Origin of the sequence: Paracoccus onubensis, assembly GCF_003591515.1 — a bacterium.
GTDB lineage: Bacteria > Pseudomonadota > Alphaproteobacteria > Rhodobacterales > Rhodobacteraceae > Paracoccus > Paracoccus onubensis.
In genome coordinates, this window is record NZ_QZCG01000005.1 from 1 (window position 1) to 55,823 (window position 55,823).

Annotated in this window: 54 protein-coding genes, 1 tRNA gene and 2 pseudogenes (1 of these 57 running past the window's edge); 27 read left to right on the forward strand and 30 right to left on the reverse strand. The window is 61.5% G+C overall.

All coding sequences use genetic code 11. The features are described from left to right. The 3 genes and pseudogenes from D3P04_RS23320 to D3P04_RS08050 form a co-directional block, all read left to right on the forward strand. A pseudogene (locus D3P04_RS23320) lies at positions 1-285 on the forward strand (c-type cytochrome biogenesis protein CcmI); the annotation flags it as partial. 202 nt (positions 286-487) lie between these two features. After that, complete coding sequence (gene ruvX, locus D3P04_RS08045) at positions 488-955, forward strand: Holliday junction resolvase RuvX (RefSeq protein WP_119747691.1); 468 nt, start codon at positions 488-490, stop codon at positions 953-955. Between the two features lie 203 nt (positions 956-1,158). Then, positions 1,159-2,217 carry an aldo/keto reductase gene (locus D3P04_RS08050; RefSeq protein ID WP_119747693.1) on the forward strand — a complete coding sequence of 353 codons (1,059 nt, stop codon included), beginning with the start codon at positions 1,159-1,161 and terminating at the stop codon, positions 2,215-2,217. A 129-nt stretch (positions 2,218-2,346) separates the two neighbouring features. Here D3P04_RS08050 and D3P04_RS08055 read toward each other — a convergent pair whose 3' ends face one another. The 3 genes from D3P04_RS08055 to D3P04_RS08065 form a co-directional block, all read right to left on the reverse strand. Further along, positions 2,347-5,403 carry an efflux RND transporter permease subunit gene (locus D3P04_RS08055; protein ID WP_119747695.1) on the reverse strand — a complete coding sequence of 1,019 codons (3,057 nt, stop codon included), beginning with the start codon at positions 5,401-5,403 and terminating at the stop codon, positions 2,347-2,349. Continuing rightward, positions 5,400-6,566, reverse strand: a complete 1,167-nt coding sequence (locus D3P04_RS08060; RefSeq protein WP_119747697.1) for an efflux RND transporter periplasmic adaptor subunit — start codon at positions 6,564-6,566, stop codon at positions 5,400-5,402. Before D3P04_RS08060 ends, D3P04_RS08055 begins: the two co-directional genes overlap by 4 nt. A gap of 94 nt (positions 6,567-6,660) precedes the next feature. After that, positions 6,661-7,431 (reverse strand): division plane positioning ATPase MipZ, encoded by a 771-nt coding sequence (locus tag D3P04_RS08065; RefSeq protein ID WP_119747699.1) that lies wholly within the window; start codon positions 7,429-7,431, stop codon positions 6,661-6,663. A gap of 195 nt (positions 7,432-7,626) precedes the next feature. On the opposite strand from D3P04_RS08065, the gene D3P04_RS08070 reads away from it, so the two are divergent. Continuing rightward, positions 7,627-8,079 (forward strand): DUF1801 domain-containing protein, encoded by a 453-nt coding sequence (locus D3P04_RS08070; protein WP_119747701.1) that lies wholly within the window; start codon positions 7,627-7,629, stop codon positions 8,077-8,079. 196 nt (positions 8,080-8,275) lie between these two features. On the opposite strand, the gene D3P04_RS08075 is transcribed toward D3P04_RS08070, so the two are convergent. From D3P04_RS08075 to D3P04_RS08110, 8 genes are all read right to left on the reverse strand, one after another. After that, complete coding sequence (locus D3P04_RS08075; RefSeq protein ID WP_119747703.1) at positions 8,276-9,337, reverse strand: MBL fold metallo-hydrolase; 1,062 nt, start codon at positions 9,335-9,337, stop codon at positions 8,276-8,278. Positions 9,338-9,537: 200 nt separating this feature from the next. Next, positions 9,538-10,482, reverse strand: a complete 945-nt coding sequence (locus tag D3P04_RS08080) for a DMT family transporter (RefSeq protein WP_232844930.1) — start codon at positions 10,480-10,482, stop codon at positions 9,538-9,540. Further along, the gene (locus D3P04_RS08085; RefSeq protein WP_119747705.1) at positions 10,479-11,057 is read right to left on the reverse strand and encodes a peroxidase-related enzyme; all 579 of its coding nucleotides are present in this window, start codon (positions 11,055-11,057) and stop codon (positions 10,479-10,481) included. The genes D3P04_RS08080 and D3P04_RS08085 overlap by 4 nt, the downstream gene beginning before the upstream one ends. Positions 11,058-11,275: 218 nt before the next feature. Further along, entirely contained in the window at positions 11,276-12,781 is a 1,506-nt protein-coding gene (locus tag D3P04_RS08090) for a malonate--CoA ligase (protein WP_119747707.1), read from the reverse strand. Next, positions 12,778-14,070, reverse strand: a complete 1,293-nt coding sequence (locus D3P04_RS08095; protein WP_119747709.1) for a malonyl-CoA decarboxylase — start codon at positions 14,068-14,070, stop codon at positions 12,778-12,780. Before D3P04_RS08095 ends, D3P04_RS08090 begins: the two co-directional genes overlap by 4 nt. Beyond that, a complete protein-coding gene (locus D3P04_RS08100) occupies positions 14,067-15,383 on the reverse strand; it encodes a TRAP transporter large permease (RefSeq protein ID WP_119747711.1) in 1,317 nt (438 codons plus the stop codon). The genes D3P04_RS08095 and D3P04_RS08100 overlap by 4 nt, the downstream gene beginning before the upstream one ends. Then, complete coding sequence (locus D3P04_RS08105) at positions 15,383-15,889, reverse strand: TRAP transporter small permease subunit (RefSeq protein ID WP_119747713.1); 507 nt, start codon at positions 15,887-15,889, stop codon at positions 15,383-15,385. The genes D3P04_RS08100 and D3P04_RS08105 overlap by 1 nt, the downstream gene beginning before the upstream one ends. After that, positions 15,886-16,869, reverse strand: a complete 984-nt coding sequence (locus tag D3P04_RS08110) for a TRAP transporter substrate-binding protein (RefSeq protein ID WP_119747715.1) — start codon at positions 16,867-16,869, stop codon at positions 15,886-15,888. The genes D3P04_RS08105 and D3P04_RS08110 overlap by 4 nt, the downstream gene beginning before the upstream one ends. Positions 16,870-16,984: 115 nt before the next feature. On the opposite strand from D3P04_RS08110, the gene D3P04_RS08115 reads away from it, so the two are divergent. From D3P04_RS08115 to D3P04_RS08130, 4 genes are all read left to right on the forward strand, one after another. Then, the gene (locus D3P04_RS08115; protein WP_119747717.1) at positions 16,985-17,635 is read left to right on the forward strand and encodes a GntR family transcriptional regulator; all 651 of its coding nucleotides are present in this window, start codon (positions 16,985-16,987) and stop codon (positions 17,633-17,635) included. Between the two features lie 264 nt (positions 17,636-17,899). Then, positions 17,900-18,331 (forward strand): c-type cytochrome, encoded by a 432-nt coding sequence (locus D3P04_RS08120; protein ID WP_119747719.1) that lies wholly within the window; start codon positions 17,900-17,902, stop codon positions 18,329-18,331. A gap of 524 nt (positions 18,332-18,855) precedes the next feature. Next, entirely contained in the window at positions 18,856-20,532 is a 1,677-nt protein-coding gene (locus tag D3P04_RS08125; protein WP_119747721.1) for a cytochrome c oxidase subunit I, read from the forward strand. Continuing rightward, a complete protein-coding gene (locus D3P04_RS08130; protein ID WP_119747723.1) occupies positions 20,532-21,026 on the forward strand; it encodes a DUF2244 domain-containing protein in 495 nt (164 codons plus the stop codon). The genes D3P04_RS08125 and D3P04_RS08130 overlap by 1 nt, the downstream gene beginning before the upstream one ends. 145 nt (positions 21,027-21,171) lie before the next feature. Here D3P04_RS08130 and D3P04_RS08135 read toward each other — a convergent pair whose 3' ends face one another. Further along, the gene (locus tag D3P04_RS08135; protein ID WP_119747725.1) at positions 21,172-21,636 is read right to left on the reverse strand and encodes a GatB/YqeY domain-containing protein; all 465 of its coding nucleotides are present in this window, start codon (positions 21,634-21,636) and stop codon (positions 21,172-21,174) included. Positions 21,637-21,814: 178 nt separating this feature from the next. On the opposite strand from D3P04_RS08135, the gene carA reads away from it, so the two are divergent. Together carA and D3P04_RS08145 are read left to right on the forward strand one after the other, a co-directional pair. Continuing rightward, positions 21,815-22,963 carry a glutamine-hydrolyzing carbamoyl-phosphate synthase small subunit gene (gene carA / locus D3P04_RS08140; RefSeq protein WP_119747727.1) on the forward strand — a complete coding sequence of 383 codons (1,149 nt, stop codon included), beginning with the start codon at positions 21,815-21,817 and terminating at the stop codon, positions 22,961-22,963. A 76-nt stretch (positions 22,964-23,039) separates the two neighbouring features. Next, complete coding sequence (locus tag D3P04_RS08145) at positions 23,040-25,091, forward strand: glycosyltransferase (RefSeq protein WP_119747729.1); 2,052 nt, start codon at positions 23,040-23,042, stop codon at positions 25,089-25,091. Positions 25,092-25,116: 25 nt separating this feature from the next. Here D3P04_RS08145 and D3P04_RS08150 read toward each other — a convergent pair whose 3' ends face one another. Continuing rightward, entirely contained in the window at positions 25,117-27,918 is a 2,802-nt protein-coding gene (locus tag D3P04_RS08150) for a [protein-PII] uridylyltransferase family protein (protein WP_119747731.1), read from the reverse strand. A 200-nt stretch (positions 27,919-28,118) separates the two neighbouring features. Here D3P04_RS08150 and D3P04_RS08155 point away from each other — a divergent pair, with 200 nt between their 5' ends. From D3P04_RS08155 to ilvN, 3 genes are all read left to right on the forward strand, one after another. Beyond that, a complete protein-coding gene (locus D3P04_RS08155; RefSeq protein WP_119747733.1) occupies positions 28,119-28,958 on the forward strand; it encodes an arginyltransferase in 840 nt (279 codons plus the stop codon). A gap of 161 nt (positions 28,959-29,119) precedes the next feature. Then, positions 29,120-30,874 carry an acetolactate synthase 3 large subunit gene (locus D3P04_RS08160; RefSeq protein WP_119747735.1) on the forward strand — a complete coding sequence of 585 codons (1,755 nt, stop codon included), beginning with the start codon at positions 29,120-29,122 and terminating at the stop codon, positions 30,872-30,874. Positions 30,875-30,937: 63 nt separating this feature from the next. Next, positions 30,938-31,498, forward strand: a complete 561-nt coding sequence (ilvN, locus tag D3P04_RS08165; RefSeq protein WP_119747737.1) for an acetolactate synthase small subunit — start codon at positions 30,938-30,940, stop codon at positions 31,496-31,498. Positions 31,499-31,539: 41 nt separating this feature from the next. On the opposite strand, the gene D3P04_RS08170 is transcribed toward ilvN, so the two are convergent. After that, positions 31,540-31,860 carry a hypothetical protein gene (locus tag D3P04_RS08170; RefSeq protein WP_119747739.1) on the reverse strand — a complete coding sequence of 107 codons (321 nt, stop codon included), beginning with the start codon at positions 31,858-31,860 and terminating at the stop codon, positions 31,540-31,542. A 292-nt stretch (positions 31,861-32,152) separates the two neighbouring features. Continuing rightward, the gene (locus D3P04_RS08175; protein ID WP_119747741.1) at positions 32,153-32,908 is read right to left on the reverse strand and encodes a M48 family metalloprotease; all 756 of its coding nucleotides are present in this window, start codon (positions 32,906-32,908) and stop codon (positions 32,153-32,155) included. 139 nt (positions 32,909-33,047) lie between these two features. On the opposite strand from D3P04_RS08175, the gene D3P04_RS08180 reads away from it, so the two are divergent. After that, complete coding sequence (locus tag D3P04_RS08180) at positions 33,048-33,293, forward strand: hypothetical protein (protein WP_119747743.1); 246 nt, start codon at positions 33,048-33,050, stop codon at positions 33,291-33,293. Positions 33,294-33,323: 30 nt separating this feature from the next. Here D3P04_RS08180 and D3P04_RS08185 read toward each other — a convergent pair whose 3' ends face one another. Further along, a complete protein-coding gene (locus D3P04_RS08185; protein WP_119748174.1) occupies positions 33,324-33,572 on the reverse strand; it encodes a DUF167 domain-containing protein in 249 nt (82 codons plus the stop codon). A gap of 111 nt (positions 33,573-33,683) precedes the next feature. Here D3P04_RS08185 and D3P04_RS08190 point away from each other — a divergent pair, with 111 nt between their 5' ends. Both D3P04_RS08190 and D3P04_RS08195 read left to right on the forward strand, forming a co-directional pair. Beyond that, positions 33,684-34,256, forward strand: a complete 573-nt coding sequence (locus D3P04_RS08190) for a nitroreductase family protein (protein ID WP_119747745.1) — start codon at positions 33,684-33,686, stop codon at positions 34,254-34,256. After that, positions 34,253-34,969 (forward strand): EI24 domain-containing protein, encoded by a 717-nt coding sequence (locus D3P04_RS08195; protein ID WP_232844931.1) that lies wholly within the window; start codon positions 34,253-34,255, stop codon positions 34,967-34,969. The genes D3P04_RS08190 and D3P04_RS08195 overlap by 4 nt, the downstream gene beginning before the upstream one ends. On the opposite strand, the gene D3P04_RS08200 is transcribed toward D3P04_RS08195, so the two are convergent. Beyond that, complete coding sequence (locus tag D3P04_RS08200; protein WP_119747747.1) at positions 34,923-35,195, reverse strand: DUF1467 family protein; 273 nt, start codon at positions 35,193-35,195, stop codon at positions 34,923-34,925. The genes D3P04_RS08195 and D3P04_RS08200 overlap by 47 nt on opposite strands. Next, a complete protein-coding gene (mce, locus tag D3P04_RS08205) occupies positions 35,195-35,599 on the reverse strand; it encodes a methylmalonyl-CoA epimerase (RefSeq protein ID WP_119747749.1) in 405 nt (134 codons plus the stop codon). Before mce ends, D3P04_RS08200 begins: the two co-directional genes overlap by 1 nt. 130 nt (positions 35,600-35,729) lie before the next feature. Between mce and D3P04_RS08210 the strand changes: the two genes are divergently transcribed. Then, a complete protein-coding gene (locus tag D3P04_RS08210; RefSeq protein ID WP_119747751.1) occupies positions 35,730-36,503 on the forward strand; it encodes a response regulator in 774 nt (257 codons plus the stop codon). A gap of 14 nt (positions 36,504-36,517) precedes the next feature. On the opposite strand, the gene aspS is transcribed toward D3P04_RS08210, so the two are convergent. The 4 genes from aspS to D3P04_RS08230 all read right to left on the reverse strand — a co-directional run bounded on the left by aspS (position 36,518) and on the right by D3P04_RS08230 (position 41,265). Beyond that, complete coding sequence (gene aspS, locus D3P04_RS08215) at positions 36,518-38,293, reverse strand: aspartate--tRNA ligase (protein WP_119747753.1); 1,776 nt, start codon at positions 38,291-38,293, stop codon at positions 36,518-36,520. A gap of 62 nt (positions 38,294-38,355) precedes the next feature. After that, complete coding sequence (locus D3P04_RS08220) at positions 38,356-39,018, reverse strand: CPBP family glutamic-type intramembrane protease (protein WP_119747755.1); 663 nt, start codon at positions 39,016-39,018, stop codon at positions 38,356-38,358. Beyond that, positions 38,991-39,767 carry a glycoside hydrolase family 25 protein gene (locus D3P04_RS08225; protein ID WP_119747757.1) on the reverse strand — a complete coding sequence of 259 codons (777 nt, stop codon included), beginning with the start codon at positions 39,765-39,767 and terminating at the stop codon, positions 38,991-38,993. Before D3P04_RS08225 ends, D3P04_RS08220 begins: the two co-directional genes overlap by 28 nt. A 118-nt stretch (positions 39,768-39,885) precedes the next feature. After that, positions 39,886-41,265, reverse strand: a complete 1,380-nt coding sequence (locus D3P04_RS08230; protein ID WP_119747759.1) for an FAD-binding oxidoreductase — start codon at positions 41,263-41,265, stop codon at positions 39,886-39,888. A gap of 237 nt (positions 41,266-41,502) precedes the next feature. Here D3P04_RS08230 and D3P04_RS08235 point away from each other — a divergent pair, with 237 nt between their 5' ends. Further along, a complete protein-coding gene (locus D3P04_RS08235; protein WP_232844950.1) occupies positions 41,503-42,300 on the forward strand; it encodes a glycosyltransferase in 798 nt (265 codons plus the stop codon). A gap of 11 nt (positions 42,301-42,311) precedes the next feature. After that, a complete protein-coding gene (locus tag D3P04_RS08240; RefSeq protein ID WP_119748180.1) occupies positions 42,312-43,136 on the forward strand; it encodes an NAD-dependent epimerase/dehydratase family protein in 825 nt (274 codons plus the stop codon). 34 nt (positions 43,137-43,170) lie between these two features. Here D3P04_RS08240 and D3P04_RS08245 read toward each other — a convergent pair whose 3' ends face one another. After that, entirely contained in the window at positions 43,171-44,259 is a 1,089-nt protein-coding gene (locus D3P04_RS08245) for a DUF2235 domain-containing protein (RefSeq protein WP_119747761.1), read from the reverse strand. 34 nt (positions 44,260-44,293) lie between these two features. Then, complete coding sequence (locus D3P04_RS08250; RefSeq protein ID WP_119747763.1) at positions 44,294-45,448, reverse strand: type III PLP-dependent enzyme; 1,155 nt, start codon at positions 45,446-45,448, stop codon at positions 44,294-44,296. A 218-nt stretch (positions 45,449-45,666) separates the two neighbouring features. Here D3P04_RS08250 and D3P04_RS08255 point away from each other — a divergent pair, with 218 nt between their 5' ends. The 4 genes from D3P04_RS08255 to D3P04_RS08270 are packed head-to-tail and all read left to right on the forward strand — an operon-like array spanning position 45,667 to position 48,314. Beyond that, positions 45,667-46,020, forward strand: coding sequence for a DUF1428 domain-containing protein (locus D3P04_RS08255; RefSeq protein ID WP_119747765.1), 354 nt, complete (start codon positions 45,667-45,669; stop codon positions 46,018-46,020). Positions 46,021-46,024: 4 nt separating this feature from the next. Continuing rightward, the gene (locus D3P04_RS08260; protein WP_119747767.1) at positions 46,025-46,813 is read left to right on the forward strand and encodes a VOC family protein; all 789 of its coding nucleotides are present in this window, start codon (positions 46,025-46,027) and stop codon (positions 46,811-46,813) included. Continuing rightward, positions 46,810-47,463: a glutathione S-transferase family protein gene (locus tag D3P04_RS08265; protein WP_119747769.1), complete on the forward strand. Its 654-nt coding sequence runs from the start codon at positions 46,810-46,812 to the stop codon at positions 47,461-47,463. Before D3P04_RS08260 ends, D3P04_RS08265 begins: the two co-directional genes overlap by 4 nt. Continuing rightward, entirely contained in the window at positions 47,460-48,314 is an 855-nt protein-coding gene (locus tag D3P04_RS08270) for an alpha/beta fold hydrolase (RefSeq protein ID WP_119747771.1), read from the forward strand. The genes D3P04_RS08265 and D3P04_RS08270 overlap by 4 nt, the downstream gene beginning before the upstream one ends. 64 nt (positions 48,315-48,378) lie before the next feature. On the opposite strand, the gene D3P04_RS08275 is transcribed toward D3P04_RS08270, so the two are convergent. Then, complete coding sequence (locus D3P04_RS08275; RefSeq protein ID WP_119747773.1) at positions 48,379-49,080, reverse strand: rhomboid family intramembrane serine protease; 702 nt, start codon at positions 49,078-49,080, stop codon at positions 48,379-48,381. Between the two features lie 75 nt (positions 49,081-49,155). Between D3P04_RS08275 and trpS the strand changes: the two genes are divergently transcribed. Continuing rightward, positions 49,156-50,190 (forward strand): tryptophan--tRNA ligase, encoded by a 1,035-nt coding sequence (gene trpS, locus D3P04_RS08280; protein WP_119747775.1) that lies wholly within the window; start codon positions 49,156-49,158, stop codon positions 50,188-50,190. Between the two features lie 258 nt (positions 50,191-50,448). Here the strand turns inward: trpS and gfa are convergent. Next, a pseudogene (gene gfa, locus D3P04_RS08285) lies at positions 50,449-51,030 on the reverse strand (S-(hydroxymethyl)glutathione synthase); the annotation flags it as partial. A gap of 194 nt (positions 51,031-51,224) precedes the next feature. Further along, positions 51,225-51,311 (reverse strand) — tRNA-Leu (locus tag D3P04_RS08290). 141 nt (positions 51,312-51,452) lie between these two features. Between D3P04_RS08290 and lipB the strand changes: the two genes are divergently transcribed. After that, positions 51,453-52,097, forward strand: coding sequence for a lipoyl(octanoyl) transferase LipB (lipB, locus tag D3P04_RS08295; protein ID WP_119748182.1), 645 nt, complete (start codon positions 51,453-51,455; stop codon positions 52,095-52,097). Positions 52,098-52,103: 6 nt separating this feature from the next. Here lipB and D3P04_RS08300 read toward each other — a convergent pair whose 3' ends face one another. The 3 genes from D3P04_RS08300 to D3P04_RS08310 all read right to left on the reverse strand — a co-directional run bounded on the left by D3P04_RS08300 (position 52,104) and on the right by D3P04_RS08310 (position 54,625). Beyond that, positions 52,104-52,919: a helix-turn-helix domain-containing protein gene (locus tag D3P04_RS08300; RefSeq protein ID WP_119747779.1), complete on the reverse strand. Its 816-nt coding sequence runs from the start codon at positions 52,917-52,919 to the stop codon at positions 52,104-52,106. 282 nt (positions 52,920-53,201) lie between these two features. Beyond that, on the reverse strand, positions 53,202-53,429 hold the full coding sequence (locus D3P04_RS08305) for a hypothetical protein (RefSeq protein WP_119747781.1): 228 nt from the start codon (positions 53,427-53,429) through the stop codon (positions 53,202-53,204). A gap of 257 nt (positions 53,430-53,686) precedes the next feature. Then, positions 53,687-54,625, reverse strand: coding sequence for a LysR family transcriptional regulator (locus tag D3P04_RS08310; RefSeq protein ID WP_119748184.1), 939 nt, complete (start codon positions 54,623-54,625; stop codon positions 53,687-53,689). Between the two features lie 124 nt (positions 54,626-54,749). Here D3P04_RS08310 and D3P04_RS08315 point away from each other — a divergent pair, with 124 nt between their 5' ends. After that, positions 54,750-55,691: a ring-cleaving dioxygenase gene (locus tag D3P04_RS08315; protein WP_119747783.1), complete on the forward strand. Its 942-nt coding sequence runs from the start codon at positions 54,750-54,752 to the stop codon at positions 55,689-55,691. A 57-nt stretch (positions 55,692-55,748) separates the two neighbouring features. Next, positions 55,749-55,823, forward strand: partial view of an NADPH-dependent FMN reductase gene (locus tag D3P04_RS08320; protein ID WP_119747785.1) — the start only. Its footprint extends 465 nt past the window's final position; 75 of the gene's 540 nt are visible here — the first part of the coding sequence; it begins with the start codon at positions 55,749-55,751; the stop codon falls past the right edge of the window.

A 55,823-nucleotide genomic window follows, 5' to 3' on the forward strand; every position in this document is an offset into this window, starting at 1 on the left:
GCCCTGCCCGGCCCCGATGCCGATACGATGGCGGCCACCGAGGACATGAGCCCCGAAGAACGTCAGGAGATGATTCAGGGCATGGTTTCGGGGCTGGAATCGCGGCTGGCCACGCAGGGCGGCTCGCCCGAGGAATGGGCCCGGCTGATCGGCTCGCTTGCGGTGCTGGGACAGACCGACCGCGCAAGCGCGATCTGGGACGAGGCGCAGGAACGCTTCGGCGCACAGCCCGAAGCCATCGCGCCGATCCGCGAAGCCGCCGAGACGGCAGGGCTGATCGAGTGATGAGCACTATCGTCGCAGGATTGGCCGGATGTGGCGGGGCCGGTTATGTCCTGATATCGCCGCGATATGATGAAGAAACCGCTGATCGCGATTCCGCACGGAATTGCCTGCATGGCCGTTGCGTCATCGGGGATCGCGTCCTCGGGGCGGTACGATTTCCTTCCCCGGACTTTCCCGACACCCGGAACATGCAGGCGCGGCCATGATCTTTGACGACATTACCGACATGGCACGGGCCCTGCCCCGGACCGGGGCGCTTGCCGGGCTGGATCTTGGCACCAAGACCATCGGCGTCGCGGTCAGTGACGGCATGCGGCAGATCGCCTCCCCTCTGCGGGTCATCCGGCGGAGGAAATTCACGCTGGACGCCGCCGATCTGCTGGCCATCGTGGCAGAGCGTCGCCTTACCGGTCTGATCCTTGGCCTGCCCCGCAATATGGACGGAACCGAAGGCCCGCGCGCGCAATCCACCCGCGCCTTCGCCCGGAACCTTTCGGGTCTCACCGACCTGCCCATCGGGTTCTGGGATGAACGCCTCTCGACCGTGGCGGCCGAGCGGGCCTTGCTGGAAGCCGATACGTCGCGCAAACGCCGCGCCGAGGTCGTGGATCAGGTCGCGGCAGGCTATATCCTGCAAGGTGCCCTGGACCGGTTGCGGAACAGCTATTAGGCAAGCCGGGGGTCAGCCCGCCGGCGGCAGGTCTCTCGAAGCTTGGCGCACCAACAAGCCGAGGGCTAGCCTCCGGACCCCCGGGATATTTGCGTGAAGAAGAAACAAGCCGCGAGGCAACCAAAGCCTTTGCCGACGGACGGGCTTGTATCCGGCGCGGTTATCCTTAGCTTGCCGCCAATTCCGAAGATACGGGGACAGCGATGAAAAGAGTCACACTTGGCGGCAGCGATGTCGAGGTGAGCGAGATCTGCCTTGGCACCATGACGTTCGGCAACCAGACGGATGAGGCGGACGCCCATGCCCAGCTTGACCGGGCGGCGGCGATCGGCATGACATTCCTTGATTGCGCCGAGATGTATCCCGTCAATCCGGTCCGCGCCGAAACCGTGGGTAAATCGGAAGAGATCCTTGGCCGCTGGCTGGCCCGGCCCGGCAATCGGAACCGGGTCGAGATCGCCACCAAGATTACCGGCCCCAACCAGAACCTGCGCGACGGCAAACCCTATGACGGTGCGATCATCCGTCAAGCCATCGACAATTCCCTCAGCCGCCTGCAAACCGACCGGATCGACCTGTATCAACTGCACTGGCCGCTGCGCGGCACCTGGGCCTTCCGCCGGAACTGGGATTTTGATTCCACGGGCCGCTCGAAACAGCAGGTTCTGGACCACATGGCGGATGTGCTGGAGGCCGTGACCGGCGCGATCGGCGCAGGCAAGCTGCGGGCTTTCGGACTGTCCAACGAAACCGCATGGGGGCTGACCCGCTGGTGCGATATGGCCGAGCGGACGGGCGGGCCGCGCGTCGCCTCGATCCAGAACGAATATTCGCTGCTTTACCGGCTTTACGACACCGATCTGGCCGAAACCGCAAATGCCGAAGAGGTGACTTTGCTGGCCTATTCCCCGCTGGCCGCCGGTTTGCTGAGCGGCAAGTATCAGGACGGAGCGATGCCCGAAGGCAGCCGCGCCGCGGTGGATCGCGCCCATGGCGGCCCGGGCCTGCTTGGCGGACGAAAGACCGAAAGGGCGCTGGAGGCGGTTTCCGCCTATCACGAACTGGCGGCAGAGCATGGCTGGGATCCGGTACACCTTGCCGTCGCATGGCAATTGACGCGGCCCTTCCGGAATATCCCGATCATCGGTGCGACCAATCTCGAACAGCTTGAACATGGCATCGCGGGTTTCGGCAAAACGCCATCGGAGGAGCTGCGCAAAGCGATCGACGATCTGCACAGGCAACACGGCCTGCCTTACTGATTTATCGGCCAAAGGGCTACGCCACAGCTGACCGAATTCGCCCCTGCCCCCGCTTCTTCATCCAGATATCCCGGGGAGTCGCGCGCAAGCGCGACGGGGCAGCGCCCCCGGATCATGGCGAAACGCGCCTTATTCCTGCAGCGGGTCCCGGGCGCGGTTCAGGCCCATCCTGCGCGCAACCCAGCCGAATATCCGCCCCTGACCGCCATGGATAAGCGAAAACAGCGACGGCACGAAAAGCAGCGACAGCAACGTGGACAACAGCAGCCCGCCGATCACCGCAATCGCCATCGGGGCGCGGAATTCTCCGCCCTCTCCGGTCGCCAGCGCCGAGGGAACCATGCCGGCGGTCATCGCGATGGTGGTCATCACGATGGGCCGGGCGCGCTTATGCACCGCATCAAGGATCGCGTTGTATTTATGCGTACCCGCCGCCATCGATGTCAGGGCGAATTCCACCAGCATGATCGAGTTCTTGGTGACGATCCCCATCAGCATCAGGAAACCGATCACGACAGCCATGCTGATCGAGTTCCCGGTCAGGAACAGCGCGATGATCGCGCCTCCGATCGCCAGGGGCAGCGACAGCAGGATGGTCACCGGCGTGATGAAATTATGGAACAGCAGGACCAGCACGATATAGACCAGCATGATCCCTGCGGCCATTGCGGTTGCGAAAGCCTCGAAAACCTCGGCCATGATCTCGGCATCGCCTGCGGGCTGGATGCTTGTGCCCGGCGGAAGCTCGATCTCCTGTTGCAGCTGCGCGACCTGCGTATTGACCGGGCCCAATAACGCGCCACCCGCAAGATTGGCACTGACCGTCGTGCGGAACTCCCTGTCATAGCGCCCGATCTCGGCCGCGCCTGCCGACAGGGTCACATCCGCCACCGTATAGATCGGCACCGACCCGGCAGAGCTGGGCACGCGCAGGTTCTGCACCTGCATAAGATCGTTGCGCGATTCTTCGTTCAGGCGCACCACGATGGGAATCTGTTCGTCGCCCGCGTTGAACTTGGCCAGATTTTCCTCGTTATCGCCAAGGGTCGCGATCCGCAGGGTTGTCGCCAGATCGCTTGCCGTCACCCCAAGCTGCGCGGCGATATCGGGTTTCGGCACGATCTGGATTTCGGGGCGTTTCAGGCTCGCCGAGGAGGTCACGCCTTCCAGTGACGGAAGTTTCTTCATCGCGTCGACCAGCCGTTCGGCGGCAAGCGCGGCGCTTTCCTCCGTTGCGCCCAGAACGCTGATGGTGAAGTCGCTCTGCCCCTCTTCGTTCTGGAAATTGATGCGCATGTCGGGCATGTCGGCGAGCATGGATTTCAATTCGTCTTCCAGCTCGAACTGGGACCGGTCGCGGGTTTCCTTCTTGCCGTAATTGATCATCAGCCGCGCCGAGGTGACATCCGAACCATCGCTATAGGCGAAAAGCGACTGCACCTCGGGCGTATCCGAGATGCGGCCATACATGCGGCGCACGGCATCTTCGGTATCCTCGATGGTGGAACCGGGGGGCATCTCGATCTCGATCTGGCTGCGCCCGATATCAGAGGCCGGAATGAATTCGGTCGGCAACAGCGTCGCCGAAAAGATCGACATCGCGAAAACCCCGAAACCCGCGAACAGGGTCAGCCAGCGATGCCGCATCGTCCAGCGCAGCACCGACATCAGCACGCGCATGATCCAGCCATCGGGCTTGTCCGCCGGATGGCTGGCGCCGCGAATGAAATAGGCGGCCAGCATCGGCGTGATGATCCGCGCCACCAATAGCGAGAACAGCACCGAAACCGCGACGGTCAGGCCGAATTGCTTGAAATACTGCCCCGAAATTCCGCCCATGAAACTAACCGGCGCAAAGACCGCAACGATCGAGAAACTGATCGCGATCACCGTCAGGCCGATCTCGCTGGCGGCTTCCTCGCTGGCCTCGTAGGGTGGCGATCCCATGCCGATATGGCGCACGATATTCTCGATCTCGACGATGGCGTCATCGACCAGAATCCCGGTCACAAGAGTGATCCCCAGAAGGCTGATCCCGTTCAGCGTGAAGCCCAGCCATTGCATGACGAAGAATGTCGGAATGATCGACAATGGCAGCGCCACCGCGGCAATCGCCGTGGCCCGCCAGTTGCGCAGGAACAGGAACACCACGATCACGGCCAAAGCCGCGCCCTCATAAAGCGTATCCATCGCGCTGTGATAGCTTGACGAAGTATAGGTCGTCGCGTCGTCGATCAGGGTGATCCGGGTATTCGGATATTGCTCGCGGATCTCGTCCAGCCGCGCCTTTGCGCCGTCGCCCGCCGACAGATCCGATTTGCCGGTTGCGCGATAGACGCCGAAGGCCACCACCGGCTGGCCGTCCAGAAGCGCGAAACTGCGCGCCTCGCTGCCGCCATCGATGATATCGCCAAGCTGATCCAGCCGGATCGTGCGGCCATCGGCAATGGTGACCGGCGTAGCGGCAAGCTGGCCGACCGTTGCCGCGCCCCCAAGAGCGCGGATCGAATATTCCGTGCTTGCCAGATCGCCGCGGCCGCCGCCCATGTCGATATTGCTGGCCCGAAGCTGGTTCGAGACATCCGCCGAGGTCAGCCCATGCGCCAGCAACCGATCGGGATCGAGTTCGACCTTGATCTCGCGCTCGGCTCCGCCGATCCGGGTGGTCTTGCCCACGCCGTCCACCGTGGAAAGATCACGCCCGATCACGTCATCGACGAATTTCGACAATCCCTCGATGCTCTGGGTCGGATCGCTGACGGCATAGGTCAGGATCGGATATCCGGTGACATCGACCCGCTGCACGATGGGTTCGCTGATGCTTTCCGGCAGTTCCCCGCGCACATTCGACACTGCGTCCTTGACGTCGTTCACGGCGCGGTCGCTGTCGGTTTCCAGCTCGAATTCGACGGTGATCGAGGCCATGCTGTCGGTCGCGGTGGAACTGATATGCCGGACGCCGGTGACCGAGGCGATACTGTCCTCGACCGGCTGGATGACCTGTGTCGTCAGTTCCGACGGGGCCGCGCCCGGCTGGCCGATATCCACGCTGACGATGGGCAGGTCGATATTCGGCATGGCCGTGACCGGCAGCTTGAAGAAACTGTAAAGCCCGACGACCAGCAGCACCAGAAAGATCGCGATCGGCGGAACCGGATGCCGGATCGACCAGGTGGACATATTCATGGCTGATCTGCCTGTTCACCGGCGCCTTCAGCATCCGCGTCCGCAGCAGGCTCGGTACCGGATTCGGCAGTATCCGGATCGGAGGCGCCGTCAACGATCTTCACGCTATCCCCATCCCGGAAGAACGCGCCCGAACGGGTGATCACCTGTTCATCCGCGGCAACGCCCTCTATGATTTCGCGCCGGCCGTCCCACAGCAACCCCGCCCTGACCTGCCGGGACTGGACGACCCCGTCCTTGACCACCTGCACCCGGTCCCCGTCATCATCCGACAGGACCGCCGTCGCCGGGATCGTCACGGCCTCGCGCTTTGCGGTGATGACCCAGCCGCTGGCGAACAACCCGCGGCGCAGCCCCGGCACATCGTCCAGCGCGATACGCATCTTGCCCAGCCGCGTCACCGGATCGACCGAGGCGGGAATCAGCCGCACCTCTCCCGACACCTGTCCCAGCCCGGCTACCGAGATTTGGGCCGGGGCGCCCGGTTGCAGGCTTTGCAGCGCGGTTTCAATCACTTCGGCGGACATCTCGATCGCGCCATCCGCGATCAGCGTGAAAAGCGGCTCTGTCCCGCCCGACATCGTTCCAAGCGTTGCATTCCGCTCGACGATCTGGCCGGTCACCGGTGCGACGATCTCAGTCCGGTCCAGATCAAGCCGGGCAAGCCGGCGCGCGGCTTCGGCCTGTGCAAGCCCGGCCTGAGCATTGGCTTCGGCGGCAACCGCATCATCCAGCGCCGCCTGCGACGCATTGTTCGAGGCCCGCAGGCTTTGCGCCCGTTTCAATGCGGTTGCGGCCTGTTTCAACGCAGCCTCGGCCTGCTGATAACCGGCATCGGCCTGCGCAAGCTGCGCCTCCAGAGTGTCGCGCGACAGCCGCGCCAATGGCTGCCCCTTCTCGACCCGGTCGCCGGCTTCAACCAGAATCTCGGTGATCTCGTGGCCCGTGACCTGCGAATGCACCTGCACCTCTTCGCGCGCCGTCAGCGTGCCGACCACCGGCACTCTGGCCTGAACCTCCGATGTCTCGGCGACCGATACGGTGATTGCGGGAATGGCGCGTTCGACGGCAGAATCCGTCGCCTGCTCATCCACCGATTCCGCGACGGAAGCGGCGGGGCCGGCCAACCCGGCCAGGAGCATAACGATAAAGAGACCCCGCATCCTGTCCGCCTGTAAATCCGCATTAGAATCACGCAACATAAAGCCGAACGCTTACGTCAACAATCCTGGCATTTTCAAGGAGAGGTGATGAGCCTCAGAACCTGACCTTTACCCCCGGAAGATCAAGCGTCTGTATCAGATCGCGCAACTCCTGCCGAGCGGCGATATTCGACATGCTGAGAGATTCGGTGCCGATATCCTTCAGATCCAGCAGCGTCAGGCCGCGCGGAAAGAGTTCCCGGAAAATCACCCGCTCGGAAAACCCGGTGGTGACGCGGAAGCCGATCCTTTTCGACAATGTTTCCAGCGCCCCGCCGACCTTGCGCTTGTTATGCATGGCCTGCGTGCCAAGTCGATTGCGCAGCACGACCCAATCAATCGGCCCCGCACCGGCCTCTGCCCGCATCTGGCGGGCCGCCCAGACCATCTCGGCATAGATCGACGGGCCGATCACCTTGCCCTCGGGCGACATCCGCGCCAGCAGGTCGAAATCGACGAAACTGTCATTCATCGGCGTCATCAGGGTATCGGCCAGCGTATGCGCCATCTGGCTAAGCCTGGTATGCGAACCGGGGCAGTCCAGCAGGATGAAATCGCATTCCGCCTCGAGCGCCTGCAGCGCCGGGGTCAGCGGATCGCTTCCCTCGGCCAGCTCTCCCAGCTGCGGGGTCGGCAGATCCAGTTCCTCGCGCCGGACGAAGGCGCTGCGATTTTCAAGATAACGGCCGAAACTCCGCTGCCGCACGTCCAGATCCAGGGCTCCGACCTTGTGCCCCATACGCGCAAGCGCCGTCGCCACATGCATCGAGGTCGTCGATTTGCCCGAACCTCCCTTTTCGTTGCCCACAACGATGATATGCGCCACCGGCCGCCCCGTTCTGTTTCGCTTTCCGGGCGGAACCTAGCGGCTGCGCAGGGGGAAGAAAAGCTGCCTTGTCGCATTGGGGCCGCCTTTGATTCCGCGTGGTCCCATATCCCCGGATATCCGCGGCATTCCGGCAAGCGGAACCATTTTCCGGCCGGTTCGTTAAAAGCAAAACGGCAAGCTGACGGGGACCCCATGACCGGAAAATCGCGCAAAAGCGCCAGACCCAGCCAATCGGGTGACGGCAAGCCCGTCCTGCTATCCGGCGGAAATCCCCAGATCCCCAAGGGCGACGGCGATGAGCCGGTTCAGGCCTATATCGCCGCAATGCCCGGCTGGAAACGCGAGGCGGGACAAAAACTGGATGGCCTCATCACCAGAACGGTTCCCCATATCCGCAAGGCCGTCAGATGGAACTCGCCCTTCTACGGGGTCGAAGGCCATGGCTGGATCGTCAGCTATCACTGTTTCACCAAATATATAAAGATCACATTCTTCAGCGGCACGTCGCTGTCGCCGCTTCCGCCGGTGACATCGAAGGATCCGAATACCCGCTATTTCCATATCCACGAGGGCGATCAGCCCGATAGCGAGCAATTGGCAAAGTGGATCAAGCAGGCGTCGGAAATCCCGGGCTGGATTACCTGAGATATCGCGCGACCTTCATGCCGCCGGTCTGCACGGATGGCCGCGTGTTGCGCGGAATCGGAAACGCCGGTTACGTGCGTCCCGCGATGGCCGGGGGCGCTGCCCCCTGGACCCCCGAGGTATTTGGACAAAGAAGAAGCAGAGGGGGAAAGTGATCCGGGCGGGCGCGATCTGACAGGGATATGCTCGCGGCAAATCAGTCAGGCGATATGCGATAGCGGATGCCATCATCGCTGGAACTGCGCTTCAGGCGGCCGTCATGAACCAGACGGTTGACATGCGCATGGGCCTCTCCGAATGCGAATCCAAGCTGGAATCCGTCAAGTGGCCGGCTGAACAGGACCGGAACCAGATCGCCAACCGACAGTTCGGAATCCCCACATGCCCGCAGGATCGTCTCAAGCCGCTGCCGGTGCTGCTCCTGCAATTCCCCGATCCGCGCATGCAGAGCGCGAAACGGCTTGTGATGGCCCGGCAGCACCAATGTTCCGTCAGGCACCCGGCCCCGCAAATTCTCCAGCGACCGCAGGTAATGGCCCAAGGGATCGCTTTCGGGGCCGGTCGGATCCACGCTGATATTGGGCGAGATGCGCATCAGCACCTGATCGCCGGCAAGCAACAGCCCTTCGGCGGCGCAATACAGCATAAGCTGCTCGGGCGCATGGCCGTCACCGGTCAGGATCTCGAATTCCCTGTGGCCAAGCTTTAGCCGGTCTCCGGCCAGCAGCCGCGTGAATTCCGGCGGCGGCGTTCCGACCAGTTCCCGATAATGTTCCGGCCAGCCCTGCAGGGATTTCGCCTGCGCGGCGGTCATGCCATGCCGCCGATAATAAGCCGCGTAGAATGCGCGGCCCAGCCGCTCGGGATTGCCACGCAGCGTCAGGCTGGCCAGATAGGCCGAAAGACTGGTGAACAGCCGCAGATCGTATTCGGCGCAAAGCCAGCCTGCCAGACCGATGTGATCCGGGTGGTGATGCGTGGCGATCAACCGGCTGAAACGCTGCCCCTTCAGCGGTCCTTCAAGCAATTGCGCGAAGACTGCACGTGTCCTTGCGTCATCGACCCCGGTATCCACGATCGCCCAGCCGTCATCCTCTGCGATCAGGTAGATATTCACGTGATCCAGCGCAAAGGGCAATTCGGCCCGCAGCAACAGGATCCCCGGCAGGATTTCGGTGATCCGCGCCTTGGCCGGGTCATCGCTTCCGGTTGCAGCCGCCGCCGAAGGGGACTCGCAACCGACATTCAGATCAGTCATATCCTGCCTCTCCCGGGATCGCGAAAATGGCGCGCCGACGGTGACGCCCCGCATCGCCGCAAACACGGCACGGATCGGCAGCCGGTCCGGTCCATGGGGTTAATACAGATGCCCATCATTCACAAGCTGCTCATGTTCCCCCGAATAATGCGGTCGAGTTCCTGTCCGGACACGCCTTTGCATCCGCCGGAACATGGCGCTTACCTGCCCCTGCTCAGAAACCGCCTGTCGATCAGGGCCAGACCCATGGCGATCAGGACAATGCCCAATAGCTGCGCCGGCCCCAGCCTTTCACCCAGAAACAGCCAGCCCAGCAGGATCGCCGAGACCGGCACGAGGAAACCCACCAGCGAAATATTCGTCGCCCCCGCCCGCGCCAGCACGCGGAAATACAGCACATAGGCCAGCCCGGTGCTGAAGATGCCCAGCGCAATCACCGCCAGCCAGACACGTCCCGGAACCTCTGCGCCCGGCCAGCCGTCGACCGATAGCGTCAGCGGCACAAGCAGGGCGGCCGAGCAGGTGACCATGCCCGCAGCCGTCACCACCGGATCAAGGCCCATCCTGCGAAACCGCCGCCCGAAGACATTGGCGAAAGCATATGACAGCGCCGCCCCCAGAATCGCGATCTGCCCCCAGACCGCATGACCCAGCCCCGACAGCGTATCCAGCCCGATCATCACGGCAACTCCGCCAAGCCCAAGCAGAACGCCCGCCAGCTTGCGCGTGCTGAAACCCTCATCGGCCAGCAGCATCCCCGAGACGATGACGGTCCAAAGCGGCGTGGTCGCATTCAGGATCGAGGCCACGCCCGAAGGAACCGAGGTCTGCCCCCAGACGATCAGCCCGAAGGGGATCGCGTTGTTCAGAATCCCCATGATCAGGAACGCCCCCCAGATATCCGGCTGAAGCGGAGGGCGGCGGCCCGTGGCGATCACGATCAGCCAAAGCACTGCGGATGCAACGATCAGGCGGATCGCAACCACGCTGAGAACCGGCAAGGCGGTCACCGAAACGGCGATCAGAAAGAAGGACGTGCCCCATAACAGCGACAGCAGCAGCAATTGCGCCCAGTCCGCAGGATCCATCCTGGCATTTATCTCGGGCAGGGCCACCCGGGGGCCGGGCGCAAGCGGCGCCCTCATTCCCGCCCCAGCATGTAGAATTCGTCATTGGGGCGGATATCGCCCGCATTCACCAGCCGGTTGGACATCCCGAAAAAGGCGGCAATCGCGCCGATATCCCAGATCTCGTCCTGGCTGAAACCGGCATCGGACAGGGCGTCGTGATCCTCATCCCCGATTTCCTGCGCGTTCAGGGCGACTTTCTCGGCATAGCTCAGCATGGCGCGCTGCCGTTCGGTCAGATCCGCCTTGCGCCAATTGATCGCCACCTGATCCGCGATCAACGGATCCCTGGCGCGGATCCGCAGGATCGCGCCATGCGCGACAACGCAATACTGGCAGCGATTCAGCCCGCTTGTCGCGACCACGATCAACTCCCGCTCGGCCTTGCCAAGCCCCTGGTCGCTGTCCATCAAGGCATCATGATAGGCGAAGAAGGCCCGGAATTCTGCCGGGCGATGTGCAAGCGCCAGGAAAACATTGGGAATGAAGCCGGATTTCTCGGCCACCTTCCCGATCGCCTGCCGGATATCCTCGGGCAGACTGGCCAGATCTGGCACCGGAAAACGGCTGATCGGCGGGGCGGATTGCGTCATGATGGTTCCTCCTCGCGCGGCAGTCTGCGTTACCGGCGGTGCAGATGGAAGACCTCAACCGCCCGTCCGCCCCCCCCCACCGCCGCAGTTCCGGCCAAACCGGTATGGCAACTTCTTCACTCAATATCCTCAGGGAGTGAATTGGCCCGGGTCAAGAAGGGACGCAAACGCCCCTCCCCCGCGCCGTCAGGTGCAACGGCGATGGGGCAGACGGATGATCAGCCCGCGAACAATCCCTCGTGCCGGGCCCGCAATTCGGCCTTCTGCACCTTGCCCATTGCATTGCGCGGCAATTCATCCACCACGATCACCTTCTTGGGCTGCTTGAACTTCGCCAGCCGGTCCGCCAGCCCGCCGATAATCGCCTGCGGATCGGGTTCCACGTCGCGGCCACGGGCGACCACGGCCACCACGCCCTCACCGAAATCCGGATGCGGCACGCCGATTACCGCGCTTTCCAGCACGCCCGGCATCTCGTCGATCAGCAATTCGACCTCTTTCGGATAGATATTGAACCCGCCGGAAATGATCAGATCCTTGCCCCGCCCGACGATGCTGACATATCCCTGCGCATCGATCAGCCCCAGATCGCCGGTCTTGAACCAGCCATCCGCACCCAGTTCCTCGGCGGTCTTTTCGGGCATCCGCCAATAGCCCTGAAAGACATTGCTGCCCCGCACCTCGATCATACCGATCTCGCCCTGCGGCAGTTCCGCGCCCTCCTCGCCCATGATCCGCAGCTCGACGCCGGGCAAGGGGAAGCCGACAGTGCCTGCCCGCCGCTCGCCCTCATAGGGATTCGAGGTATTCATGTTGGTTTCGGTCATGCCATAGCGCTCAAGGATACGATGACCCGTCCGCGCTTCGAATTCCCTATGCGTTTCGGCAAGAAGCGGCGCACTGCCCGAGGTGAACAACCGCATGCCAGAAACCAGATCGCGGGTGAAATCGTCACGGTCCAGCAATCTTGTGTAAAAGGTCGGCACACCCATCATGCTGCTGGCCTGCGGCAGCAATCCAATCACCTGCGCGGCATCGAATTTCGGCAGCCAGATCATCGCGCCGCCCGCAAGCATCAAAACATTCGAGGCCACGAAAAGCCCGTGCGTGTGAAAGATCGGCAAGGCATGCAGCAGCACATCATCCGCCGAGAAGCGCCAGGCATCGACCAATGTCCGGGCATTGGACAACAGATTGTCATGACTGAGCATCGCGCCCTTCGACCGGCCCGTGGTCCCCGATGTGTAAAGGATCGCCGCCAGATCGCTGCCGGAACGCGCCACCGGGGCATGATCGTCACGATACGCGGCGGCGGCATCCATCAGGCTACCATTGCCATCCGCACCAAGCGTCAGCAACTTGCCTTGCGGGCGGAACTCTGTCCGCCGCGCCTCGCGCGCGGGATCGCAGACGACCAGAGCAGGTTGGGCATCTTCAACGAAATACGCGATCTCGGCGGGGGTATAGGCGGTGTTCAGCGGCAGGAACACCGCGCCTGCCCGAATGGCGGCAAGATAAAGCGCAAGAGCCTGCGGAGATTTCTCGACCTGCACCGCCACCCGGTCGCCGGGGCTGACGCCCTCGGCCAGCAACAGATTCGCCAGACGCCCGGACAGCCGGTAAATCTCATCATAGCTGATCCGCGGGCCGTCCCCTGGGATCAGGCAATCCCGCACCGATCCGGCATGCTGATCCATCAAGGCGTCGAAAAGCATATTGCTCATGTTTCTTCATCCGTCTGTTTCGGCTCGGCCTTGCGGGCCATATCCTGCATTTTGCGCGGCGCGGCAATCACGCCGCGCTCGGTGAAACCGTCATGCCGGGCCTCGATCCGCTTCAGATCGTAGAGATAATTCACCATCATCCCCAAAGACTGCTTCCGCCCCCGTTCCGAGATATCCGCATCGGGGATCACGCGATGCGCCTCGGCGCCATTTCCCAGATGAAACCGCGCCACCGGATCGCGCGGACGGTCTTTTGCGTCCCTGGCCTTCAACAGATAGCGGGCAGTCTGCGCCGACAGGGCAACGGGATCGGGTTCTTTCAGCAGTTTCGCAATCGCGGGCTCGGCCCCGGCGCGCTCTTCCAGCCATTTGCGCAGGCCGGGAATCGGGGAAAGCGTGACGAAACCGGACAGGTTCGGCAATTCGCGCAGCAATTCGGCCACGACATTCTTGATCAGCAGATTGCCGAAACTGATCCCGGCCAGCCCGTTCTGGCAATTCGAGATCGAATAGAACACAGCGGTATCGGCCTGATCGGGCGGCAGCACCTCTCGCGCTTCGTCGATCAGCCCCTGCACCGAATCCGGCAGGCCGTTGATCAGGGCGATCTCGACGAAGATCAGTGGCTCATCCGGCATCGCCGGGTGCATATAGGCATAACAGCGCCGGTCGGCGGGCAGCACGCGGCGCTGCAAATCGCGGAAATCGCGGATTTCGTGGACCGCCTCGTATTTGATCAGCTTTTCCAGCAGCAACGCCGGGCTGCGCCAGTCGATCCTGACCAGTTGCAGGAAGCCGCGATTGAACCATGACCGAAGCAGATGCCGAAAATCCGCGTCCACACGCGCGAAGGCCGGGTCGCGCCCGGTCAGGCGCAGCAGATCGTCGCGCATCCCCACAAGCGCCGCCGTGCCGCCCGCCGCCGTGTTCAACCGCCGTAAAAGCTCCTGCCGCGGAGGTTCGGCAAGACGTGACAGCGCCTCCAGCCGCGCGGGATCGGCGCTTTCCAGATATTGCCGCGCCGCCTCTGCCAATGCATCGGGATCCGGGTCGAACCCGTCGCGCAGCGACTCGAAGAATGACAGCTTGCCGGCATCGTCCAATATCGCATAGCCCGCCAGCAGCTCTGCCGCCTGCGCCATGACCCGGGTTTCCGAGCGCAGGCCGGGCAGCTTGCGAGCCGCCTCGATCAGCGTTTCGGGTCTGGGCGGGGCCGCGTCCTTGCGGCCCCATCCGGTATTGACGACCAGATTGCTCAGCCGGTCGTATATCTGCGACGTCAGGTTCAAATCGCGGCCCCCATGATCAGATCGGGCAGAAACAGGGCAATCTGCGGGAATAGCGACAGCAACAGCATCCCCAGAATCATCATGCCCACGAACGGCAGCGATCCCATCAGGATGTCACGCAGACTGATCTGCGGCGCGATGCCGTTGATGACATAAAGATTTAGTCCGACCGGAGGCGTAATCAACCCGATCTCCATATTGATCGTCAGGATCACCGCGAACCAATAGGGATCGAACCCCGCCGAATCGAGGATCGGCATCAGGATCGGCGCAGTCATCAGGATGATCGCCACCGGCGGCAGAAAACAACCTGCGACCAGCAGGAAGAGATTGATGACGAGCAGCAGCACCCAGCGATTGACTTCGAGACCTGCGATCGCGTCAGCCACCGTCTGGGTGATGAACAGCGACGACAGCGCGAAGGCGAAAAGCTCTGCCGCACCAAGGATCAGCATGATCATCACCGCCTCGCGGATCGTATCGCGGAACACATTGACCATCGGACCGGCACGCCACATGCGATAGATCACCGCAACCAGCACAAGACAGATCAACGCCCCTGTTCCCGCCGCCTCGGAAGGCGTGGCGACACCGCCATACAGCACGAACAGGATCAATGCGACAATGATCAGGAAGGGCAAAACCTTCGGCAGTTTTTCCAGCCTTTCGGCAAGCGAAAAGTGACGGGTCACATTGCTAAGCCCGATCCCCCTGCGCCAGCAGTCGAACAGCGCCCATATCATGAATAATCCGGTCAGCATCAGCCCCGGAACCAGCCCGGCAAGGAACAGCCGGCCGATAGAGGTCTCGGTCGAGATCCCGTAAACGATCATCGTGACCGAGGGCGGGATCAGGATACCCAGCGTGCCCCCGGCAGCGATCGACCCGGCAGCCAGCGAGTCGGGATAGCCGCGCCGGGTCATCTCGGGGATGCCCATCTTGCCGATGGCGGCGCAGGTGGCGGGCGACGAGCCCGACAGCGCCGCGAACAGGGCGCAGGCGCCGATATTGGACATCACCATGCCGCCCGGCACCCGGTACAGCCAGCGGTCAAGCGCCTCGTACAGATCCTTGCCCGCCGGCGAAGACGCGACCGCCGCGCCCATCAGGATGAACATCGGCACCGAGACCATGCCGAAATTGGCGAGGCCCGCGAAAAATGTTTCCGACACCCCGTAGATGGCGAACCAGCCTTCGGACAGAATCAAAGCGCCGACGGCGACGAAACCCAGCGTGAAGGCGATTGGCGTGCCGACAGCCAGCAGCACCAGAATCGTGACAAGAACTGCCAGACCGGCCATTGACGGCGACATCACAATCCTCCTTCCTGCGCGGAACGGCCGGGGAAGATCGCCACGATCATCTGCGCGATCAACTGAAGGCTCATCAGGGCAAAGGCGAACGGTATGGGCCAGAACGGGATCCACAGCGGCAGGGCCCAGATCGTGTCCGTCGTCCAGCCCTTCATCGTCGCCTCGTACAGAAAACCGATCCCCGACCACGCCAGCGCGCCTACGAAGCCCAGCGAGGCAAGCCCCGAAATCAGGGCAAAGACCCGCTGCGTGCCGCCGCTCACGGCCTGAACCAGAATATCGACGCCGACATGACCCTTCAGCGCCAGCACATAGGGCGCGCCCAGCATCATCGCCGCCGTCGTCGAAAAGATGACATATTCGGTCTGCCAGACGGTGGAGGCGCCAAGAAAATAGCGCCAGATCACCATCTGAGTGACCACCACCGTGGCCGAGGCCAGCAGGATCATCGCAAGGATCCCGCTTAACCGCGCCAGTTCGTCAAGAATACGCTGAAATGCGGTCATTCGACTGCCATCGCCTTGTCGATCAGGTCCTGACCACCCTCGATCTCATCCGCGAAATTCTTGTAAGAGGTTTCCCGGGCGATGGTCAGCCAGGCGTCGAAATCATCCTGCGACATCTCGACCACCTCGACCCCGGCTTCGGTGAAGGTCTCGACCATCTTGCTGTCAAGACCCGCCGCCTGCTCGGCGAACCAGTCTTCCGCCCGCTTTCCGGCATCGATCAACGCCTTCTGCTGCGCCTCGTCCAGCCGCTCGAACTTCTTCTTCGAGATCAGTACCGGCTCATACATGAACCACAAGGCGTTATCGCCCGGCGCGGTCAGGCATTTTCCCTGTTCGAACAGCCGGTAGCTGACCATCGAACCCGAGGATGTGTTGGCCGCATCCAGAACCCCGGTCTGCATCCCCGTGTAAATCTCTGACGACGGCATCGAGGAAATCGACGCGCCCGCAGCAACCAGCATCTGCTCGAACGCAGGTCCGGCGGCGCGCGTCACCTGACCCGAGATCGTGTCGGGGCCGGTGATGCAGTTCTGTTTACTGACAAAGCCGCCGGACAACCATGCATCGGACAGGACGACAGCGCCGGCATCCTCGATCATCTTGTGCAGGTCTTCCATGAAGGGCGAATCATTCAGCCGCCGCGCCCGCTCGTGGTTGCGCACCAGCCCCGGCATCAGCGTCACGCTGAACTGGGGAACCCGGCCCGCCGCATAATCCAGCGGGAAGGACGTCATATCAAGCTGTCCGCTGGTGACCGCGCTCCATTGTTCCTTGGCCTTGTATAGCGATTCGCCCGGATAGACGCGGATTTCCAGATCGACATCCGCCTCTGCGACATCTCTGGCGATCATCTGCACCATCTCGTCGCGCGCATCGCCCTTGCCACCCGGAAACTGGTGGCTGGCCTTCAAAACCTCGGCCCCGGCGGCCAAAGGCATGGCTGCCGCGATGATCGCGGCGGGTATGATTCTCTTCATGGATTTTCCTCCCTTGCGATGTCGTGCATCGAATTTCATACTCCCGTTAAGCATACTGCACTTGCCTTTGTGTATACACAACAGAAAATAGTGCATGCGAATAAGGATGTTGTGCATGACCGGTGCCGTAGATGAGATCAGCGAAACGCTGGAAACAGAAATCGTCGAGGGGATTCTTCCCCCCGGCACGCGGCTTGAGGAGCCCGCCCTTGCCGAACGTTTCGGAGTCTCGCGCACCCCCGTGCGCGAGGCTTTGCAGCGCCTGTCCGCATCCGGTCTGGTCGAGTTGAAGCGGCGGCGCGGGACACAGGTCCTGAACCCGTCCATCGGCCGTATCGTCGAGATGTTCGAAGTCATGGCCGAACTCGAGGCCGTCTGCGCCAGATTATGCGCCCGCCGCGCCAGCCCGGAACTGCTTGCCACGCTGCATGACTGGCTGGAACGCTGCGAACAGGCGGCGGAATCAGGGGATCCGTCAGCCTATTACGACGCCAATCGCAGCTTTCATCTTGCCATTTACAAGGGCTCGGGGAACAGTTTCCTTGCCGAGCAGGCGGAACTTTTGCATCTGCGCCTGACACCGTTCCGGCGGCAGCAATTGCGCCTGCCCCGCCGGATGCGGCAATCACTGACCGAACATTCCGCAGTCGTCGCCGCAATCGAAGCCGGAGACGGACAGGCCGCCGAGACCGCGCAGCGCGACCATATCCTGATCCAGGGTGAACGTTTCGGCGATTTCCTGGCGCAATTCGGCGCAAGAAGCTGAACGGCCGGATATGCCGGCCCCGGTTTCATGTATGCGCGGTTTCATGCAAGAATATCACAGCCGTTTTCCCTGCAAATGCGGGCCGATCCCTGTATCCCCTTGAAATCCGCTAATTTCGCGATGCAAGGCCGTGGCACACATGCATCAGGCCATGTGCCTTCCATCATATTTTCCGCCTGCGACCTTATGCTAGGTGGAATCAGCCGGTCGGCCCCCTTATGATCCGCACCGGGACACCCAGCTAGTACGAGTGAGGAGAGCCATATGAAACTTGCAATCATCAGCGGAGTACTTGCCGTTGCCTTTGCCATCCCTGCTTTTGCGCAGGAAGGCGATGCTGCCGCGGGCGAGAAGGAATTCCGCAAATGCAAGGCCTGCCATATGATCCAGAGCGCCGATGGCGAAGACATTGTCAAAGGCGGCAAGACCGGTCCGAATCTGTGGAATGTCGTCGGTCGTCCCGCTGGCAGCCAGGAAGATTTCAAATATTCCGACGCGCTGATTGCGCTCAAGGATGCCGGCGAAGTCTGGACGGCGGAAGATCTGGCCGCCTATATCACCGATCCGAACGCCTTCGTTCAGGAAAAGACCGGCGATGACAGCGCCAAGACCAAGATGACCTTCAAGATGAAGAAGGGACAAGAGGATATCGCTGCATTCCTTGTCAGTGTATCGCCCGACGCCCCGGCAGAATAAGCCGGCCAACCCCACAAACTGTCCGACAGGCCGCCCCTTCTGCTTTGGCGGCCTGTCTTTTTCGTCCTTGCACGCACATGCGCAAGCCAGTTTTGGCAGCGCTTCGGGAAGCACCACTCCCGACAGCGATATTTGCCCGGGCCGCCTGAATATCGCCGCGGCGATATCGTCCGGCCGGTCGAAAACAGGTTGGTGCTGTCATATGGCCATTCCCCCAGAACACCGGATCCGGCTTCGCAGGCCGGCAAACCAAGGTGACCTGCCGGAACCGGACGGGCATGGCTTCACCATCGCACGCGCAGGTTGCGGGATTCTCGCGGCGGGAAGCCGGGACTAAGACAAGGGGTTGATACAATTTGTCGCAGTTTTACCGCCCAGCAGGCGGGATGACTGTGATATCATAGCGCAATTGCGTGTTTTTTGGCGCTTCTTACGCATTGCCCGCGCCGGAAGGCTGGTCTAGAAACACGGGGAATACCGCCGGTCCGCCTGACCGGCTCGACGATATCTGAGGGAGTTCGGGTATGGCAGACGCAGCCGCTCACGGCCACGAAGACCATCACGACCAACGCGGGTTCTTCACCCGCTGGTTCATGTCCACCAATCACAAGGACATTGGTATCCTTTATCTGCTGACGGCCGCTGTGGTCGGGCTGATTTCGGTTAGTTTCACCGTTTACATGCGGATGGAACTTCAGCACCCCGGGGTGCAATATATGTGCATGGAGGGTGCGCGCTTCATCGCCGATTCGTCGGCTGAATGTACGCCCAACGGCCATCTGTGGAACGTCATGATCACCTATCACGGGGTGCTGATGATGTTCTTCGTGGTGATTCCGGCGCTGTTCGGCGGTTTCGGCAACTATTTCATGCCGCTGCATATCGGCGCCCCGGACATGAGCTTTCCGCGCCTGAACAACCTGTCCTACTGGATGTATGTCGCCGGCGTCTGCCTTGGCATCGCCTCGCTGCTGGCTCCCGGCGGCAATAGCGAGATGGGATCGGGCGTCGGCTGGGTCCTGTATCCGCCGCTATCCACGACCGAGGGCGGCTATTCCATGGATCTGGCGATCTTCGCCGTCCACGTCTCGGGCGCCTCGTCGATCCTTGGCGCGATCAACATCATCACCACCTTCCTGAACATGCGCGCCCCCGGCATGACGCTGTTCAAGGTGCCGCTGTTCGCATGGTCGGTCTTCATCACCGCATGGCTGATCCTGCTGGCGCTGCCGGTTCTGGCCGGTGCCATCACCATGCTGCTGATGGATCGCAATTTCGGCACCAATTTCTTCAACCCGGCAGGCGGCGGCGACCCGATCCTGTATCAGCACATCCTGTGGTTCTTCGGCCACCCGGAAGTGTATATCATCGTCGTGCCCGGCTTCGGCATCATCAGCCATGTCATCAGCACCTTCTCGAAAAAGCCGATCTTCGGTTATCTGCCGATGGTTCTGGCCATGGCTGCCATCGGGGTGCTGGGCTTCGTCGTCTGGGCGCACCATATGTACACCGTCGGCATGTCGCTGACCCAGCAAAGCTACTTCATGCTGGCAACCATGACCATCGCGGTGCCAACCGGCATCAAGGTCTTCTCGTGGATCGCGACGATGTGGGGCGGCTCGGTCGAGTTCAAGACGCCGATGCTCTGGGCCTTCGGCTTCCTGTTCCTGTTCACCGTGGGTGGCGTGACCGGCGTGGTGCTGTCGCAGGCGCCGCTGGACCGGGTTTACCATGACACCTATTATGTCGTGGCGCATTTCCACTATGTGATGTCGCTTGGCGCGGTCTTCGCGATCTTTGCGGGCATCTATTACTGGATCGGCAAGATGTCGGGCCGTCAATATCCGGAATGGGCAGGCAAGCTGCATTTCTGGATGATGTTCATCGGCGCGAACCTGACCTTCTTCCCGCAGCACTTCCTGGGCCGTCAGGGCATGCCCCGCCGTTATATCGATTACCCGGTCGAATTCGCATATTGGAACAATATCAGTTCGCTGGGCGCCTATCTGTCCTTCGCCTCGTTCCTGTTCTTCATCGGGATCATGTTCTACACGCTGTTCTACGGAAAGCGCGTGACCGAGAATAATTACTGGAACGAATATGCGGATACGCTGGAATGGACACTTCCATCCCCGCCGCCCGAACACACGTTCGAGCAGTTGCCCAAACGCTCGGATTGGGATCATGGCCACTCGCACTGATGCCCTATGAATGGAAAAACGCGGCCCCGGATGATTCCGGGGCCGTTTCATTTCGGTTGCTCCTCTGGCCCTACCGATCACTCCCGCTGCGCGGCTTCGTCTGGTTCATCGGCGTGACTGCCGTGCTCATGGCCCTGCCACTGACCGCCGTTCTCGGAACAGTGGTCTGGTGGGGATTACTGCCCTTCATCGCCGTAGTCATGCTGGGCCTGTGGATCGCCTTGCAGCGCAGCTATCGCAGCGGCGAAACCCGCGAGGAAGTGCTATTGGACCGGAACAGGCTTGAAGTGAGGCGACAGGATCCGGGAAAGCCCGACCGGATCTGGCGGACCAATCCCTATTGGGTGCGCGTTACATTGCGGAAAGGCCCGGTCGAGAAATACCTGACCCTGACCGACGGCCAGCGAGAGATAGAGCTTGGCGCCTTTCTGACGCCGGAAGAACGCCAGTCGCTTAGCGACGAATTGAGCCGCCGGTTAAGCGAAATCCGCTAGCGCCAGTTCACCCCCCGACAGAAACACTCCTTCCGCAATCAATTCCCCTTCTTCTCTCAAATATCCTTTGGGGAGTCCGGGGGCAGACAGCCCCGGCCGTCGCAGAACGCATATCAATCGCGCTTCCGGCCAAACGAAACGCGCCCTAATGCAGAAGCCGCGCCTTCACCATCGCGCCAACCGCGCCGAAATCCATCTGCCCGGCATGACGGGTGCGAAGCTCGGCCATGACGCGGCCCATATCGCGGATACTGGATGCCCCCAGATCCGATACGATCCTGTCGACCGCATCGGCGATCTCTGCATCGTTCATCTGCCGGGGCAGAAATTCCCTGACCACGGCAATCTCGTCCTCTTCCTTCTGGGCAAGCTCCAGACGGCCGCCCTCTTCATAGGCCTTGGCCGATTCCTGGCTTTGCTTGACCATCCGGGACAGGATCGCGATCAGATCGGCATCACCCAGGGACGCTTCATCGCCGCGTTCTCCGCGCGCCGCGATCTCGCGATCCTTGATGGCGGCAGAGATCAGGCGCAGCGTGGACAGCCGCGCATTGTCTTTCGCCTTCATCGCTTCCTTGGTTGCAGCTTGCAATTTTGCTCGCAGATCCATGACATACTCCCGGGATGAGACCCAAATCGCCACCCGATGACCGGGCCGGCGCGAAGCCCGCCATGTAGACATCGCCTCCCTGAAAATCAAGCTTCGCGGCTTTCCCTTCCCGCTCGCGACTTGACCTTGGCCGCCCACGGTCCTATTGACCTGCTGATTTCAGGACAGAGGTGCCGAGATGGCCAGACAACCGACCGCCTGCCTAGTGCTAGCCGACGGGACCGTATTCTACGGCCAGGGATTCGGCGCAACCGGAGAGGTCGTGGCCGAACTGGTCTTCAACACCGCGATGACCGGTTATCAGGAGATCATGACCGATCCCTCCTATGCCAGCCAGATCGTCACCTTCACCTTTCCCCATATCGGCAATACCGGCATCACCCCCGAGGATGACGAGGCCCCCGATCCTGTCGCCAGCGGCATTGTCATCCGCTGGGATCCGACCGAACCGTCGAACTGGCGCGCCTCGGGGCCTTTGCAGGACTGGATGCAGCGCCGCGGCAGGGTCGGTATCGGCGGTGTGGATACCAGGCGGCTGACCCGGGCGATCCGGCAGCAGGGCGCGCCTCATGTCGTGCTGGCCCATGATCCCGACGGCAAATTCGATCTGGAGGCGATGATTGCGCGGGCTCGCGGCTGGAAAGGGCTGGTCGGGCTTGATCTGGCGCGGGATGTCAGCTGCCGGCAAAGCTATCGCTGGGAAGAGGGCCGCTGGGAATGGAATGCGGGTTTCGGCGCGAAGCCCGAGGGCAAACCGTTCAAGGTCGTCGCACTGGATTACGGCGCCAAGCGCAATATCCTGCGTTCGCTGGTGTCGCATGGCGCGGATGTGACGGTCATGCCGGCAACCGCCACCGCCGAAGAGGTGCTTGCCCATGAGCCCGAAGGGGTGTTCCTGTCCAACGGACCGGGCGATCCGGCTGCGACCGGCGAATATGCCGTTCCGATGATCCAGGAGCTGCTGAACCGCGATCTGCCGATTTTCGGTATCTGTCTGGGCCACCAGATGCTGGCGCTTGCCCTTGGCGCAAAGACCGTCAAGATGAGCCACGGCCATCACGGCGCCAACCATCCCGTGCGGGATGTCGAGACCGGCAAGGTCGAGATCACCTCCATGAATCACGGTTTCGCCGTCGATTCGCAGACCCTGCCGCAAGGCGTGATCGAAACCCATGTCAGCCTTTTCGACGGCAGCAATTGCGGCATCCGCGTGGACGGCAAGCCGGTCTTTTCTGTGCAACACCATCCCGAAGCCTCGCCGGGACCGCAGGACAGCACATATCTGTTCCGCCGCTTCGTCGATTCGATGGGCCGTCAGCGGTCATGATCGCGCCTGTCGAGGCGGGTTAACCTGATCTTATCGTTCCTCGTGCTAGCGAAGGTGTTCCAGCAGGGAGACCTTCATGATCAGGCGCTTGGAACCGGTTCCAATTGATGCAGGGCAGGAAAACCACCCACCGGAAACGGCAAGGGCGAAGCCACCGGCGAAATCCATAGCGCAGATCCTTCTTGACGAAGGTGACATCGAGCCGGTTCACCTGATCAAATCCCTTGCAAGGCAGCGCAAACAGGATACGCCTGTCGAACGTATCCTTCTGGCGCATGGATGGGTGACGCCGCAGGCGCTTGTCCGCGCACAAAGCATCTTCTGGCAAAGCGAGCTGGCGGATCCCGCCCAGACGCCCCCGGATCCCGAACTGGTTAAGGCAATCGGGATCGATTATTGCCTTTCCCGCGATATTCTTCCCCTGAGCAGGACAGATGACGGCACCCTGATCGCGACCTGCCGGCCCGGGGAATTCGCCGAGGTGGCACGGGATCTTGCCTCGGATCACGGCCAGATCCGCATGGTTCTGTGTACCGAGGCGCAGATCCAGGACGCGCTTCTGTCCATCGGCTCTGCCGAACTGATCCGGGCCGCGGAATATCGCGTGCCAAAGCGCGAAAGCTGCCGGTCACGCCCACATAAGCTGCTGAATTGCCTGTATGTAACGGCAATCGCCGCACTGGCCTATGGCTTCTGGGCGGCGCCATCCGCGATGCAGATTGCCCTGATATCGGCAATCTTCGCCGGGCTGGTTCTGCAATCGGGACTGAAACTTGCCTGTCTGCTGACCGCGCTTGCCACGCCTCGCCCCCGCCATGCGCAGCAGGAAGATGACAGCGAAGATATCCTGCCCCTGCCCGACATGTCCGTGATCGTTCCGCTGTACAAGGAAGCCGGCATCGCCCGCGATCTCGTTTCGCGGCTGTTGCGGCTGCGATATCCGCGCGAACTTACCGATATCGTTCTTGCGGTCGAGACGGGCGACCGGCTGACGAAATCCGCGCTTGCCGGAGTGACCTTGCCGCCATGGATTCGCGTGATCGAATTGCCTGAAGGATCGGTCAGAACCAAGCCGCGCGCCCTGAATTACGCCCTGAAATTCTGCAAGGGGGCAATCATCGGTGTCTGGGACGCCGAGGATCAGCCCGCACCCGACCAGTTGCACCGCATCGCAAGGCATTTCCATCACGCGCGCCCCGATCTTGGCTGCGTGCAGGGTATTCTGGACTACTACAATCCGCGAACCAACCATCTGGCCCGGTTCTTCACCATCGAATATGCGGCATGGTTCCGCGTCATGCTGCCCGCGATGGCCAGAATGGGACTGGTGATCCCCTTGGGCGGCACGACCTGCTTTTTCCGCCGCGAAGCGCTGGAGCAATCGGACGCATGGGACGCCTGGAACGTCACCGAGGACGCGGATCTGGGTGTGCGTCTGGCGCGGCGCGGATGGCGGACGGAAATTACCCGGACGGTCACGAATGAAGAGGCGAATTGCCGCATGATACCCTGGGTCAAGCAGCGCTCGCGCTGGTTCAAGGGCTATGCGATGACCTGGGGTGTCCATATGCGCAATCCGTGGCGCCTGTGGCGCGATCTGGGCACGCGGCGCTTTATCGGCTTTCAGGTGCAGTTCTTCTTCATGCTGTCGCAACATCTGCTTGTGCCTGCGATATGGGGCTTCTGGCTCGTCAGTTTCGGCCTGTCCTTTCCGCTGCATGATGCCCTGCCGGTTGCTTTCGGACCCGCCGCACCCGCATTGTTCCTTGGATTACTGTTATGCGCCGAGGCACTGGGCATCTTGCTGAACACATATGCCACCCGTGCGCCGAAGCATCGCCATCTTCGCCCGTGGGTGCCGTTCATGATCGCCTATTTTCCGCTGGCTGGTCTTGCCGCGTGGAAATCGGCCATGGAGCTTCTGGGGCAGCCCTATTACTGGGACAAGACCGCGCATGGCATCTTCGCCTCGACGCTTCCGCCATCCGGTGGTGTCGAAACCATTCCCGATACGGTATCGGTGCCGGTCATGGGTCAGATCGGCGATGAAAAGCCCGCCCCGCCGCTCATGGATGCCGGCGATATGTGGCAGGACGAGGACGGAACCCGGGATCGCAAGATCGCATAGGCGCACCGCGTCAGGGGCATGCCGGTCACTTGGCGGACGCGGATTCTGCCGGAAGTTCGGCACCGATCAACGCGGCGGCCCGGGATGTGGCGGAGCCCAGTCGCTCACGCAGTTCCTGCGCATCCGCGCAACCGCATTCACGCAGCAGGAATTCCTGCCCGCCCGACCCGATTGCATCGAAATCCACCGGCTTTTCCGTCAGCAGCCTTGCGGAAGCATGCAGCCGCCACAGAAACCGATATGCGGATGACAGCTCATCAGCCGCATCCTCCGCGAATATGCCCGCTCGCCGCCCCGCCCGAAGCTGCGCGATCGTGCCTCTGGCCGCGTCACCTGCACGCAGGGCGCAGGATTGCGCGATCAGGTCGATATCCTGTAATCGCCCCGGCCCGATCTTGGCCTCCCATTCTCCGCCCGGCGCTTTGGCGGCAAATATCCGGTGTCGCATCACCGCAAGATCCGGCATGACCCGCGTATCCCCGCCACGCTCCGTCAGGACCTGCAGCCGCAGCGCCTCGACCCGTTCGGCAAGGCCCGATGCCGTTTCACCGGTCGTCGCCACCACGCGGGCGCGGGTCAGGGCGAGATGCTCCCATGTCCATGCCTCGGTCATCTGATAATTCTCGAAACTCTGGACCGATGTCGCCACCGGCCCCTGCCGCCCCGAGGGGCGCAGGCGCATATCGACCTCGTATAGACGGCCCTCGGCGGTCGGCGCGGAAATGGCAGTGATCATTGCCTGCGTCAGTCGCGCATAATATGGCCGGGGCGCAAGCGGCTTCGCTCCGTCGGACCCCTCGGCGCCATCGGCATCGTAGATCACGATCAGATCGAGATCCGAATCGGCATTAAGCTGCCGCGCCCCAAGCGACCCCATGCCCAGCACCACCGCCCCCTGTCCCGGCGGCGGGCCGTGACGTCGCGAGAATTCGGCCGCCGTCATCGGCATCATGGCCGCCAGACAGGCATGGGCCAGATCGGCATATTCCAATCCGGCCTCATCCGCGTCGATCAGCCCGCGCAGGTGATGCACGCCGATCCGGAAATGCCATTCATGCGCCCATCGGCGCGCGGCATCCAACGCCCGCTCATAGCCGCCATCCACCGCGGTCAGCGCCGATTGCATGGCCTGTTCCAGTTCCTCGCGCAGCGCCTGCATTCCGGGCCATGGCGCAAAGAAACTGCCGGCCAGAACCGCGTCCAGAACCGCAGGATAGCGGGACAGATGATTGGCCAGTCCGGGCGCGGTGCCGCAGATATCGACGATCAGCTCGATCAATTGCGGATTGGCGTCGAACAGCGAGAAAAGCTGCACCCCGGCGGGCAGCCCGGCCAGAAAATTGTCGAAATGCGCCAGTGCCTCGTCCATATGCCCAAGGCGCGCCATGCGGGACAGCAATTCAGGCTCGACCCTTTGGAAGATCTCGCGGGCGCGATTCGAGCGCATTGCAGGATAGCTTTGCCAGCGCGCGATGATTCCCTGCGCCTCATCGGACAATTCCGGGCGCTCGCGGCGTTCACCGGGGGCAAAGAAGGACTCGGTCAGTTCATGCACCCGTTCGAGCCGCGTTTTCAGATGGTTGGCCCAGGCACCGGCATCGCTTTCGCCCATCATTGCCGCGATGACCGAAAGGCCCTCGGGATCCTTGGGCAGATTATGGGCCTGGGCATCGTTCACCATCTGGATGCGGTGCTCGATCTCGCGATGTTCCCGGTAATGCGCGGTCAGTTCCTGCGCGACCTCTTCCGGGATCCAGCCCTTCGAGGCCAGCGCCGCAAGCCCTCCGACAGTATCGCGCTGCCGCAGATCGGGATCGCGCCCGCCCGCGATCAATTGCCGGGTCTGGGTGAAGAATTCGATCTCGCGGATGCCGCCCTGTCCCAGTTTCATGTTATGGCCGGGAACCTCCAGCCTGCCGCGCAGCCCCTTGTGGTCGCGGATCCGCAGGCGCATGTCATGGGCATCCTGAATGGCCGCGAAATCCAGATGTTTGCGCCAGACGAAAGGCCGCAATTCATGCAGGAACCGCTGGCCCGCGGCGATATCGCCCGCCGCCGCACGGGCCTTGATGAAGGCAGCCCGCTCCCATGTGCGGCCCTCGGCTTCGTAATAGCCAAGCGCGGCGGATGCCGAGATGCAGACAGGCGTCACCGAGGCATCGGGGCGCAGACGCAGATCGGTGCGGAAGACATAGCCATGCTCGGTCACATCCGACAGGGTCGCGGCCATTTTTCGGGTGGCGCGGATCAGGGCGGCGCGTGCCTCGTGCTGAACTTCGGCATCATAGGCCGAATCGTCATACAGCACGATCAGATCGATGTCCGAGCTGTAATTCAGCTCTCTTGCTCCGCCCTTGCCCATCGCAAGCGCGAATATCCCGCCCGCATCTGCGCCGCTCTCCGGCAGCTTGCCGCGGCGGAGTTCATGGGCGACATGCACCCGCAATGCCAGATCGACCGCCCGATCGGCCAGATCCGACAGGGCACCGGTCACCTGCTCAAGCGTCCAGACACCGCCCAGATCCGCGAGCGCCGTGAACAGCGCGACGCGCCGCTTCGCACGGCGCAGTGCGGGGGCCAGATCGGTGGCGCCCAATTCCTCGAAACCCGCGGTTTCCCGCATCACGACATCGTCCTGCTGCAAGGCCCCGGGCAGCCATTCGGCCTCGCGTTCCAGCAATCCCGCCAGATACGGGCTGGTTCCCGCCACGCCCGCGATCAGCTTTTGCACCGGCGCCGGCAGCGCCGAAAACAGCCCGGAAACCGAATCGGCACGGGTTTGATCCATGGGCAGGGGATAACGGGTGATACGGGTTGCAAAATCCATGGCGTCAGACTATCCGAAGCCCGGCCCCGGTCAACGCGCAAAGATTGCGCCTTGTCATACTTTCGGTGCTTGGCGAGCCTCGCATTCGTTGCTAGGCTTTCCGGACAACCAGTACCGACAGATTCACGTCATCGACAGATTCCGGCCCGAACGCGCATGAAACCTACGAAAACACAAATATTGCAGAAGGGGTCGAGCTGATGCGCCATACTCTGCCTCATGCGCCTCAGTTCTATGTCACGGCGCCCCAGCCCTGCCCCTATCTTCACGGCAGGGCAGAGCGCAAGCTTTTCACGGCCCTGCAGGGCGAGAATGCGCCGGAGCTGAACAACACCCTGTCGCGGCAGGGCTTCCGTCGTTCGCAGAATGTGCTTTACCGGCCCAGTTGCGAAAGCTGTGTGGCCTGCATGTCCGCCCGGATCCGGGTGGCGGATTTCACGCCTTCCCGCACCCAAAGGCGGCTTATGCGGCGTGATGGCGGCCTGAGCCGCGTCAACATGACGCCCTGGGCCACCGAAGAACAATACGAACTTTTCCGCAGCTATCTTGACTGTCGTCACGCCGATGGCGGCATGGCCGATATGGATGTGTTCGAATTCGCCGCAATGATCGAGGAAACGCCGGTTCAGACCCGCATCATCGAGTATCGCTGCGACGGGGCGGATCCGGAAAAGCTGGCGAAAGGCGATGACCATCTGGCGGCGGTCTGCCTGACCGATGTGCTGGATGACGGGTTGAGCCTTGTCTACAGCTTCTACGACCCGGCGCTTCAGGCGGCCAGCCTTGGCACCTATATGATCCTTGACCATATCGAGATCGCGCGCAGCGCGCGCCTGCCTTATGTCTATCTGGGCTATTGGGTGCCGGGCAGCCGCAAGATGGATTACAAGGCCCGTTTCTCGGCGCTTGAGATTTACAAGGGCGGGGTCTGGCAAACACTCGGCAAGCCGGAAGATCATTCGAACGAAACCCATCCTCTTTCGGTCGATCCCATCGTCGAACAGGTCGCGCGAATCTCCCTGCCCCAGTTCGGGCGGTGATCGCAAAGCCACTTCGCGAAAGAAAATTTCAATTTTGGCGCCACTGGCGTCATTTTATCCGCCATACCCCATTGACCCTTCCGTGACCTCCCCATAGTTTGCGCCGACACGGCGACGGGCAGAACCGGCGCTGCAAGTTTAGGTCAGATGGAGTAGAGAAGATGTCCCGAACAATGACGGGTGCAAGAATGGTTGTCGAAGCGCTGCGCGATCAGGGCGTCGATACCGTATTCGGCTATCCGGGCGGGGCGGTACTACCCATTTACGACGAGCTTTTCCAGCAGAACGATATTACCCATGTTCTGGTGCGCCACGAACAGGGCGCGGTGCATATGGCCGAGGGCTATGCCCGCTCGACCGGCAAGCCCGGTGTCGTTCTGGTGACTTCGGGGCCGGGCGCGACCAATGCGGTCACCGGGTTGACCGATGCTCTGATGGATTCGATTCCCATCATCGTGCTGTCAGGGCAGGTTCCGACCTTCCTGATCGGCACCGATGGTTTCCAGGAGGCCGATACCGTCGGGATCACGCGTCCCTGCACCAAGCATAACTGGCTGGTCAAGGATACGGCAAAACTGTCCGAAACCATTCACAAGGCATTCCACGTCGCCACCTCGGGCCGTCCGGGTCCGGTGCTGGTCGATATCCCCAAGGACGTCCAGTTCGCCGAGGATGAATATCGCGGCCTCAAACAGATCGAGCCGGCGCGCTACCAACCCGTGCGCAAGGGCGATGTGACGGCGATCACCCAGCTTGCCGAACTGATCGAAAAGGCCGAACGTCCGATTCTTTATACCGGCGGCGGCGTGATCAATTCGGGGCCGGGCGCCAGTCAGCTTCTGCGCGAACTGGCGGATGCGACGAATATTCCCGTCACCTCGACCCTGATGGGGCTTGGCGCCTATCCGGCCTCGGGCCGGAACTGGATCGGGATGCTGGGCATGCATGGTCTCTACGAGGCCAATCTTGCCATGCATGACTGCGATCTGATGATCAATATCGGCGCCCGTTTCGACGACCGCATCACCGGGCGCGTCGCCGATTTCAGCCCCGGTTCGATCAAGGCGCATATCGATATCGATCCGTCAAGCATCAACAAGGTCATCCATGTGGATCTCGCCATCACCGGGGATGTCGGACATGTGCTGGAGGATCTGCTGAAGATCTGGAAATCACGCGGCCGCAAGACCAATTCCGCCGCCATCGGCAAGTGGTGGGAAAAGATCGAGGGCTGGAAAAGCAAGAACTGCCTTGCCTACAAGAACAGCGACACGATCATCAAACCGCAATATGCGCTGCAGCGCCTGCAAGCCCTGACCGCGGGCCATGATCGCTATATCACCACCGAAGTCGGTCAGCATCAGATGTGGGCGGCGCAATTCCTCCACTTCGATGATCCGAACCGCTGGATGACCTCGGGCGGGCTGGGCACGATGGGCTACGGATTGCCGGCCTCGGTCGGCGTGCAGATGGCGCATCGCGACTCGCTGGTGATCAATGTCGCGGGCGAGGCAAGCTGGCTGATGAACATGCAGGAGATGGGCACCGCCGTTCAATTCCGCCTGCCGGTCAAGCAGTTCATCCTGAACAATGAACGGCTGGGCATGGTCCGGCAGTGGCAGCAGCTTCTGCATGGCGAGCGTTACAGTCAAAGCTGGTCGGACAGCCTGCCCGATTTCGTCAAGCTGGCCGAGGCGTTTGGCTGCAAGGGCGCGCAGGTACAGGATCCGAAGGATCTGGACGATGCGATCCGGCAGATGATCGAATATGACGGGCCGTTCATCCTCGACGTTCTGGTCGAGAAGCATGAGAATTGCTTCCCGATGATTCCGTCGGGCAAACCGCATAACGAGATGCTGCTTGGCGATGCCTCGACCGAGGGGGCTATTCAGGGCGCCGGGGCGGCTTTGGTCTGACAGGCCGCGCGGGGGCCAGCCCCCGCACCCCCGAGGTATTTGAACAAAGAAGAAGGGCTGACCATGAATGCGTTGAATATCCAGAAGGGCGCGTCGAGCCATTCGGCCTATGATCTGCGGGATCCGAATGCGCAGGTCGAGGAACGGCATACGCTGGCGGTTCTGGTCGAGAATGAGCCGGGTGTACTGGCCCGCGTGATCGGGCTGTTTTCGGGGCGCGGCTACAATATCGACAGCCTGACGGTGGCCGAAGTCGACCATACCGGTCATCAGTCACGGATCACCATGGTGACAAGCGGCACCCCTGCCGTGATCGAGCAGATCAAGGCGCAGCTTGGCCGGATCGTGCCGGTGCATGAGGTGCATGACCTGACGGTCGAGGGCGCCTCGGTCGAGCGCGAACTGGGATTGTTCAAGGTTTGCGGTCAGGGTGACAAGCGGGTCGAGGCGCTGCGGATTGCCGAGATTTTCCGCGCGAATGTCGTCGACTCGACATTGGAAAGCTTTGTGTTCGAGCTTGTCGGCACGCCGTCCAAGCTGGACGCATTCGCCGAACTGATGCGCCCGCTGGGGTTGAAGGAACTGGCGCGGACCGGCGTCGCCGCATTGGCGCGCGGCATCTGAACGGCGCCCGTTATCGCGCATAGCCCGGGGCGCGCCGCGTATTAGCCGCAGCGTTGCTCGCATGGTGGGCAGGTGTAATCGCATACCGGAAAACTAAGGCTGGTGCAGCTTGGGTCGAACGGGCAGCGTATTTCCTGTGGGACCTTCGATTTTTGTCCCTGTGGCAGGCGTGAAACCCGTCGTGCATGGCGCCGGTTTCCGGCAATCTCGTTATCAAGTTCGACCAGATCACCCGGGCCGGGCCACCAGGACGCATCGCGCAAATGCCTGCGCCCATTCAGGTAAATCATCGATGCCTGATCCTCGCACCAGATTACGGCGGTTTCGCTTTCTTCCTTGCCCCAAAGGACGACGCCAATCATGAATCTTCTTTCCCACGCGTTGTTTCACCGGTTTCGCGCAACGGCTCCGCCGCGCCGCGCCAAGCCTGTCCCGCGGGTCCAGGCGTTTCGGACCCGTCAGGACAAGATAGCATACCGGGCCATACACCTTTAAGGCGAGTTTCGTTACAAAAAATCTTCTAAATTTTTAATGACCCATGTCGGGCTGTCATTGGAGCAGGAAAATCCGCGTGAATCCGCCATGCAACGGTCGCGGTGATTCATCAATCACCGGCCTTTTCACAGATGCCTGTGGTCTTTCCGAACCCAAGCGCTACCGCACGCGACCGCTGCGGACATCCTCGATCGCGCGCTCGACCTGGGCAAGGCGGGCGGCGCGTGGCGGGTGGCTGCCAAGCACGTGATTACCGGGATCGGGCAGGCGTTCGAAGAACCGCGCGCCGACCCTTGGGTCATAACCCGCATTCTGGGTAATGATCGCGCCCAGATAATCGGCCTGCAATTCCCAGTCTTTCGAGTAATAGCGCGATCCGACTGAAGCGCCGATCTGCTGCGCGGTCGTGACGATGGAATCGTCTCCGCCATAAACCGAGGCAAGGCTGCCCAGAATAACCGCCCCAGCGGTTGCGGCACCGGCCTTGCGGTCAAGGTGATTCAGGATGTGGTGGCTGGCTTCGTGGCCGACGACAAAGGCGATCTCGTCAGCATTATGCGTTGCGGCGATCAGGGAAAGCGTGAAACCGATGACCGGGCGGCCGGTATCGTCAAGGGTCTGAAATGCGTTCGGCTCGAGATTCGGGCGGTCATCGACGACGAACTGAAAATCGCAATTGATCGGCTGGGTGCGGCGCTGGTGGCATTCCCGCTCGACCGCGGGTTCCATGCGGCGCATCACGCTGACAAAGGTCCGCGCGGCGGATTCCGGCGTTCTGACCTGCGCGATTGTCTGTGTCTGCTGCGATTGAGGCGCGGGTTGCGGCTGGGTTGGAATGGGTTCGCAAGCCGTCAAAGCAGTAAACGCCGCCAAAGCCAATGCAACAATACCGAACTTGCCCGAACCTGCACGCATTCCGTTTCCGTCCCACAACCGCAAGGGTTTTTCATCCTGATCGTTTCTCACATTATCCCTGCTTTGGGCCGGTGCAACCCCCGGCCCCTTGTCCGCCGGCAGATTTCACGCGACTGTGGCGTAAATCATGGAGGTCCGGATGTTCACCATCGAACATGAATTCGACGCCACGGTCATCACGCTGATAGACGAAACCGGGCCGAATACCCGCCCGCTGAATGAGGATGTCGTGATCCAGACCTTTGACGACAGGGTTATCGTCGAACAGATGGACCCGGATGGCACTCAGGTCGCGCGGGTCATCTTTACGTTGCATCAGCTTGCCGAGCTGCGCCTTGCCCTGAACCTGCCCGAGGGGAATTACAGAATCGAGAAGGAAGATTAGCCGGCAAGCGACAGGGCGCGGCAGTCGATGCTAATCAAGCCGGAACAGCTTGTCTCGCGAACTCGCGCCACGCAGCAATGTCAGGCGTGATTTCGCGACGCCCATGGATTTGGCAAGCAATTTCGCGACGGCGGCATTCGCCTTGCCATCTTCAGGCGGCGCAGTCACATGGACGCGGATCACACCGTCTTCGACGCTGATCGCATTGCGTCGCGCCCGCGGCGTGACGCGCAGGCGTATCTCGGCCCCGTCGCGGGCAAGATGGCTGAGATCGGTCATGAGGTCAGAATGCCGCGCCGGTGATCCGCCCGCAATCCCCCGGGTCATGCAAGCGCACTGGAAAAGCGGCGGATATCGCCTTATCTGTTCACCCGCCACAGGAGGAACTGCATGGAATATCGCAACGACGCGGCACTGGAATTTCTGGCGACCCGCCGCTCGCACCCGCCAAAACTGCTGCAAGGCCCCGGACCGGACCGGGACGAGTTGCAGGAACTGCTGACACTGGCGGCCCGCGCACCCGATCATGGCAAGCTGGAACCCTGGCGCTTCGTGATTCTTGGCCGCGGGATCCTGGACCGTCTGCAGCCGATCCTGAGGCAAGAGGTTCTGGCGGACGGGCAGGACGAGGCGGCAGCGGAAAAGGCTGCCTCGGCATTCGCCTCGCCGGTGATCGTCGCGGTGATCTCATCCCCGGTCGACAGCCCCAAGATCCCGCAATGGGAGCAGGTCCTGTCCGCGGGGGCGGTCTGTCTGGGATTGGTGAATGCGGCGCTTGCCTCGGGTTGGGGGGCCGCATGGCTGACCGGTTTCGCGGCAATCAATCAGAATTTCGCGCGCAGCCATCTGGGGCTGAAGGATGGCGAGAAAATCGCCGGGCTGGTACATATCGGCACGCGCGGCAATCCCCCGCCCGAGCGTCCCCGCCCCGATATCGCGGCCAAGACAAGCTGGCTCGAATGATCGTCACCCGCGCCCTGTTCCGCGCCTGGGGCGATCTGTTGCGGCCGCAGATCCTGTCGCTGGTGCTGATGGGAATCGCATTGACGATCCTGTTGTTCATCTTGCTGCAAGCCGGAACGTTCTGGCTGATCCGGCTGTTCACGCCCGGCAGCTTCAATTTGCCTTGGATCGGCGTTGTCGATGTCGGCAGCGCATTGTCCTGGAGTTCGCTGGCGCTGTTTCCGCTGATGGGCTTCTTTCTGATGGCGCCGGTGGCCGCCGGGTTCTGCGGCATCTTCGCCGAGCGGGTGTCGGAAGCGGTCGAGCAGATACATTATCCCTCCGAAACCGGCCAATCGCTGGATTTCATGGACGGGCTGCTTGAATCACTTGCCTTGATGATGGCAGTTATCGGGGTGGCGATCCTGTCGCTGCTTCTGACGCCGTTTCTGGGTCCGCTTGCGCCGATCCTGTTTTACGGCGCGAATGGCTGGCTGCTTGGGCGGGAATTCTTCCAGATGGCGGCGCGAAGGCATCTCCGGGCAGCACAGGCCACCAGCCTGCGCAAAAGCAACGGGGTGACGATCACCATCGCGGGCGCGATGATTGCCGTGCTGCTGACGGTGCCGGTGCTGAATATCGCCGCGCCGTTACTGGCATCGGCGGCGTTCACGCATCTGTTCCACCTTATCCGCGGAAAAGCCGGTCGAAATTCGCCAGTTCCTCGCGGCTGACGATTCCGCTCAGGATCACCCATGCGAGCACGGCCCAGATCAGGGTCGTGATCACCGTGGTCAGGATCACGATCCGCCTGACCTTCAGATCGGCAGGCGCGCCCGCCGGAGTGCCCGGCACCACCTCGCCGGCATCGGCCTGTGACTTCTGGCCGATCATGGCCACGATGAACAATGTCAGAAACCACAGCACTGCATAAAGAACGATTCCGCCCGTCAGGTTCATCAGATCTGCTCCAACTCGATCAGGCAGCCGTTGAAATCCTTGGGATGCAGGAACAGCACGGGCTTGCCATGCGCGCCGATCTTCGGCTCTCCATTGCCCAGAACCCGCGCGCCTTCGGCTTTCAGCCTGTCACGCGCGGCAAGAATATCCTCTACCTCATAGCACATGTGATGGATGCCGCCTGCCGGGTTCTTTTCAAGAAATCCCTTGATCGGGCTGTCCTGACCAAGCGGATACAGCAATTCGATCTTGGTGTTGGGCAATTCGATAAACACCACGGTCACGCCGTGATCCGGCTCGTCCTGAGCGGGGCCCACGGTCGCGCCAAGAGTGTTCCGGTACTGCTCGGCCGCCGCCTGAAGATCAGGGACGGCAATGGCGACGTGATTCAGACGTCCGATCATGGCAACCTCCGTTTCCCGACGCTTCTAGTGCCTGTTCGGCCCGAACGAAAGCAAAACCCTGCCTGGTTAACCCAGCTTTAGGGATACGCCGGCAAGATGACCGGGTAACCAGGATTCGGGAGATTGAACCATGCGGTCGGAATTTGCGGAAAAGCCGGCGACATTCATGCCATTTCATATCGCGACACGATCAGGAGGCCCCCTTGCCGGACTGACGGTTCTTGTGGTCGAAGCTTCAAAATTTTCCAGTGAAGCCTTGCGCTTGCTATGCCTGTCTTCGGGCGCGCGAGTCCGGCAGGCAAGTGGTGTTACCGCAGCCATGCGGCACCTGCGGGCCTATCGTCCCGATATCTTGATCACCGAAATGTGCCTGCCCGACGGAGAGGGCACATCGCTGATAACAAATCTCGACAAAATGAACCCGCGTCTCTCGGTGATTCTCGGCATGTCGGCACAGGTGGATGACAGGGCAAAGGCGATCCGGGCGGGTGCCGATGGTTTCATCTTGAAACCGTTTGAAAGCGTTGCGATCTTTCAGCATGCGATCAAATCGGCTTTGCCGCCGGAATTGCAGCAATGGAAACCGGTACGCATTTCGGATGAGCAGATCGTTCCGGATGGCCTGATGCTGATGCAGGACATGGCGCATGGTCTGGTTTTGCTGACAAGTGCCGGCACGCCTCAGGCGATCGGTTACGCCGCGACCTTTATCGCCGGTGTCGCCGCCGTGGCCGACGATGCGGAATTCCACGACAGCGCCACAGCGTTAATGGTGAAAATCAGAACCGGCAAACATGATCTGAATGATATCGCGCCTGTTCAGGCAATGCTGAAACAGCGGCTGGATTCAGGAAACGCAGCAATTCTGCCCCTTCATCCGACATCAGGCGGGCGGTTGCTTTAACCGCCCTGCCCGCGTCATTCTTTCGGCAGAGCCCGCAGCCGCAATTCACGCAACTGCTCGTTCGTCGGCTCGGAAGGGGCGCCCATCATCAAATCCTCGGCCCGCTGGTTCATCGGGAACATGATCACCTCGCGGATATTCTGCTCATCCGCCAGCAGCATCACGATCCGGTCGATCCCGGCAGCACAGCCGCCATGCGGAGGCGCGCCATAGCGGAACGCCTTGACCATGCCGCCGAAACGTTTCTCGACCTCGGCGGCAGGATAGCCCGCCAGTTCAAACGCCTTGAACATGATCTCCGGCTGGTGATTCCGGATCGCGCCTGAAATCAGCTCATAGCCATTGCAGGCAAGGTCATACTGATAGCCCTTGACCGCCAGAGGATCGCCGTTCAACGCCTCCATCCCGCCTTGCGGCATCGAGAAGGGATTATGGCTGAAATCGATTCTGCCTTCGTCATCCTTCTCATACATCGGGAAATCGACGATCCAGGCGAATTTGAACTGATTCTCGTCGGTCAGCCCCAGTTCGCGTCCGATCTCGTTTCTTGCGCGGCCTGCGACAGCTTCGAAGCTTTCCGGCTTACCGCCAAGGAAAAAGGCCGCGTCGCCTTCACCCAGCCCAAGCTGCTGACGGATCGCCTCGGTCCGCTCGGGGCCGATATTCTTGGCGATCGGGCCCGCCGCCTCGGTCTGCCCGTCTTCACCCTTGCGCCAGAAGATATAGCCCATGCCGGGCAGGCCCTGCTGTTGCGCGAACGCATTCATCCGGTCGGCGAATTTGCGGCTGCCACCCGTCGGAGCGGGGATGGCGCGGATCTCTGTCCCTTCCTGCTCAAGCAGTTTGGCGAAGATCGCAAAGCCCGAGCCGCGGAAATGATCGCTGACCACCTGCATCTCGATCGGGTTGCGCAGGTCCGGCTTGTCGCTGCCATATTTCAGCATCGCCTCGGCAAAGGGGATACGCGGCCAGTCGGTATCGACACGGCGACCACCGCCGAATTCCTCGAACAACCCCTGAATCACCGGCTGGATCGCAGCGAAGACATCTTCCTGCTCGACAAAGGACATCTCGAGGTCAAGCTGATAGAAATCGGTAGGGCTGCGGTCGGCGCGGGGATCCTCGTCGCGGAAACAGGGGGCGATCTGGAAATAGCGGTCGAAACCGGCGACCATGATCAGCTGCTTGAACTGCTGCGGCGCCTGCGGCAGCGCATAGAACTTGCCCGGATGCAGCCGCGACGGCACCAGAAAGTCGCGCGCGCCCTCGGGGCTGGATGCGGTGATGATCGGGGTCTGGAATTCGGTAAAACCCTGATCCCACATGCGGTTGCGCAGGCTGCGAACCACATGGCTGCGCAGCATGATGTTGTTATGCAGGCTTTCGCGGCGCAGATCGAGGAAGCGATAAGCCAGCCGGGTTTCCTCGGGGTAATCCTGATCGCCGAAGACCGGCAGGGGCAGTTCGTCGGCGGGGCCGAGAACCTCCAGCCCGGTGGCATAGACCTCGATTTCGCCGGTCGGCAGTTTGGGATTGATCAGCGAAGCATCGCGCGGCTTGACCCGGCCGTCGATACGGATCACCGTTTCCGCCCTGAGCCTTTCCATCTCGGCAAAGGCGGCGCTGTCGCTATCGGCCAGCACCTGCGTCATACCATAATGATCGCGCAGATCGACGAACAGCACGCCCCCGTGATCGCGCACCCGATGAACCCAGCCCGACAGGCGGACGGTCTCTCCGGCATTGGCGGCAGTCAGTTCGGCGCAGGTATGGCTGCGATAGGCGTGCATGATCGATCCTCGGGTTTCTTCAGCACCCGCATGAACCTTTTGACGGGACGGAAGTCAACCGCTCAGAAGGGCCGGACCACGTTCCCGGACCAGAAATAATAGCCCATCCCGACGGCAAACAGCATATTTCCCGCGAAAGCGTGCAAAAGCCATGCCGAAGGAAAGCCCCGGTCCAGATATCCGCGGGCGAAGATCACGCCGCCGACAAAGGTCATTATGGCGACGATCCACGACCAGTACATCAGATGGGCAAAGGAAAACACCGCCGCATTGATGACAATCCGGGCATTTCCCGGCGGCAGCAACGACCCGTAGCGGTAAAAGAACAACGCGCGGAAGATCAACTCCTGCGGCAACGCCGACAGCAACGGATAAAGCGCCCAGATCAGTGCAAGAAAACGTAACCGGGAAGGACTAAGCGGGATCACGTAACCCGGTTGAGTTAACGCCATGATCGCCCAGCCCAGAAAGCCCACCCCGATAGTGAAGGCTAACAGGAACGGCCAATGCACCCTGCTCCACCCGCGGATAAGCGAACGCCACTCGAACCCCCCGGTCCGCCAAAGCAGGATCAGCCCCGCCAGCGTAAAGACGAACAGCGCGGAAAACATCATCCCCGGAGGCAGGAATAGCGCAATAGCCAGCGGCGCCCCGAAATAGAGCGCCGCGAACTCGATCCCCAACCAGATGCGCGGCCTTACCGCGTCAGGCGTGTCTGCAACCATCTGGACCAATCCGCACGAGAGCCAGCAAAGGCGTTAAGATCCACGTTTCCACTGATGCCCGGAACGATTCCCGTGCCGGTATATTGCCAGAATGCCCAGCGTTCTCCGGGATAGACGCGCCGCGGGTGGCCCGCCACCGAGCGCAGCCAGAACTCGGCCCGCAGATCGCCAAGATCATTGTCATGATAGAAATCCACAGTCGTATAGACGACCGGGCGCTGTCCATAATGGCGGCCAACGATATCAAGGAAGGCATTCGCCTCGCGTTTGACGACCGCCGGCGAAGGACGGCCCGGACAGGTTTTGGAATGCGTCCATTCGATATCCAGCACCGGCGGCAGCGAGCCGCGTTCGCGGGGCACATTCCGGATGAACCATGCCGCCTGTTCCGCACCCGAGCGGCAGAAATAATAGTAATGATAGGCGCCGCGCGGGATCCGGGCCCCCGCGGCCTCGCGCCAGTACCGGTTGAAGCTCGGGTCAAGATGGTCGCCGCCTTCGGTCGATTTGATATAGGCGAAGCTGATCCCCGAGCCCCGGACCCGGCCCCAGTCGATATCGCCCTGCCAGCGGGAAATATCGATGCCATGCACCTGATGACCATATGGATGCGCGCCTCCCCAGTCATGCGGCGCCGAATCGCCAAGCTGCGGATAGGCGCCCGGCCCCGGTGCCCCGATATCCCGGCCCGGTCCGCCGCCGCACGCAACCGCAACGACCAGCACCAAGCCAAGAAGGAGCTTGTTCATTAATCCCATGACTGCCCTCGAATACTGCCTGTGTTATTGTTTAGTTCTGACGACTGCTTTCCCTACTTATCGCAAACTCGTGCAGTAAAGTCACTGTATCGTGACAGTCACGATCACGTCAGGCACGATCAGGAACCAGCTTGCCCGGATTAAGGATATTGCCGGGATCCAGCGTCTGTTTGATAACCCCCATGACCTGCCAGCCCTCACCATGTTCGGCTGCCATCAGCGAGCGCTTCCCGATCCCGATCCCATGCTCGCCCGTGATCGTGCCGCCAACCTCAAGCGCACGCTCGGCCATGCGGGTCGCGATATGTTTGGCGGCAGCAATTTCGGCCTCATTTCCCGGCTCGACCAGAATCTGCGAATGAAAATTTCCGTCTCCGACATGCCCGACGATCGGGCCGATCAACCCCGCCTCGCGGATATCCGCAGCGGCAGCAGCGACGGCGGCGGGCAGATGCGACATCGGCACGCAGACATCGGTGACGACACCGGTCGAGCCGGGACGCAAGGTCAGGCAGGCGTGATAGGCACCGTGCCGCATCCGCCACAGCCGGTTGCGATCTTCAGGCGTGGTGGCCCAGTCGAAGCCCTTCGCGCCGCAGTCGCGGGCAATATCGCCGAATCGCCCGGTATCCTCGCGCACCGTGCCGGGAGAACCGTGAAACTCTACCATCAGATGCGGTGTGCCGGGCAGATCGAGACCGGAATACTGCCTGAAGGCACGCGCCGCGACCTCATCGACGAATTCGATCCGGGCCATGGGAATACCGGATTGAATCGTCGCGGTGACGCATTCCACGGCCTGTTCAAGCGTGTCGAATGCGCAAACCGCCGCTGCGACCTCTTCGGGCTGGCCATGCAGGCGCAGGGTCAGTTCGGTGATGATCCCCAAAGTGCCCTCGGATCCCACGAACAGGCCGGTCAGGTCATAACCGGAACTGGATTTCGCCGCCCTTGTGCCGGTGCGGATGATCCGTCCATCGGCCAGCACGACCTCAAGCGCCAGCACATTATCGCGCATGGTTCCGTATCGCACCGCAGTCGTCCCGCTGCACCGCGTCGCCGCCATGCCGCCAAGGCTGGCATTCGCGCCGGGATCGACCGGAAAGAACAGCCCGGTTGCCCGCAACTCGGTATTCAGGGCCTCGCGGGTCATGCCCGGCTGAACACTTGCCTGCATATCCTCGGCCCGGACCCCGATCAGCTTGTCCATCCGGGACAGATCGACCGTCACGCCGCCCTGGGTGGCCAGGGCGTGCCCTTCCAGTGACGTGCCCGTCCCCCATGGAATCACCGGAACGCCCGCATCCGCGCAGGCCCGGACAATCGCCGCGACCTCCTCGGCGGTTTCGGGCCAGACGACGGCATCGGGTGGTGGCGCACGATGAAAACTCTCGGAGGCGGCATGATGATCGCGATCGGCCGCGGCCAGCGACAGGCGCGAATCCAGCAGCGTTTCAAGGGTCGACAAGAGTTCCGTCGGCAATGTCATCGGCAATCCTCCGCTTGCTGGCAGCAGACTAGCCTTGCATTGAAACTTGGCAAACCCCCATTCGTTCTGTCATCTATCAGTCACGGAATTGCCATAGCTTGGCGCCCGCGACCGCAAACGCAACCGCAGGATAACGTCCAGATGGATTCGCCACGTATGACTTCTCGCCAACCTTCCTTCCTGCGGGAAGCCGCCAGACCCCTGCCCAGCGGGCTTGCGGCAGAAGCGCCGCCGCGCATGGATCACGCCTATGTCACGCTGGTCAGCAATCCCGATTACCTGCCGGGCGCCGAGGCGCTGCTGCGATCCCTGCGGCTGACCGGGACGCGCGCCGATCTGGTCGTGATGCATCGCGGATTGACGCCGGCGCATCTGGCCCGGCTCAGGGCGCTTGGCGCGCGGCTGATCGCGGCCGATCTGCTGCCGACCTCGGCCAGTTTCGACACCACGCATGCCCGCGACGCCCTTCATAAACGGGCAGCCTTCACCCGCGGAGGCAAGCCCGACTTCCACACGCCTCTGGACAATTTCGTCAAGCTGCGCCTGTGGCAGCTTGATTACGAGCGTTGCGTGTTCATCGATGCGGATGCCGTGGTGCTGCGCCCGGTGGACAAGCTGTTCGAACTGCCGGAATTCTGCGCCGCGCCGAATGTCTATGACGGGCTGGACGGGTTTCACCGGATGAATTCGGGCGTCTTCACCGCACGTCCCGACCCCCGGACCTTCCGCGACATGCTGGCCCGGCTGGATCGCCCCGGCGTGTTCTGGCGGCGCACCGACCAGACTTTCCTTCAGGATTATTTCCCCGACTGGCACGGGCTGTCGGTGCATCACAACATGCTGCAATATGTCTGGTTCAAGATGCCGGAACTCTGGAGCTGGGATGACATCCGGATCCTGCATTTCCAATATGAAAAGCCGTGGCAGGATCACGACAAGACCCATCTCCTCCGCCCGCTGATCGAGCTTTGGCGCGCCATCGCCGCCGGCCAGCCTGTGCCGGACCTTGCCGCGCAGGCGCGCCCCGCCGCCTGATAGGGCAAATGATGAAGATCGCCATCACCGGAACAAGCGGGATCGTCGGAGGCTTCGCCCTGCGCGTGGCGACCGCTGCCGGCCATCAGGTCACGGCGCTGGACCGCCGCAGCGGCTACATGCTGGGGGATGCGCCCGATCTGTCAGGACATGACGCATTGATCCATTGCGCCTTCGCCCATGCGCCCGGCCTCTATCGGGGCGGCGAGGAGGATGACGCGCGGTGCTTTCGCAAGGCCAATCTGGATGGCACGATCCGCCTGTTCGACGCCGCGGCAGATAGCCGCGTAGGGCGTATCCTGTTCCTGTCCTCGCGCGCGGTTCATGACGGCCATGCGCCCGGTGTCGAGCTGACCGACGACCTGCCCGCCTGCCCCGCCAATCTTTACGGAGAGGTCAAGGCGCGGGCCGAGGATCATCTGCGCGGCATGCGTCTTTACGGAAGCTCGATCCGGGCAACGGGGATCTATGGCCCCGGTCCGGCGCATAAATGGCGTGACCTGTTCGCGGATTATCTGGCGGGGCGGGAAATCGCCCCTCGTGCCGGAACCGAATTGCATGGCGACGATCTGGGGCGCGCCATGCTGCTGCTGCTGGAACAGGACACGCCGCCGCCCGTCGTCAATGCCAGCGACCTGATCCTTGACCGGCGCGCCCTGCTGGCGGAAGTCCGGCATCTGACCGGCTGTACGCATCCCTTGCCCCCGGCGGCAGATATCTCTGCCCTTCGGGTCCTGCATTGCGCGCGGCTGGCAGGGCTGGGCTGGCGGCCCGGAGGTTTCGGGCTTCTTCGCGCCAGCCTGCCCGCGATGCTGGAGTCCCGTGCCGATATGTGACCGCTGGTCCTGCACGGCCGGGAATTGCGGGCCTTCACACCTCCCCCGGTTTGGCCGTGAATGCAGGATCCAGATCGTCCTCCCGCCCGCGAAGCCCACCTTCCCCCGGCGCCGCGGCGATTTCCGCGAGATGACCGATCAGCCGCGCCGGGCCGGGATAGGGGCGCGGTACCGTGGAATGCAGCATTTCCGTCTGCTGCTGCCCGGCAACCCGGCGCGCGCGCGCCAGAAATGCCTTGCCCCAGTTCCGCCACGATCCGACAGAGGGCGCGGTCACGTCGCAGGGGAAATGCCGCTTCCAGCCCTTGGGCAGCGGAAGCCCCGCGAATTCCGCGCGTTCCAGCATCCAGACAAGCGGGATATTCGCCAGCGGGCGAGCGAATTCCAACCCGTTCAACTGACCGCCGATATCGGCATGCGCACCCTTGAACCACATCTGCTCGATAAGTTCCGACTGACTGCTATCGTCCCACAGGATCGGCGCAAAGGCGGCGCGGGTTTCATTCAGGGCCAGTGCCTGAAATCCATATTGGACATCGGGCCCCAGATGGGTGTCGTGAAACCGGAATCGCGGCTCGGTCAGCATCCAGAGCAGCGGCAGCCGGATGCCAAGCGCCATCACCGTGTCAAAACATCCGACCATACGGATCGGGACGCTGTCATGGGCGCGACGATGTCGAAATCGTGCCATCGCCTGTTCCAGTCCGCCTTCGCTGTAATAGCGCCATGCAAGCCGGACATTTCGGTCGGTGACCCTGTCCTGCCGCAAAAGCCCGACGCGGCTGATCATTCCGGCAAGGCTGCGGATGGCAAATGCGCCGCGGGAATAACCGAACAGGAAAATCCGGTCGCCGGGCCGGTAATTTCTGGCCAGCCATGTATAGGCGTGAACGATCCGCATCGTCAGCCCCTGCCCCATGATCAGGTCGGGAATGGTGCGCCAACTGTTCCATTGCTGGCCCCGCATGTAGTGAAGGCGCAATTGCACACCGTCCAGCGGACCGTGATCCCCCCTTAGCAAACCATGGATTTTCCCGACCGAACTGCGCCTTTCATCCTCAAGTGAGGCGAAAGTGCCGTCGATCAATACCACCAATATCCGATTATCGCGTTGCAAGGTCATGGGCGGATGCTAGCACCGAGTCGTGATGAATTCGTTACTCCAATGCCATCACGGTTGCGTGCAGCAACTCGCCGAAGCCGTTGAATCTTGTATTCGTGACCGTGGAATAGGCACCTGCCCCGTGGAAGATCACGTAATCTCCTTCGGCAATCGTCTCGGGCAGGCCCAGTTCGCCGGGCAGCCGATCGACCGAATCGCATGTCGGACCGAAAATGATCCGTCCGCTGCGCTCATCCTCGCGCGGTTCTCCGGCAGGGGTCAGGACCTGAACCCGGTCGATATTGCCGACGACGGGCAGCTCGGCAAGTCCCCCATAAACCCCGTCATTCAGAAAGACAGAGCTGCCGTCGCGCACCGCCTTCACGCGGGTAATCAACGAAAACGCATCCGCGCAAAGCCCGCGCCCCGGCTCACAGACCAGTTCCGGCTTGTCATCGCCGAACACGGTTCTTGCGGTTTCGCCGATCCGGTCGAAGATCGCTTCCAGTTCCGGCTCTACCCCGACAACGCGATAAGAGGGGAAGCCGCCGCCCACATTCAGCCGTCGTATCTTTACCCCGGCCTGATCGCAGATATCGCGGGCCACCGAGATATAGCTTTCCCATGCCGCCGGATCGACGCATTGCGTGCCGGGATGAAAGGTCAGCGAGGGGACATAGCCCCGCGCGGCGACGGCTTTCAGCATCTCGGCCGCCGCCTCTGGCGCGGCACCGAATTTCGAGCCGAAATCATAGATCGCGCCAAGCACCGGCAATTTGAAGCGCGGAGAAATCTCGACCCCCTTGCCATCGATTTCGACAGGAACCTGTGCGAACAGCTTGGCAAGTTCGGAATCGCTGTCCACCGACCAGGCACGGACACCGGCACGCACGGCCTGGGTGATCTCGAAACTTGCCCGCACCGGGTTGTGGTAATGACGCGCGGCGCCCGGCGCCAGCCGCCCGATCAGGTCGATCTCTGCCGGCGAGGCGACGTCGAATCCCCTGATCCCCGCGCTCAGCAGGTTCTGGACGACGACCTCTTCGGGATTCGACTTGACCGCATAGGTCACCAGCCCGGGAAACCCGTCCATAAACCGCCTTGCACGTTCCTGAAGGACGGTAGGAGCAAAGACTATGACCGGATTTTCCGGCTGAAGGTTACGGATCACATCGGCCGGGTTGTCCCAGACGGTCTTGTTATGTCCCATGGATATACTTTCACGCATGTCTGGAAGGTTAACGGATCTTGCAGGAAGACTGAACCCAGCCATAGGTTTTTTGGCGATTGTCAGGCAAGTGTGATTTTTGTCCTGTAGGCGGGAACAAAGCGGAAAAACGCCAATTCACCGGTCTTTTGATATTGATGGTTGACAACCATACCGACTGGTCGGTACCTTTGATAGCAGATAAACAACAGGAGGATAACATGACTTATTATTCCGGCTTCGTTCTTGCCGTACCCACCGCCAATAAGCAGAAATTCATCGATCACGCCCGCGAATCATGGCCCGTCTTCAAAAAGCGCGGCGCGATCCGGATGATCGAGAACTGGGGCGAGGATGTTCCGCGCGGCAAGCAAACCGATTTCTACCGGGCGACGAACTGCAAGGATGACGAAACACCCCTGTTCTCGTGGATCGAATGGCCAGATCGTGAAACCGCCGACAAGGCATTCGCCGCCATGGCGGAAGATTTCGATCCGGATGAAATGCCTGAGATGCCTTTCGACGGGGCGCGGATGTTCTGGGGTGGCTTCACCCCGGTCGTTGACGAAAGCTAGGCAGATGGCGGATTCTCATGGACTGCCCTGCTGGTACGAGCTTGGCACCAGCCAGGGTCATCTTGGTTCCGCCGGGGTGTTTTACGCCGCGATCTTGGGCTGGGATGTGCAGGATTCGGGGATGGAAGGGTTTGTTTACCATCTCGCGGCATCAGATGGCGACATGGTTGCCGGATTGATGGAAATGCCCGACGACGTGGCGCATGTGCCTCCGTTCTGGATGCTGTATTTCTCGGTCGGGGATGCGGATAAGACAGCAGCGGATATCGAAGCGGCGGGCGGCGAGATACATCGCCAGCCGCAGGATATTCCCGGCACCGGCCGCTTCGCCATTGCCGCCGATCCGCAGGGCGCGGCTTTCGGCATCCTGCAACCCCTGCCGATGGAAGGGGACACGGGCGGTAACGCCTTCGATCAGTCGCAAGCCGGGCATGGCAACTGGCATGAATTGATGAGCAGCGATCCCGATGCCGGGTTCGACTTCTATTCCGGTCTGTTCGGCTGGCAGAAATCCACGCCCGTGGACATGGGCGAGATGGGCACCTATCAGCTTTTCTCGCATGACGGCGCGGATATCGGTGGTATGATGGGGCTGGGTAATGCTCCGGTTTCCTGTTGGCTGCCCTATTTCGGCACGAAAGGCGTGGTCACCGCGATGGAACGCATCCGCGAACACGGAGGAGAGGTGATCCACGGCCCGCAGGAAGTGCCGGGCGGCGCATTCATCGCGATCGCCCGCGATCCGCAGGGCGCGCATTTCGCAGTCGTCGGTCCAAAGGATATGAATGAATGAGCACGAAAATCACCATCACCACCTATGACTGGGTGCCGGAATTCGCGCATGGCTATGTGCGCGATATCCGGGTTCGCTGGCTATGCGAAGAGATCGGGCGGGATTACGATATCGAAACGGTCCCCGTACGCGAGAAATCGGCCGAGCATTATTCACGGCAGCCCTTTGGTCAGGTACCGATCCTGACGGATGGCGACTTGTCGCTGTTCGAAAGCGGCGCGATCCTTCTGTATCTGGCCGAGGGGTCGCCGCTTCTGCCGGAAGGCCAAAATCGCGCCATTGCGACCCAATGGCTGATCGCCTCGCTGAACAGCGTCGAACCCTATGCGATGAAATGGGCCGAGGCCAAGTTCTTCACCAAAGACGAAGCTCTGGCAGCGCGATGCGAGAAGCCTCTGCGCGAAAGGCTGAAGCAGGTTCAGAACGGGCTGGGCGATCGCGAATGGCTTGCCGGCGACAGTTTCTCTGTCGCCGATCTGATGATGTCGGATGTCCTGCGCGCGCCGGCCAATAACGGCCTGCTGGACGATCTGCCCGGACTCGCCTCCTACCTTGAGCGCTCGACGTCGCGCCCCGCCTTCGGCCGCGCGATGGCGGACCATATGGCCCATTGGCGGGCTGCCGATGAAAGGCTGGCCGCATCCGAATGAGGCGAAGACTGGTCATGGCCGCCGCTTTTCTGGCGGCCATGCCGCTTTGCGCGGGCGCCGAAACCGTTTCGGTCGGCGGGCATGACATCTGGTATCATGTTTATGGCAAACCGGCGGAGGGCAGATCGCCCGTCCTGCTGCTTCATGGCGGGATGATGAATACCGAACTGACATGGTCCGGGCTGATCCCGGATCTGGCGCAAGACCGCATGGTCATCGGCATCGATCAGCAGGGTCACGGCCATAGCGCAGACCGCGACGGGCCGATCACGCTGGACAGTATGCGGGCCGATACTCTGGGCGTGCTTGACGCATTAGGGCTGGGCAAGGTCCATGTCGTTGGCTTTTCGCTGGGCGGGATGCTGGGCTTCGAACTGGCGACGGAAAATCCGGGCAGGATCGCCTCACTGACGGTGATATCGGCCCCGCAGGACAATGACGGCTTCCTGCCCGAACTGGTCGAGTTGAACCGCAATCCCGCGCAAACTCCATCGCCTGAACTGGTCGAACGCCTGCCCTCGCCCAAAGATATTCTGGGGATACGCAGCAGCTTCCAGATGCAGAACCCGAAGGGAACCGGCGCGATCGTGCCGCTGATGAAGAAACTGCGCTCCCTGCTTGCATCGGATTGGGGCCAGAGCGACAAGGACATCGCGGCAATCCCCGCACCGGTGATGATCGTTATTGGCGACCGGGATTTCGTCCTCCCCGCCCATGCGCTGCATCTGCGCGACCTCATCGCGGATTCGTGGCTTGCCATCCTGCCCGATACGACTCATATGGAGGCTCCGCAGCATCCGGCCCTTCCGGAGATGCTGCGGAACCGGTTCGAGACGGCTGAAAACCCATGAATGGGCGGCTCTCTGCTGGATTGCAGGAAAACGGTTTTCATAAAAACCGACAGGGCTGAACTCCCTATCGCTGACGCAAATGCCCCAGCGCCCGCGTCATGCCGCCATCCACCAGAATGAAGCTTAACCCAAAGCCGACCGCGAAACCGGCGATCTCGGCGATCCAGCCATAGCCTGCGCCACCGAAAACGATGCCGAAGACAAGCTGGAACAACAGCAACATCCCGATCAGCGTAAAGGCACGGAAACGGTTCGCGTTCACCGCCGCGAGCCTTGTCCACAGCAGAAAGGTAAAGGCGCCCACAAGCCCGTATACCGCCGGATATCCGCCGACCAGTACCGCAGGCCGGGCGGGAAGATACGACATGACAACCGTATAAACCAACGCCCCGCCCAGCGCCGAGCCCAGATACAGGGCGATGACGGCCCATGCCCGGAACTCCCGCGCGACCATATTTCCAAGCGCCAGCGTGAAGGCCAGCACGAGCAGCGCCTGCGTGAATGAAACATTCACGAACGGATAGGCCACAAGCCGGTGGATCTGCCTCCAGTCGATCGTCCCGACGCTCCACATCCGCTGCACCAGTTCAGGGGCATAGGCGCTCATTTGCAACCCGGCCAGCCGCAGCCCGATCCCCTCGGCTCCGCCGATCAGCCCAAGCCGCCCCAAAGCGAATACGGCCTCTGACGCGATCACCGGCATCGCCAGCAGCCAGACCACGGCAGGCAGCGGATTGACGGGAGATTCATTCATCCCTTGGTGCATGGGCGTTCCTTCACGGTTGCGGTTGCTGCGGGCAACAGCTAAGCCAGCCCCGATCAAATTCCAAGCAGGCTTGGCATGAACGAGACAGTAAATCAGGGGTTCACCCCGCGCATCTTTTCCGGAATCCAGCCCTCGGGCGGCTTGACGCTTGGCAATTACCTTGGCGCGCTCAAGCGTTTCGCGGCCTTGCAGGGCGGGAAGGCGGAGACGATCTATTGCATCGTCGATCTGCACGCGATCACCGTATGGCAGGAACCGGAAATCCTGCGCCAGCGCATCCGCGAAGGCGCCGCGGCTTTCATGGCCTCGGGTGTCGATCCGGCACAATCGATCCTGTTCAACCAGTCGCAGGTCCCGGCCCATGCCGAGCTGGCCTGGCTGTTCAATACCGTGGCGCGGGTTGGCTGGATGTACCGGATGACCCAGTTCAAGGATAAAGCCGGCAAGAACAGCGAAAACGCCAGCCTTGGCCTGCTGGCCTATCCGGCCCTGATGGCAGCGGATATTCTGGTCTATCAGGCAACCGCCGTTCCCGTGGGCGAGGATCAGAAACAGCATCTGGAACTGACCCGAGATATCGCCGCCAAGTTCAACCATGATTACGGCGTACAGCATTTCCCGATGACCGAACCGCTGATCGAGGGGGCGGCCACGCGCGTGATGTCGCTGCGGGACGGGGCCAAGAAGATGTCGAAATCCGATCCTTCGGATGCCAGCCGGATCAATCTGACCGACGATGCCGACGCCATTGCGCAAAAAATCCGCAAGGCCCGCACCGACGCCGATCCACTGCCGGGCTCGGCCGAGGGTCTGAAGGACCGTCCCGAGGCGCGCAATCTGGTCAATATCTTCGCCGCTCTTTCGGATCAGACACCCGATCAGGTTCTGACCCGGTTCGAAGGGCAGGGATTTGGCGCCTTCAAGCCTGCCCTGGCCGAGCTTGCCGTCGAGACATTGTCGCCGATCACCCGCAGGATGGGCGAGTTCATGGCCGATCCCGACGAGATCGACCGCATTCTGGGACAGGGCGCCGAACGGGCCGAAGCAGTCGCGACGCCCATCCTTGATCGCACGAAAGAGATCATGGGTCTGCTGCGAAGCCGGAACTGACCGGGAACCATTGGGGCAAGGTCATTTCCACGCGGAATCACCTGCCCGACAAACAGGCATCACCCGGTTCTTGCCAACCGCAGGAACCGAGCGTTGCAGATCAGGACAGAAGAGCGTTACGCCCTATCGCTGACCACCGCCGAACAGCCTGCTCAGCAGCCTGCCGAACAGCGATTCGCCCTGCCCGGCGGGCTGCGGCGGCGGCGATGAGGTCACCGTCTCCTGTTGAGGCGCAGCGGATGCATTCTGACTTGCCGCAGCAGGCGCGGATGCCGACTGCTTTGCGACATGGGTCGCAATCGCATCCATCAATGGCGGCGACAGCGTATCATAGGGATGAAGCCCCAATTCGCGCAGACGCCCCCGGATGCCATCCATCCGCGACGGATCGACACCCGATTCGATGACCGAGCTGACGAAAGCCGCGAATTCCGGCGCCGACCAGCCCTGTTCCCCGGACAATTCCGTATGCACGAAATCAAGACCGTAGAACGGATGGTCCTGATTTTCGATTCGCCCATACATATGCACCCCGCAATCGCGGCAGCGGTATCGCTGAATCGGCGCCTGGGTATCCACGATCTCCAGCTTGTCGCCGTTCTCCAGCACCTCGACCGCATCCCGCGACACGACAGCAACCTGACTGAAGATCGCGCCTTCAGGTTTCCAGCATTTGGTGCAGCCGCATACATGGTTATGCGCGGTTTGTGCCCCAACGCGGATTTTCACTGGTTTATCAGTGCAATGACAACTCAGGACACCTCCGGAAAAATCCGGGCTGCCTTGTCTTATGCCGTTGTCGACGGCGGGATGAATCAACACCCCTTCGGTATTTGCCATGGTCCTCTCCTCCGATGACCAGATGGATTCAGCCTCGCCCGGACGGGAAGGATCAGCAAGTCAGCGGAAAGTGGCAGAAATACCGCATGGATCAGGACGCAAGAGGGCGAATCCGGTCCGCGGATATGAAAGCAAACATGCGGAACGCCAAATCCCGCCATTTACTGTTTATCCGATCATATTAAAGGTGATTTTGGTGCGGTCGAGAAGACTCGAACTTCCACTCCGGTTAAGGAACAGCGACCTCAACGCTGCGCGTCTACCAATTCCGCCACGACCGCATCCGGGCAGTGCCGAGGGTCATAACCGAGCCATTGCGGGATGAAAAGGGGAATTTTGCAGCTATGACCGCGAAACTGCCGCGGCTTGCGCCAGTGCCACAATGGCTTGACTGCGGGGCTGCTTCGGGTCAGATCGCGGATATGGTTGAATGGATACACAGCAGCGGCCTGACTGGTTACCCGGAAGCCGAAAGCTTCATGGAAAGCAGGGTCGCCGCCATAGCCGCTGGCATGGCGGATGAAGCCGTCTGGCTGGTCGAGCATCCTGCGCTATATACCGCCGGAACCAGTGCCCGGACCGAGGATCTGCTGAAGGCGCGCTTTCCGGTGTTTCAGACGGGGCGCGGCGGGCAATATACCTATCACGGCCCGGGGCAGCGCGTCGCCTATGTGATGCTTGATCTCAATCGCCGGGGCCGTGACATCCGGCGCTTTGTCGCGAATCTTGAAGCCTGGGTCATCGGGGCGCTGGCAGAATTCGGCGTTACCGGAGAAATCCGGGAGGGCCGGGTCGGAGTCTGGGTGCCGCGCCCCGAAAGGCCGCCGCTGCCGGATGGCACGCCTCGCGAAGACAAGATCGCCGCAATCGGCGTCAAGCTGCGCCGATGGATCAGTTTTCACGGAGTTTCGATCAATGTCGAACCCGATCTGACCCATTACGACGGAATCGTGCCATGCGGAATCAGCGGGCATGGTGTGACCAGCCTTGTCGATCTTGGCCTGCCTGTCACCATGGAGGATCTTGATCTCGCCCTGAAGCGCAGTTTTGCGGTTCAGTTCGGATAGGCACGGTCAGAATGTTTCGCCGGCGGGGAAGATATAGGGCCGGATCCGGGTCGGCACATCCTCCCACGCGATGAAGGACGGCAGGCGCGCAACCCGCATCACATCGGTCCAGCCGCCCTCGATCCGGGAAATGACGCTTCGGCTGACGCGATGGCAATCGGGCCGTTCGGCGCGTGCGATCATGCTGAAGCCGGCGGCAAAACTGCCGGTCACAGTATCGACCGGCTCGAAATAACTGACCGAGATCACCCGCGACGGCTCGTGATGAAAACTGACGCTTGCATAGCCGACCCGCTGCCTGAGCAGCATTCCCCGGAATTCCCGCGCCCGCCCCCGGTAATTCTTCTTGTCGAAATAGGTTAATGCGGGATCATAGCCCCGGATCACCCGCGCATGGTTCAGCGAGACGATCTTGATCAGCATCTTCACGGCGCAATCCGGCCGCGCGAATGCCCGACGCCAGAACTGGTAAATGCCATCGGGCAATCCTGTGCTGTCGTCGAAATAGGCCTGATTTGATGCGCAATAGGTGATCGCCTCGTTCATTGCCGATGGATTGGGAACGATGGCCGCAAGTTTGCCTGCGCCCATGCCGATCATCTCAAGCTGCCCGGGGGTCAGGCGCTCGGTCACGATCCGCGCATCGACATCGAAATAATCGCATATACGCTTGAGAACATTCGGCTTGGGGAACGATTCGGAACGGAGATACCGCCCGAACTGGATGCGGTTGATATCCAGATCCTCAGACACCTGAGCCTGAGACCCCCGCAGGGCCGTCAGGTCGCGCAGATTTTGTCCAAAGACCTCGAGAACAGACATGACTACATAACACAAGCTAAGGCCACACCACCATGTCATAACTTAAGCAAAGGTCATAGTATAAAGCACGGCAAACCCGCCAAAGCAGCGATAACTCGCTTTGGCGGGCTGCCCCGGAAGAACGCGAGCTTGCATTGGGGGACAATGATCGCGCAGATTTTTCCGATATATTACAGATACTTGCATTACCGGACAATCTAAGGACGGAACCGCCAGACCAGCACCGCCCTTTATCGCCCTACGGTTGTAAACCTTGTTTAACCTCCTCCCTTTTAACCAATTTCAACCCTTGATCCGGAACTTCTGGATTCTTGCAGCGATTTCCATCAACTCGCCGATTTTCTTTGCGGGAACCCGCTTCGCGAGCGCGAAGGCGACGGCTTCGATCTGACGGCCCGCATCGCCCAGAACCTGCTGCTCGAGATCCAAAGGCGCATATAGCACATAGGCCTTCTTTCCTGCCGGAGACTTTTTGCTGGGATTATCTTGCGCTTCTGCGCTGATCGTCATACTCATCATACACCTTATAATTGCGGTCGTCGTGCGGCTACCAATATTAGGTCAGCATTCCTGTCCATACCGCCAATTAGCCGTTATTTCCCGGATTTCACTGCGACATTCTGTCATTGCGGTGAAGCGGTCCGGCTTGTCATGGCCTTAAATTAACCAAGATTCGCCAATCTGAACAGATTCTCATTTGTAACTGCCCGATACAGTTCCGTTAACGGAACATATCCGGCAGCCAGAGGCGGCAAACAAATTACTTTTCAGGAAGATAATTTTCCCGTTCGGATTGACGCGCCACGCATTTTCGCATGCCATGGCGGCGTTCCGGCGAATGCATTGACCAGATGATCGACGAATAATCTGACCTTGCGCGGCATCGGCCTGATTGGCGGCCAGACCGCCGAGACGGGCAAAGGCTCAATCGGCAGATCCGGCAGAACATGGCCAATCCGCCCCTCGCGGATCGCATCATGGACAATGAACAACGGCAACAGCGCGAGGCCCAGCCCACCGATCGCCAGATCACGCATGGCATCGCCGTTATTTGCCATGACCCTTCCAGGACGGGGTCTGGGAAAATCGGCGTTCAATGGCCACAACTCGCCCAGCCGGACATTCAGATAGCCGATGATCTCGTGCCGCGGCAAATCAGATACATCGGTCAAGGGGCCGTGCATGGCCAGATAATCGGGACTGGCCACCAATACCCGCGGGTCCTCACACAACCGGCGCGACATCAGCGCACTGTCCTTCAGATGACCGATCCGCAGCCCCACATCGAAGCCCGACCGGCCCAGATCGGTGATCTGGTCGTCATAATCCAGCACGATCTCCAGTTCCGGATGGGCACGGGCGAAACCTGCGATCACCGGGCCAAGATGGCGGATCCCGAAGCTCATCGGCGCGGAAATTGCCAGACGCCCCCGAAGTTCTGCCTCGGAACCGGTCACGCTCTCGGTGGCGGCGATCAGTTCCGCCAATGCCGGGCGCAGCCGCTCGGACAGGGCCAATGCGTTATCGGTCGGGGCGATCCGCCCGGCATGACGCGTGAACAAAGGCACGCCCAAAGCCTTTTCGAAATCGGTGATCCGCTTGCTGACAACCGATTTCGACAGATCGGCACGCGCGGCCGCACCCGAAATGCTTCCCGCATCCAGTACCGCCAGAAATGTCTCGATATCGATGATGGACCAATTCATGATGGGAACAATAGCGCAGCCGCAGCCGTTCGCAATATCCGAACGCAGCGTTGCCCGGCGGACGGGTGTCACGAACAGACCCGTTGCGCCATATTGTGGTCAGACAAGGGAAAGGAGCCGCATCATGCAGCTTACAGGAATCCACCACCTGACCGCGATCACCGCCGATGCGGCGGGCAATAACCGCTTCTATACCGGCACGCTTGGTCTGCGCCGGGTAAAAAAGACCGTCAATCAGGACGATACGTCGGCCTATCACCTGTTCTTCGCCGATGGCGCAGGCAGTCCCGGCACCGATATCACCTTTTTCGACTGGCCCGTTGCCCGCGAACATCGCGGCACGCATTCGATCAGCCGCACCGGGTTGCGGGTTGCCGAGAACAGCCTTGATTACTGGGCCGGGCGTCTGCGCGATGCCGGCGTCGGCACCGGCCAGATCGTCACGCTTGACGGTCGCGCCAGCCTTGACGCCGAGGATCCCGAGGGCCAGCGCCTGCGGCTCGTGGCGGCACCCGAAGGGAATTCCGTCGCATGGGAGAAAAGCCCGGTTCCCGCCGAATATCAGATTCGCGGACTGGGTCCGATCACCATTTCGGTTCCCGAACTCGGGCCGACCGAAGCACTGCTGACCCATGTGATGAACATGCGGCAGGTCCGCGATTATCCCAGCCCGGACGGCGAAGGTCAGGTCCATGTGTTTCAGATGGGCGAAGGCGGCACGGCGGCCGAATTGCATGTCGCCGTGCAGCCCGGTCTTCCGGTCGCGCGTCAGGGCGCGGGCGCGGTGCATCACGTCGCCTTCCGCGTGCCCGACAAACCCGCACTGACCGAATGGGCCAACCGGGTTGCGGATTTCCGCGTTCCGAATTCGGGCGAGGTCGAGCGATATTACTTCAGGTCGCTTTACTTCCGCGAACCCGGTGGCAATCTGTTCGAGATCGCCACGGACGAACCGGGATTCGATGTGGACGAGCCCCGCGAAACCATGGGCGAGGGGCTGTCGCTGCCGCCCTTCCTCGAACCGAAGCGCGCGCAGATCGAGGCGGGGCTGAAACCGCTCGACTAACCGAACCGCCGGGGGCGTGTGTGCCCCCGGCACATGCATATAAGGACAAGGAACCAGATGACCACCATCCTCGGCCTCAGCGGCAGCCTGCGCCGCGCCTCGTTCAACTCGGGCCTGCTGCGCGCCGCGCGA

What these genes read in the sequence shown, in the direction of transcription:
- ruvX (WP_119747691.1), top strand. Translation starts at nt 488, where the DNA reads ATGATCTTTGACGACATTACCGACATGGCACGGGCCCTGCCCCGGACC.
- D3P04_RS08050 (WP_119747693.1), top strand. Translation starts at nt 1,159, where the DNA reads ATGAAAAGAGTCACACTTGGCGGCAGCGATGTCGAGGTGAGCGAGATC.
- D3P04_RS08055 (WP_119747695.1), bottom strand. Translation starts at nt 5,403, where the DNA reads ATGAATATGTCCACCTGGTCGATCCGGCATCCGGTTCCGCCGATCGCG.
- D3P04_RS08060 (WP_119747697.1), bottom strand. Translation starts at nt 6,566, where the DNA reads ATGCGGGGTCTCTTTATCGTTATGCTCCTGGCCGGGTTGGCCGGCCCC.
- D3P04_RS08070 (WP_119747701.1), top strand. Translation starts at nt 7,627, where the DNA reads ATGACCGGAAAATCGCGCAAAAGCGCCAGACCCAGCCAATCGGGTGAC.
- D3P04_RS08075 (WP_119747703.1), bottom strand. Translation starts at nt 9,337, where the DNA reads ATGACTGATCTGAATGTCGGTTGCGAGTCCCCTTCGGCGGCGGCTGCA.
- D3P04_RS08080 (WP_232844930.1), bottom strand. Translation starts at nt 10,482, where the DNA reads ATGAGGGCGCCGCTTGCGCCCGGCCCCCGGGTGGCCCTGCCCGAGATA.
- D3P04_RS08085 (WP_119747705.1), bottom strand. Translation starts at nt 11,057, where the DNA reads ATGACGCAATCCGCCCCGCCGATCAGCCGTTTTCCGGTGCCAGATCTG.
- D3P04_RS08090 (WP_119747707.1), bottom strand. Translation starts at nt 12,781, where the DNA reads ATGAGCAATATGCTTTTCGACGCCTTGATGGATCAGCATGCCGGATCG.
- D3P04_RS08100 (WP_119747711.1), bottom strand. Translation starts at nt 15,383, where the DNA reads ATGTCGCCGTCAATGGCCGGTCTGGCAGTTCTTGTCACGATTCTGGTG.
- D3P04_RS08105 (WP_119747713.1), bottom strand. Translation starts at nt 15,889, where the DNA reads ATGACCGCATTTCAGCGTATTCTTGACGAACTGGCGCGGTTAAGCGGG.
- D3P04_RS08110 (WP_119747715.1), bottom strand. Translation starts at nt 16,869, where the DNA reads ATGAAGAGAATCATACCCGCCGCGATCATCGCGGCAGCCATGCCTTTG.
- D3P04_RS08115 (WP_119747717.1), top strand. Translation starts at nt 16,985, where the DNA reads ATGACCGGTGCCGTAGATGAGATCAGCGAAACGCTGGAAACAGAAATC.
- D3P04_RS08120 (WP_119747719.1), top strand. Translation starts at nt 17,900, where the DNA reads ATGAAACTTGCAATCATCAGCGGAGTACTTGCCGTTGCCTTTGCCATC.
- D3P04_RS08125 (WP_119747721.1), top strand. Translation starts at nt 18,856, where the DNA reads ATGGCAGACGCAGCCGCTCACGGCCACGAAGACCATCACGACCAACGC.
- D3P04_RS08130 (WP_119747723.1), top strand. Translation starts at nt 20,532, where the DNA reads ATGCCCTATGAATGGAAAAACGCGGCCCCGGATGATTCCGGGGCCGTT.
- D3P04_RS08135 (WP_119747725.1), bottom strand. Translation starts at nt 21,636, where the DNA reads ATGGATCTGCGAGCAAAATTGCAAGCTGCAACCAAGGAAGCGATGAAG.
- carA (WP_119747727.1), top strand. Translation starts at nt 21,815, where the DNA reads ATGGCCAGACAACCGACCGCCTGCCTAGTGCTAGCCGACGGGACCGTA.
- D3P04_RS08145 (WP_119747729.1), top strand. Translation starts at nt 23,040, where the DNA reads ATGATCAGGCGCTTGGAACCGGTTCCAATTGATGCAGGGCAGGAAAAC.
- D3P04_RS08150 (WP_119747731.1), bottom strand. Translation starts at nt 27,918, where the DNA reads ATGGATTTTGCAACCCGTATCACCCGTTATCCCCTGCCCATGGATCAA.
- D3P04_RS08155 (WP_119747733.1), top strand. Translation starts at nt 28,119, where the DNA reads ATGCGCCATACTCTGCCTCATGCGCCTCAGTTCTATGTCACGGCGCCC.
- D3P04_RS08160 (WP_119747735.1), top strand. Translation starts at nt 29,120, where the DNA reads ATGTCCCGAACAATGACGGGTGCAAGAATGGTTGTCGAAGCGCTGCGC.
- ilvN (WP_119747737.1), top strand. Translation starts at nt 30,938, where the DNA reads ATGAATGCGTTGAATATCCAGAAGGGCGCGTCGAGCCATTCGGCCTAT.
- D3P04_RS08170 (WP_119747739.1), bottom strand. Translation starts at nt 31,860, where the DNA reads ATGATTGGCGTCGTCCTTTGGGGCAAGGAAGAAAGCGAAACCGCCGTA.
- D3P04_RS08175 (WP_119747741.1), bottom strand. Translation starts at nt 32,908, where the DNA reads ATGCGTGCAGGTTCGGGCAAGTTCGGTATTGTTGCATTGGCTTTGGCG.
- D3P04_RS08180 (WP_119747743.1), top strand. Translation starts at nt 33,048, where the DNA reads ATGTTCACCATCGAACATGAATTCGACGCCACGGTCATCACGCTGATA.
- D3P04_RS08185 (WP_119748174.1), bottom strand. Translation starts at nt 33,572, where the DNA reads ATGACCGATCTCAGCCATCTTGCCCGCGACGGGGCCGAGATACGCCTG.
- D3P04_RS08190 (WP_119747745.1), top strand. Translation starts at nt 33,684, where the DNA reads ATGGAATATCGCAACGACGCGGCACTGGAATTTCTGGCGACCCGCCGC.
- D3P04_RS08195 (WP_232844931.1), top strand. Translation starts at nt 34,253, where the DNA reads ATGATCGTCACCCGCGCCCTGTTCCGCGCCTGGGGCGATCTGTTGCGG.
- D3P04_RS08200 (WP_119747747.1), bottom strand. Translation starts at nt 35,195, where the DNA reads ATGAACCTGACGGGCGGAATCGTTCTTTATGCAGTGCTGTGGTTTCTG.
- mce (WP_119747749.1), bottom strand. Translation starts at nt 35,599, where the DNA reads ATGATCGGACGTCTGAATCACGTCGCCATTGCCGTCCCTGATCTTCAG.
- D3P04_RS08210 (WP_119747751.1), top strand. Translation starts at nt 35,730, where the DNA reads ATGCGGTCGGAATTTGCGGAAAAGCCGGCGACATTCATGCCATTTCAT.
- aspS (WP_119747753.1), bottom strand. Translation starts at nt 38,293, where the DNA reads ATGCACGCCTATCGCAGCCATACCTGCGCCGAACTGACTGCCGCCAAT.
- D3P04_RS08220 (WP_119747755.1), bottom strand. Translation starts at nt 39,018, where the DNA reads ATGGTTGCAGACACGCCTGACGCGGTAAGGCCGCGCATCTGGTTGGGG.
- D3P04_RS08225 (WP_119747757.1), bottom strand. Translation starts at nt 39,767, where the DNA reads ATGAACAAGCTCCTTCTTGGCTTGGTGCTGGTCGTTGCGGTTGCGTGC.
- D3P04_RS08230 (WP_119747759.1), bottom strand. Translation starts at nt 41,265, where the DNA reads ATGACATTGCCGACGGAACTCTTGTCGACCCTTGAAACGCTGCTGGAT.
- D3P04_RS08235 (WP_232844950.1), top strand. Translation starts at nt 41,503, where the DNA reads ATGGATCACGCCTATGTCACGCTGGTCAGCAATCCCGATTACCTGCCG.
- D3P04_RS08240 (WP_119748180.1), top strand. Translation starts at nt 42,312, where the DNA reads ATGAAGATCGCCATCACCGGAACAAGCGGGATCGTCGGAGGCTTCGCC.
- D3P04_RS08245 (WP_119747761.1), bottom strand. Translation starts at nt 44,259, where the DNA reads ATGACCTTGCAACGCGATAATCGGATATTGGTGGTATTGATCGACGGC.
- D3P04_RS08250 (WP_119747763.1), bottom strand. Translation starts at nt 45,448, where the DNA reads ATGGGACATAACAAGACCGTCTGGGACAACCCGGCCGATGTGATCCGT.
- D3P04_RS08255 (WP_119747765.1), top strand. Translation starts at nt 45,667, where the DNA reads ATGACTTATTATTCCGGCTTCGTTCTTGCCGTACCCACCGCCAATAAG.
- D3P04_RS08260 (WP_119747767.1), top strand. Translation starts at nt 46,025, where the DNA reads ATGGCGGATTCTCATGGACTGCCCTGCTGGTACGAGCTTGGCACCAGC.
- D3P04_RS08265 (WP_119747769.1), top strand. Translation starts at nt 46,810, where the DNA reads ATGAGCACGAAAATCACCATCACCACCTATGACTGGGTGCCGGAATTC.
- D3P04_RS08270 (WP_119747771.1), top strand. Translation starts at nt 47,460, where the DNA reads ATGAGGCGAAGACTGGTCATGGCCGCCGCTTTTCTGGCGGCCATGCCG.
- D3P04_RS08275 (WP_119747773.1), bottom strand. Translation starts at nt 49,080, where the DNA reads ATGCACCAAGGGATGAATGAATCTCCCGTCAATCCGCTGCCTGCCGTG.
- trpS (WP_119747775.1), top strand. Translation starts at nt 49,156, where the DNA reads ATGAACGAGACAGTAAATCAGGGGTTCACCCCGCGCATCTTTTCCGGA.
- lipB (WP_119748182.1), top strand. Translation starts at nt 51,453, where the DNA reads ATGGTTGAATGGATACACAGCAGCGGCCTGACTGGTTACCCGGAAGCC.
- D3P04_RS08300 (WP_119747779.1), bottom strand. Translation starts at nt 52,919, where the DNA reads ATGTCTGTTCTCGAGGTCTTTGGACAAAATCTGCGCGACCTGACGGCC.
- D3P04_RS08305 (WP_119747781.1), bottom strand. Translation starts at nt 53,429, where the DNA reads ATGACGATCAGCGCAGAAGCGCAAGATAATCCCAGCAAAAAGTCTCCG.
- D3P04_RS08310 (WP_119748184.1), bottom strand. Translation starts at nt 54,625, where the DNA reads ATGAATTGGTCCATCATCGATATCGAGACATTTCTGGCGGTACTGGAT.
- D3P04_RS08315 (WP_119747783.1), top strand. Translation starts at nt 54,750, where the DNA reads ATGCAGCTTACAGGAATCCACCACCTGACCGCGATCACCGCCGATGCG.